We start from the raw sequence: 47,604 nt of genomic DNA, 5'->3' as shown, positions 1-47,604 counted from the left end.
TTACCATGTGTTTATCTACAAAGGAGCTTATGTCTTCTTCTTTTAGGAAGCTTACGTCGACCAGATAAGTAAATATTGGTGGAAGCGTCGGCAGCCTCAAAGGTTTTTAAGAGACGGGGCCCGCCCGCCGCCCACCACCACCCGGACGCCGGGGACGGTCAGGCTGGACTCGGCGACGTCGGTGGCCAGCACCACCCGCCGGCGCGGGCCCGGGGTCAGCGCGGCGTCCTGGTCGGCCGCGGGCAGTCGGCCGTGCAGCGGCCGGACGTCGACGTCCAGCCCGCCGAGCCGGCGCTGCACCCCGCCGATCTCGGCGGCCCCGGGCAGGAACACCAGCACGTCGTGCCCGGTCTCGGTCAGCGCCCGGCGGACGGTGTCGGCGACGGCGTCCAGCAGCCGTGGGTCGACCCGGGTGCCCAGCGGCGGCTGCACCGGCGGCCGCGGCGGGCACCACACCGTCTCGACGTCGAACAGTGCGCCGGTGGCCTCGACGACCGGTGCGTCCCCGAGCAGCGCGCTCAGCCGCTCCGCCTGCGCGGGCGCCGACATGGCCAGCAGCCGCAGCTCGGGCCGCAGCGTGGCCCGGACGTCGAGGGCGAAGGCCAGCGCCAGGTCGGTGTCGGTCTGCCGCTCGTGCACCTCGTCCAGCACCACGACGTCGACCCCCGGCAGCTCGGGGTCGGCCTGCAGCCGGCGCAGCAGCAGGCCGGTGGTGACCACCTCGACCCGGGTGGCCGCCGACCGCCGGGACTCCCCGCGGACGCTGAACCCGACCCGGTCGCCCACCCGCTCGCCGAGCAGCGACGCCATCCGGCGGGCCGCGGCGCGGGCGGCCACCCGCCGGGGCTCGGCGACCAGCACGGTGCCCTCCGCGGCGAGGGCCAGCGGGACCAGCGAGGTCTTGCCGGTGCCGGGCGGGGCGACCAGCACCGCGGTGCCGTGCGCGGCCAGGGCCGCGGTCAGCTGACCGAGGACGGCGCGCACCGGCAGGTCGGTGCCCGGGGTCCCGGGAGGTGGCAGCACGTCCCCAGTCTGTCGGGTCGCAGCCGGGCGGCCCGTGCTCAGCCGGTCCGCCAGAGCACGTCGACCACCCGGAAGACGTGGCTCCACCGGCCCGGCCGCAGCACCAGGCCGGTGACGGCCAGCGCGAGCTGGTCATCGGCGGTCAGCGGCGCCCGCAGCTCCACCAGCGGGGTGATGGTCCGGCCGGGGACGTCGCGCAGCAGCCGGTCGGCCGCGGACTCCGGCTCGCGCAGCAGCTCGGCCACGCAGGTGCCCGCCCGCAGCAGCCGGGCCCGGCGTCCCGACCGGTGCTCGAGCACGTAGGTCACCGGGCCCAGCGGGAGAAGCCCGCGGGTCCGCCGCCGGCGCGGTCCCCAGGCGCTGGTGCCGTTGGTCAGCGTGGTCTCCCGGCCGTCGGGCAGCAGCACCGGCAGCACCTGCCGGCCGCGCAGCTCGGCCTGGGTGCTGATGCCGACGACGCGCGCCCGGCACCGGCCGGTCGGGTCGAGGACGTCCACCGCGGGCGGGCCCAGCGGCGGCACCAGCCGCCAGCCGGCGAGGGCGAACGGCGCCGTCACGGGAAGCCGTTGAGCAGCTCGGCGAGGTTCCCGAGCACGCTGTCCCGGCCCGGCCGCAGCACGTGCGCGAGCAGGGCGCAGGCCAGCTCGTCGTCCGGGGTCAGCACCGTGCGCACCTCGATCGTCGGGCCGGGGACGTCGCGGCGGGCGGTGGCGATCCAGGCACCGTCGCGCAGCACCCGGGCCCGCCGACCGGTGCGGTGCTGCAGGACGTAGGCGTGCCCGGCGAGCGGCAGCAGCCCGCGGGTGCGGGCCCGGCGGCCGCCCCACCAGCGGGTGCCGTTGGTCAGCGTCGTGGCGGAGCCGTCGGGCAGCAGCACCTGCAGCACCTCCCGGCCGGCCGGGGTCGTCCGCCGCGGGCGCAGACCCACCACCCGGGCGCGCGGGCGGCCGGTGGCGTCCAGCACGTCCAGCGACGTCCGGTCCGGGCGGGGGACGACCTGCCAGCCGCGGACCAGCGGGAACGAGGTCACGGGCCGGGATCCTGCCCGGTGGCCGGGTCGTTGTCGCGCGCAACCCGGGATGCCCGGAACCGGACCAGCCGATAGACAGGCGCCATGACCGTGATCGGCTTCCACGCCTCGCACGAGCAGATCCCGCCCGCGGAGCTGCTCACCGCCGTCCAGCACGCCGAGCAGGTCGGGTTCACCGCCGCCATGTGCTCGGACCACCTCGAGCCGTGGTCGGTGCGGCAGGGCCAGTCCGGGTTCGCCTGGTCCTGGCTGGGCGCGGCGCTGGCGACGACGTCGCTGCCGTTCGGGGCGGTGAACGCCCCCGGCCAGCGCTACCACCCGGTGATCATCGCCCAGGCGGTCGCGACTCTGGCCCAGATGAACCCCGGCCGGTTCTGGGTGGCCCTGGGCTCCGGGGAGCTGATGAACGAGCACATCACCGGGCAGCAGTGGCCGCGCAAGGAGCTGCGCGACGCCCGGCTGCGGGAGTGCGTGGACGTCATCCGGGCGCTGCTGGCCGGCGAGGAGGTCACCCACGACGGCCTGGTCACCGTCGACCGGGCGCGGGTCTGGTCGCTGCCCGAGCAGCAGCCGGCGCTGGTCTGCCCGGCGGTCACCGCGGCGACCGCCCGCCGGGGCGCGGACTGGGCCGACGGACTGATCACGATCAACCAGCCGCACGACCGGCTGCGCGAGGTGCTCGGTGCCTACCGGGACGCCGGCGGGCAGGGTCCGGCCACCGTGCAGGTGCACCTGTCCTGGGCGCCGGACGAGGACGAGGCGCTGGAGATCGCCTACGACCAGTGGCGGTCCAACCTGCTGCCGCCGCCCACCTGCTGGGAGCTGGAGGGCGCGAAGAGCTTCGACCAGGTCGGCGAGCTGGTCAGCCGCGACCAGGTGAAGCAGGCGGTGCAGGTCTCGGCCGACCTGGGCGAGCACACAGCCCGGATCGCCGAGTACGCCGAGCTGGGCTTCGACCAGGTCGTGCTGCACCACGTCGGGCAGACCCAGACCGCGTTCCTGGACGCGTTCGGGGAGAAGGTGCTGCCCCAGCTCGACGTCACCCGGCCCGGGCCGGCGGTGGCCATCGACCCACCAGGCCCCGAGGGCGTGCGCCGTCCCGAGCAGGAGCCCCAGCCGGCGGTGCTCGCGTGAGGGTCAGCGACACCGCGGACCTGTGGTGGAAGAACGCCGTCCTGTACTGCCTGGACGTCGAGACCTACATGGACTGGGACGACGACGGCACCGGTGACTTCCCCGGGCTGGTGCAGCGGCTGGACCACCTGGTCGACCTGGGCGTGACCTGCCTGTGGCTGATGCCCTTCTACCCGACCGCCGAGCGGGACGACGGCTACGACATCACCGACTTCTACGGCGTCGACCCCCGGCTGGGCACGCACGGCGACGTGGTCGAGCTGATCCGCACCGCGCACGACCGCGGGCTGCGGGTGATCGTCGACCTGGTGGTCAACCACACCTCCGACCAGCACCCGTGGTTCAAGGAGTCCCGGAAGTCCACGGACAACCCGTACCGCGACTGGTACGTGTGGCGCTCGGACACCCCGCCGGACACCAGCGACCAGGTCGTGTTCCCGGACCAGGAGGACTCGATCTGGGAGCTCGACGAGAAGACCGGTGAGTACTACCTGCACCAGTTCTACAAGACCCAGCCCGACCTCAACGTCACGAACCCGCTGGTCCGCGACGAGATCGCCAAGATCGTCGGGTTCTGGACGCAGCTCGGCATCGACGGCTTCCGGATGGACGCCGTCCCGTTCCTGCTGGACACCTCGGGCAACGGGGACGGCGAGGCCGCGCGGCTGCCCGACCCGCACGGCTACCTGCGCGACATCCGGGCCTTCCTGGACCGGCGGACCAACGGCGGGATCCTGCTGGGCGAGGTCAACCTGCCCTTCGAGCAGCAGCTGGAGTTCTACGGCGGGGCCGACGGCGACGAGCTGACGATGCAGGTCGACTTCATCGGCATGCAGGCGACCTACCTGTCGCTGGCCCGCGGCGACGCCGGTCCGCTGGCCACCGCGCTGCAGGGCCGGCCGGCCACAGCCCCGGACTCGCAGTGGGCGACGTTCGTGCGCAACCACGACGAGCTGACCCTGGACAAGCTGACCGAGCCCGAGCGGCAGGAGGTCTTCGCCGCCTTCGGCCCCGAGTCGGAGATGCAGATCTACGACCGCGGCCTGATCCGCCGGCTGCCCCCGATGCTGGGCGGCGACCCGCGGCGGGTGCGGATGGTCTACAGCCTGCTGTTCTCCCTGCCCGGCACCCCGACGCTGTTCTACGGCGAGGAGATCGGGATGGGGGAGCAGCTGTCGGTGGGCAGCCGGCTCGCCGTCCGGACGCCGATGCAGTGGACGTCGGGGACCAACGGCGGCTTCTCGCGGGCGAAGGCCGCGAAGCTGCCCGGTCCGGTGGTGACCGGCGGGTATGCGCCGGAGTTCGTGAACGTGGCCGACCAGCGCAAGGACCCGGACTCCCTGCTGTCGTTCTTCCGGCTGCTCATCTCGCGGCGGAAGGAGTGCCCGGAGCTCGGGTGGGGGTCCTTCGAGGTGCTGGAGCAGCCGCACGCCGCCGTCCTGGCGCACCTGTGCTCGTGGGACGACGGCGCACTGGTCGCGCTGCACAACCTGGGCTCGGAGCCGGTGGTGGTGCCGGTGGACCTGGACGGGTGCGGGGCCGAGCACCTGCTGGCCGACCTGCTGGTCGAGGGCACCACGGCGGTGGACGCGCAGGGCCGGGCCGAGCTGGCGCTGGAGGGTTACGGGTACCGGTGGTTGCGGGTGGTGGCCCCGGGGACGCGGCGACTGCTGTGACGGGACCGCTGTGAGTCGAGATGTCGACATGTCGACCGACTCCTCGGTGCTCGCCGGGGTCGGGCCGCGGCTGCGGGCGCTGCGGCAGCGCCGGGACCTGACGCTGACGGCGCTGTCGGTGACCACCGGCATCTCGGTGAGCACGCTGTCGCGGCTGGAGTCCGGGGGTCGCAAGCCGACCCTGGAGCTGCTGCTGCCGATCGCCCGGGCGCACGGGGTGCCGCTGGACGAGCTGGTGGGGGCGCCGCCGGTGGGGGACCCGCGGGTGCGGGCGGCGCCGGTGCAGATGCACGGCATGACGATGTGGCCGCTGTCGACCCAGCCGGGCGGGCTGCAGGCCTACAAGCTGCTGATCCCGGCCGGGTCGGTGCGCGGGGAGCCGGACCAGAAGACGCACGAGGGCTACGACTGGTTGTACGTGCTGTCGGGCCGGTTGCGGCTGGTGCTGGCCGAGCACGACCTGGTGCTCGGCCGGGGGGAGGCGGCGGAGTTCGACACCCGGACGCCGCACTGGTTCGGCAGCGCCGACGACCAGCCGGTGGAGCTGCTGACGCTGTTCAGCAAGCAGGGCGAGCGGATGCACCTGCGGGCTCGCCCGAAGGGGTCCGGCTGACCGGTCCGTGGCAGGCTCGGTGGCGTGCCCGTCTCGTCGCTGGACCGCGCCAGCACCGCACTCGTCCTGGTGGACCTGCAGCGCGGGGTGGTGAGCCGGGACGTCGGGCCGCACCCGGCGGACACGGTGCTGGAGAACGCGCTGCAGCTGGCCGAGGCGTTCCGGGCGGCCGGTGCACCGGTGGTGCTGGTGCAGGTCGAGGCGCGGGACGGGGCGGCCCCGCCGACCGACGCCGACGTGCAGCGGCGCCGCAGCCGTCCGGCGCTGGGCGACGTGGTGGAGGAGCTGCGACCCCTCGGTGACGTCGTGGTCGTGAAGCACGGTTGGGACGCGTTCCACGAGACCGATCTGGACGCGCAGCTGCGGGAGCGGTCGGTGGACACCGTGGTGCTCGCCGGGCTGGCCACCAACATGGGGGTGGAGTCCACCGCGCGGTCGGCGTTCGAGCGTGGCTACGCGGTGGTCGTCGTCGAGGACGCGACCAGCAGCGTGGACGCCGTCATGCACGAGTTCGCCGTGGCCCGGGTCTTCCCGCTGATCGCGCGGGTCACCACGACCGCGGCCGCCGTCGCCGCGCTGGGCTGAGCGGTGGACGCCGGGTGGCGGTGGGACCAGGTGGCCGGCGCGGGCCGGGAGAACCTGGACCCGGTGCACGTGGCCCGGTACGACCGGATCGAGGACGCCGGGGCGGGGGCCGAGGTGCAGCTGCTGCGGCGGCACGGGCTGGGTCCGGGCTGCCGGGTGGTGGAGATCGGCACGGGGACCGGCCAGTTCGCGATCGCCGCCGCCCGGGCCGGCGCGGACGTGGTCGCGGTCGACGTCTCGCCGCCGATGCTCGCGTCGCTGCGGGAGACGCTGGCCCGCGAGGCGGTCGACGGCGTCGAGGTCGTCGAGGCCGGGTTCCTGGACTACGAGCACGCCGGGCGCCCCGCCGACGTGGTCTACACGCGCTATGCGCTGCACCACCTGCCCGACTTCTGGAAGGGCGTGGCGCTGGCGCGGATGTGCGCCCTGCTGCGCCCGGGAGGCGTGCTGCGGGTGTGGGACGTGGTCTACGGCTTCGAACCGGCCGAGGCCGAGGCGCGCCTGGAGGCGTGGTGCGCGACCGGCGGTCCGGACTCGGCGGACGCCTGGAGCCGCGCCGACTACGAGGAGCACGTGCGCGACGAGCACTCGACCTACACCTGGGTCCTCGAGGCCCTGGCCGAGCACGCCGGCCTGGTCCTGGAGGAGGCCGAGTACTCCGACGACCGCATCTTCGCCCGCTACGTCTTCCGCCGCCCCGTCCCTGTCGACCACTGACCCGTCGGTAGCGCAGAGCATCGTTGAAGTTCTCGGATCTTGGGCTTGAGGTGGGGGTCGCCTGATCCGAGGAGTTCCTGGTGGTTGTCACTACCCTTGCCCTGACCGTTGAGCTGCCTGAGCTGGGTGGTTCGTTGACCTGGTCGCAGCTGGAGGCGTGGGCGGTGGCGATGCGCGATGAGGTGCCCGCCGCCGCGGTAGCGGCGGCTGTGGAGGAGCTGCAGGACAGGCTGATCGACCGGGTGTGTGGTCCCAGATGGCTGCCGGTGTGGGACCTGCCGGCGCCGTTCGGGTGCCCGGGGTGCGGGGTGATGAGCGACTTCGCCCGCAAGGGCAAGCGCACCCGTCCGCGCCGGCTGGACACCGCCACCGGGATCGTGCGCATCCAGTTGGCCAACGTGGGGTGCCGGTCGTGCGGGCGGGTGTTCGCCCCGCTGCTGTTGTTGTTGGACCTGTCGGGCCGGCGACGCACTGATCGGTTGATGGTCGAGCTGGCCGAGTTGGCCACCCAGATGTCCTTCGCCCGCGCCGGGGCTGTGGCCGCGCAGTTCGGGGCACCCGGGACGGCCGGGCGAGCGCACTCGGCTGTGGCCGACCTGGCCCCGATGCTTGATGGGGTGGGGTGCGCAGACCTACCTGGTGCCCCCGGGCGGGCCGAGGTGGTGATCCTGGATGGCACCGGCATGCGCGCCGGTCGCCGCAGGCTGGGCGTGGACACCAACATCGCCATCGGGCTCACCGCCCGCACCGGCCCACGCCGCCGCCGCCGCGCCACGGTCAACCTGCTCGGGCTGACCCTGGGCCAGCCGTGGTCGGCCATGGCCACCCAGCTGCGTGCGGTGGACCCACCGGCGATGGTCGTCGTGGACGGGGAGCTGGCGATCACCCGACTGGCCCAGGACGTGTGGCCCGACGCCCCGATCCAGCGCTGCTGGTGGCACCTGCCCCGTGCGCTGCGCTGGGCCCTCTACGCCGACAAGGCACCGCACCCCTGGGCCAACGCCCAGCGCGCCGGACTGGTCGACCTCCTGCACCGCGTGGCCCGCGAACGACTCACCCACGCCCAGGCCTTGGACCTCTACGACGCCTTCGTCGACACCATCACCGACGCCGACCACCACGCCGCCGCACAGCTGCTCACCGGCGCCCGCGACCAGGTCTTCACCTGCCTGCGCCCCGAACTCCGACAACGACTGGCACCCCTGGGCGGACCCGAACTGGGCTCCGGAGTCATCGAGCGCGTCATGCGCGAACTCAACGCCCGCACCGACATCGGCGGCACCCGCTGGACNGGCCAGGGCGTCGATGACCTCGATCTCCTGGGCGACGTCGGCGGCGTCGGCCAGGTCGGTCCGCAGGGAGGCCAGGCCGTCGCCCTGCCCGATGGTGGTGACGTTCTGCCTGCGCTTGCGGCGCTCGGCCCGCCTTGCCGCCTCGGCCGGGTCCGCGGCGATCACCGCGCCGCCGATCCGGTCGGCCAGCGGGGTGGGGCCGATGCCTTCGGCGATCCAGCCGAGGCCTTGGGCGGCGATGGTGTCCACCAGGTCGTCGGCCAGGCCGCCGCCGGCGGACTGCTTGCGGTCCGCCAGGGCGTCCACGATCACCTGGCAACGGCGGACGTCGATCACCCCGTCCGCCGCGGCGGCCCACACCTGGGGGAGCTGCTCGACCAGGGACCGTTGCTTGGCGACCAGCGAAGAGGCGGACCCGACGCTGATGCCCAGCACCACGGCGACCTCGTCGGCGACCCAGTCATCGGGCCTCTCCGGGGCGGCGGGGTCATCGCGGCGGGCGCCGGGCAGCGGTTCCTGCGCCGGTTGCAGCTCGGCCAGGCGGGCGATCGCGGCGGCCTGCAGGGCGTGCAGCTGCGCCTGGGCGTCGGCGACGTCGCGCAGCACCGCGTGCACCCTGGCCCGGCCGGTGTCGGGGGTGACCAGCAGCTCGGACAGCCGGGTCGGTCGCAGGGTGGCACCTGCGGGCGCGAGGCCGGCGGCGACGCGGGTCGCCTGCTCGGCCTCCAGCACCGCTGCACGGGCGGCGGCGGAGGCGAAGACCTCGACCTGGGCGATGCCCACCGACAACCCCATCCGCGTCCCGACCACCTGCTGCTGCACCGCTGTCACCTCCCCTTGCCGTTCGAATATGTGTTCGAAGTCTAGCGGACCTGGCGCACGCCGACAACACGAAAGGCCTGATCAGACGCCCGTCCACAGGCAGAGTGCGAAGTGTCGGTGGCAACTGGGAACGTCACGAGGTGGTCCGTCCTCGATGGGCGAGATGTCGGGTGGGCGGCTGATCGACCCGGCCGGCGGCCGCCGCGTGGATGAGGGGCGAGGTCGTGACCGGGTCTGCGTAAGAAGAGGCCGCTGGCGAGCGTGCAGGGTCGTGACCGGGTCCGTGCGAGAAGGGGCGGCTGGCGAGCGTGCAGGGTCGTGACCGGGTCCGTGCGAGAAGGGGCGGCTGGCGAGCGGGCAGTGTCGTGACCGGGTCTGTGCCCGAAGAGGCGGCTGGCGCGCGGCCAGTGTCATGTGCGGGTCTGTGCCGCACGGGACGGCTGGCGCGCGGGCAGCGTCATGAGCGGGTGGGTGCCGGACGGGGCGGCCTCCGTGCCGGCAGGGTGATGCCCGGGTGTGTGCCGCACGCGGCGGCTGTCGGGCGAGCGGGATCGCGACCAGGTCCCCGGACTGGGTGGCCAGCGCGCGGCAGGGCCGTGACCCGGTCGGTCGGGGCTGGAGCCGGGCGGGCAGCGTGCTCCGGCTGTCCCCGAGGGGCAGCTCTGTTCACCCCACCGACCCAGCCCGCACCGAGCGGCACCTGCGGATCCGCCAGGCACCTCGGGAGATGCGGACATCCCCACGACCGGGCGCCCGCTCCACCAAATCCGCTCGTGCACCGACCGCCGCCGCGCCAGGATCGCCTCGATGACCCACCCCATGCACCCGGACCAGGTCGCCACTCCGCCGCAGCTCGTCCGCCGCCTGGTCGACGAGCAGTTCCCGCACTGGGCCGACCGACCGCTCACCCGCATCCGCCACGCCGGCACCGACCACGACGTGCACCGCCTCGGCGACGACCTCGTCGTCCGGCTGCCGGTGGTCGCCTGGGCCACCGACCAGGCCGAGCTGGAGCGGCGCTGGCTCCCGGTGCTCGCGCCGCACCTCCCGCTGGCCGTGCCCACCCACCGGGCCACCGGCCGACCGGACCACGGCTACCCGTTCACCTGGTCGGTCTGGGACTGGCTGCCCGGCAGGTCGGTCGACGGTCGGCTGGACGACGCCGCCGCCGATGCCCTCGCCGGGTTCCGGGACGCGCTGCACGCCGTCCCCACCGATGTCGCGCCGCCGCGGCGGCCGCACAGCCGGGGCGGGCCGCTGGCCGAGCTGGACGACGAGGTGCAGCCGGCGATCAGGAGGGTCGGGGACCTGGTCGACGCACCCCGCACGCTGGCGCTGTGGGCCGAGGCCGTGCAGGCGCCCCGGTGGACCGACGACGTGTGGCTGCACGGCGACCTGCTGCCCGGCAACGTCCTGGCCGACGAGGATCGCCTCTCGGCCGTCATCGACTGGGGTTGCCTGACCACCGGTGACCCCGCGGCCGACCTGGTCGCCGGCTGGCACCTGTTCGACGGACCGCAGCGGCGGCGGTTCCTCGGCGACGCCGACGACGCAGCGGCCGCCCGGGCCCGCGGGTGGGTGATCAGCCAGGCGGTCATCGCGCTGCCCTACTACCGCGACACGAACCCCGGCATCGTCGCCCAGTCGCTGCGGGCGCTGGCCGCCGTCCTCAGCTGAACGCGTCGAACCCGAGCTTGACCGCCAACCCCAGCCCGAGGACGGCGATGACCCGCCGCAACCACGTGCCGTCTACCCGACGCACCACCCGGGGACCCAGCCGCCCGCCGACGAAGAAGCCGATCGCCAACGGCACCATCGCCACCCAGTCGACGTCGGCGAAGATCGCGTACCCGAGGGCGGCGACGGCGTTGGCGACCAGCAGCAGCACGTTCTTGGCGGCGTTGCCCCGGGCCACGGTCGTGCCGGTGGTCAGCAGGAACATGGCCAGCATGAGCACCCCGGCCGCCGCCCCGAAGTAGCCGCCGTAGATGGCGATCACGTAGACACCGGCGACCAGCCCCAGGGCGTTCCGGCGACCCTCGGCGGCCAGCTCGCGCGGCGGGCGCTGCACCAGGATCGCCACCGACGCCCCGGCGATGAGGAACGGCACGATCCGCTCGAACCCGCCGGCCGGGGTGATCAGCAGCAGCACGGTCCCGGTGATGCCGCCCAGCAGCGCGGCCACCGACAGCCGGACCAGCCGGCGGCCCTGCCCGACCAGCTCCGGGCGCGAGGCGCTCACCGACCCGACGCCGTTGAACACCAGCGCGACGGTGTTGGTGACGTTCGCGGTGACCGGCGGCAGCCCGGCGGCCAGCAGGGCCGGGTAGCTGACCAGCGACGCCAGCCCGGCGATCGAGCCGGTCAGCCCACCGCCCACCCCGGCGACCAGCAGCAGCACCCAGGTCAGCACGTCCACGTGTGCCCACCCTGCCTCATCGGGTCAGCAGCACCACGATCGCCACCACGCCGACCACCACGATCAGGCTCCGCAGCAGCCAGGCCGGCAGCCGCCGTCCGTACCGCCCGCCGAGGTAGCCCCCGACCAGTGAACCGCCGGCGACCAGGCCGGCGGCGGTCCAGTCGACCCGGTCGGTGGCGACGACGACGTAGGTCGCCGCGGCCACGAAGTTCACCCCCAGGGTCAGCACGTTCTTGATCGCGTTGAGCTGCTGCAGGGAGTGGGGGAGCAGCAGCCCGAACAGCCCGATCTGCAGCACGCCCTGGCTGGCTGCGAAGTACCCGCCGTAGGTGCCGGTGACGTAGGCGAAGCCGAACAGCGCCGCCGTCCGGCCCGGCCCCACCCGCGCCGTGGGCGACCCACGGTCGCGCAGCCGCCGCGCCAGCAACGGCTGCACCGCCACCAGGACGACGGCCAGCGCGACCAGCCCGGGGACGACGGTCTCGAACGCGGCGGCCGGCAGGTGCAGCAGCAGGAACGCCCCGCTCAGCGCCCCGAGCACGGACGCCGGGAACAGCGACAGCAGCAACCGCCGCTGCCCGGCCAGCTCGCGCCGGTAGCCGATCGCCCCGGTCAGGTTGCCCGGCACCAACCCCATCGAGTTCGAGACCGTCGCGGTGACCGGCGGCAGCCCGACGGCCAGCAGCACCGGGAACGTGACCAGGGAGCCCGAGCCCACGACGGCGTTGATCGACCCCGCGGCCAGCCCGGCGAGGGCGACCGCGACCATCTCCCAGCCGCTCACGAGTCCTTGCGGCCGGCGTCCACCACCCGCAGCACCGGGGCGCCCTGCTCGTCGGAGGCCTCCAGGTCCACCTCCACGTCGATGCCCCAGTCGTGGTTGCCGGCCGGGTCGTCGATGATCTGCCGGACCGTCCACACGCCCTCGACGGAGCGGTCCACGACGAACAGCGCCGGTCCCCGCGCGTCCGCCCCGGTCTGCACCTCGGCGTGCTCGGCGAAGTAGGCCTGCACCACCTCGCCCCACCGCTCGGCGTCCCACCCGGCGGCGCCGTCCAGCTCGCCGAGGTCGTACCAGCGGCGGCGGGCCCAGAACTGCACCCGCTGCCAGACCGCGTTGCGCACCATCGCGGTGAACGCCCGCACGTTGCCGGTGAGCGGCCGCGGCCGGGCCGGGACGGCGGGCACGTCGACGGCGTCCGAGGGGTTGGTCAGCTCCTCCCACTCGTCCAGCAGCGACGAGTCCACCTGCCGCACGACCTCGCCCAGCCACTCGACGACGTCGGTGACCTCCTCGGTGCGCGCCTCGGCCGGCACCCCGGACCGCAGCGCGCGGTAGGCGTCGGTCAGGTAGCGCAGCACCGCGCCCTCCGACCGGGTCAGCCCGTAGGCGTTGACCAGCTCGCGGAAGGTGTACGCGCTCTCCCACATGTCCCGGACGACGGACTTGGGCGAGGGCTGGACGGCGGCCGCCCACGGGTTGCCCCGCACGAAGGTCTCGTGCGCGGCCTCCAGCAGCTCGGCCAGCGGCTTGGGGTAGCTGACCTCCTCGAGCAGCTCCATCCGCTCGTCGTACTCGATGCCCTCGGCCTTCATCTCGGCCACCGCCTCGCCGCGGGCCTTGTTCAGCTGCGCGCCGAGGATCTGCCGGGGGTCGTCCAGCGTGGCCTCGATGACGCTGACCACGTCCATGACGAACGTGTCGGACTCCGGGTCCAGCAGGTCGATCACGGCCAGGGCGAAGGTGGACAGCTGCTGGTTGAGCGCGAACCCGGCCGGCAGGTCACCGGTCAGCCGGTAGGTCACCCGGCCGTCCACGACCACCCGCTCGACCACCTCGGCGGCCAGCAGCGTGCGGCCGATGCCGATCGCGTCGCGGATCAGCTTCAGCTGCCGCTTGCGCGGCTCGTGGTTGTCGGTCAGCAGCTTCGCCAACGCCGCCACCGGGTCGCCCGGGCGGGCCAGCACGTTGAGCAGCATCCCGGTGGTGACCTGGAAGTGGCTGGTCAGCGGCTCGGGCTCGGCGGTCTCCAGCCGCTGGGCGGTCGCCTCGCTCCACGGCACCATGCCCTCGGGCACCTTCTTGCGCACCAGCTTGCGGCGCTTCTTCGGGTCGTCGGCGACCTTGGCGAACTGCTTGAGGTTCTCCACCTCGTGCTCGGGCGCCTGGACGACGACGTACCCCGCGGTGTCGTAGCCGGCCCGGCCCGCGCGGCCGGCGATCTGGTGGAACTCCCGCGCCGACAGCATGCGCACCCGGGTGCCGTCGTACTTCGAGAGCGCGGAGAACACCACCGTGCGGATCGGCACGTTGATGCCCACGCCCAGGGTGTCGGTGCCGCAGATGACCTTGAGCAGCCCGGCCTGGGCCAGCTGCTCGACCAGCCGGCGGTACTTGGGCAGCATCCCGGCGTGGTGCACGCCGATGCCGTGCCGCACCAGCCGCGAGAGCGTCGTCCCGAAGGCGCTGGAGAACCGGAAGCCGCCGATCAGGTCGGCGATCTTGGCCTTCTCCTCCTTGCTGCACACGTTCACGCTCATCAGCGCCTGCGCCCGCTCCAGGGCCGCGGCCTGGGTGAAGTGCACGACGTAGACCGGTGCCTGCCGGGTGTCCAGCAGCTCCTGGATCGTCTCGTGCGCGGGGGTGGTGGCGTAGGAGAAGTGCAGCGGCACCGGGCGCTCGGCGCCGGCCACCAGCGCGGTGGTCCGGCCGGTGCGCCGGCTGAGGTCCTCCCGCAGCGCGGTGGTGTCGCCGAGGGTGGCCGACATCAGCAGGAACTGGGCGTTCGGCAGCTCGAGGATCGGCACCTGCCAGGCCCAGCCGCGGTCCGGATCGCCGTAGAAGTGGAACTCGTCCATCACCACGAGCCCGATGTCGGCCTCCGGGCCCTCGCGCAGCGCGATGTTGGCCAGGATCTCCGCGGTGCAGGCGATGATCGGGGCGTCGGCGTTGACCGCGGCGTCGCCGGTGAGCATGCCGACGTTCTCCGCGCCGAAGACCCCGCACAGGGCGAAGAACTTCTCGCTGACCAGCGCCTTGATCGGCGCGGTGTAGAAGCTCACCCGGTCCTGGGCCATCGCGGCGTACTGCGCGCCGGTGGCCACCAGCGACTTGCCCGAGCCGGTCGGGGTCGCCAGCACCACGTTGGCGCCGCTGACCAGCTCGATCAGCGCCTCCTCCTGGTGCGGGTACAGCGGGGTCCCCGCAGCCTCCGCCCAGGCGGCGAACTCGGTGAACAGGGTGTCGGCGTCGGCGCCGTCGGGCGGGGAGAGGGGGGTGCGGGCGGCGGTCATCGTGCTCACCAGGGTGCCCCACGCGTGCCGGTCGCCCCTCCCGGGTACGCGGGCCACGGGTCGAGACGAGGCCGCACCAGCAGGAGACAGGAGACGCCTCGTGTCCGCACCGCGCCCCGAGCCCGACGACCAGCCCACCCAGCAGCAGACCCCACCGGGCACCCTCGGCGAGATGTCGCCGCGCCCCGACCACGGCGAGGACAGCTACCGCGGGTCCGGCCGGCTGACCGGCAAGGCCGCCGTCGTCACCGGCGGCGACAGCGGCATCGGCCGCGCCGTGGCCATCGCCTTCGCCCGGGAGGGCGCCGACGTCCTCGTCGCCTACCTGGAGGAGGACGACGACGCCCGGGACACCGCCCGCCTGGTCGAGGAGGCCGGCCGCCGCTGCGTCCTCGTGCGCGGCGACCTCGCCGACCGCGCGCACGCCAAGACCGTCGTCCCGAAGGCGATCGAGGAGTTCGGGAAGATCGACGTCCTGGTCAACAACGCCGCGTTCCAGATGACCCGGGAGTCCCTCGAGGAGACCCCCGACGAGGAGTTCGACCACACCGTGGCGCTGAACCTGGGCGCGATGTTCACCCTGTCCAAGGACGCCGTGGCGCACATGGGCCCGGGCGGGTCGATCATCAACAGCTCGTCGGTCAACTCCGACATGCCCAGCCCGACGCTGGCCGTCTACGCGATGACCAAGGCCGGCATCGCCAACTTCACCGCCAGCCTCGCCCAGCTCTACGCGGACAAGGGCATCCGGGCCAACAGCGTCGCGCCGGGCCCGGTCTGGACGCCGCTGATCCCCTCGACCATGCCCGAGGAGAAGGTGAAGTCCATCGGCCAGCAGGTGCCGCTGGGCCGCGCCGCCCAGCCCGCGGAGCTGGCGCCGGTGTACGTGCTGCTGGCCAGCGACGAGGCCAGCTACGTCTCGGGGGCCCGGGTCGCCGTGACCGGCGGCAACCCGATCCTCTGACATGGTCTTCGTCTGGGGATGGGGTGGCGGCCGGCGGCGCCGGCGGCCGGGCTGGGGTCCGGGACCCGGCTACGGCGGTGGCGGGCCCGGCTACGGCGGCTACGGACCGGGCTACGGGCCCGGGTACGGCCGGCGCCGGGGCGACGACAGTTGCCTGCGGGACCTGCTGTTCCTCAACACCGGTTGCTGCCTGGCGCAGTCGCTGGGCTGCGGCCTGGAGTCGGTGCTGCTGGCACCGCGGGCGGCCCGCGGGCTGACCGGGACGACGGCGGCGGAGCGCCTGGTGTCGGCCGTCCGGACCTACCAGCGGGAGGTGAGCGCGCACCGGCCGCCGGTCTGCCGGTTCACCCCCAGCTGCTCGGCCTACGCGGTGGAGGCGCTGGAGACGCACGGCGCCCGGACCGGCACCCGGCTGACCCTGGCCCGGTTGGTCCGCTGCCGGCCGGGAGCCGCCGGCGGCGCCGACCCGGTCCCGCCGGGGTCAGCCGTGCACGGCTGCGGCGACCTGGGCGATGTCGGCGGGCCGGACCCGGCAGCACCCGCCGACCAGGCGGGCACCGGCTGACAGCCACGCGGTGACGTCGCCGACCCCGGGCGTGCCGGTCCACGCCCGGGCGTCGGCGTCCCAGCTCTCGCCGCTGTTGGGGTAGACCACGACCGGCTTGCCGCTGGCCACCCGTGCCCAGACAACGGCCGGGACGACGGACGCCGGGTCCGTGCAGTTGACGCCCACGGCGACCACCTGGTCGATCCCGCGGACCATGCCCAGCACGTCGGACAGCGGCTCGCCGCGGCGGGTGCGGGCCACGCCGTCGGCGCCGGTGACCGAGGACAGCGAGAACCACGCGGGGACGTCGAGCGCGGTCACCTCGGCCAGCAACGCCTCGACCTCGCCGGCGCCGGGCAGCGTCTCGCAGGCCAGCACGTCGACCCCGGCCTCGGCCAGCGCGGCCAGCCGGGGCCGGTGGAACTCCCGGAGCTCCGCGGTCGACACCTCGTCCAGGTACGCGCCGGTGTACTCCGACCCGTCGGCCAGGTACGCCCCGTACGGACCGACCGACCCGGCCACCCACGAGGAGGGCGCGCCCTCCCGGGCCAGCTGCACCGACCGGCGGATCAGCCCCTCGGCGTCGGCGAACCCGGCGGCGGTGAACCCGGGCACGGTGGCCTGGTAGCTCGAGGTGGTCGCGACCTGGGCCCCGGCGGCCTCGAAGGCGGCGTGCGCGTCGCGGATCGCGCCCGGGTCGTCGCGGAGCAGCCGGGCCGACCACAGCGCGCTGGTCACGTCGTGCCCCCGGGACTCCAGCTCGGTGGACAGCCCGCCGTCCAGGACGACGGGACCGGTGGCCAGCGCAGCGGCGAGGGGGAGGGGCACGGGAGGATGGTCCCGTGCCCACCGACGACCCCGCAGGCGACCTCCCGGTCACCCCGCGGCTGGTCGTGCCCGCGGCGATGCTCGGGTGGCGGTTCAGCCGGTCCTCCGGGCCCGGCGGGCAGGGCGTGAACACCGCCGACAGCCGGGTGGAGCTGTCGGTGCGGGTGCTGGAGATCCCCGGGCTGACCGAGCACCAGCAGGCCCGGCTGGCCGACCGGCTGGGCGCGCGGCTGGTCGACGGCGTCCTGACGATCGCGGCGTCGGAGCACCGGCAGCAGCTGCGCAACCGGGAGGCCGCCCGCGCCCGGCTGGCGATGGCCGTCGGCCAGGCGCTCGCGCCGCCGGCCCCGCCCCGGCGCAAGACCAAGCCGACCCGCGGGTCCAAGGAGCGGCAGATCACCGCGGAGAAGCAGCGCGGTCAGCTCAAGAAGCAGCGCGGCACGCTGGACTGAGCGCGGTTGGGGTCGGTCGACACAAGTCGGCCCCTCCGCACCGGGCTCGCGAATCGCAGGAGGCTGAGCGCCGTTCACAGCGGTTGACCGGGCGGCGAGGAACCGCAGCCGCGCACGCGAGGTGGTGCTGGGGCAGGTGGTGCTGATGGAGCGAGCCCTGGCGGGATTGGACGAAACTGAACCGATCCGTTCGTCCACCTGGTCGGCTGCCTGAGCCTCGGCTGTGTGATGTCCTCGGAGTTGTCCGTCGAGCTCGGCGGCCACTTGTGACGAACGGGGTCAAATCGTGTCAGAGCAGTACGGGCAGCAGGGACCGCCTCAGGACGCCCGGTCCGCCAAGGCGCAGGCCAAGGCTGACAAGGCTTACCGCAAGGCGAGCCGGCCCTTCTACAAAAAGCCCATCTTCATCATCTTGGCGCTCATCGTGGTCATCGTGATCATCGTGATCGCCACGAGCGGGGGTGACGACTCGTCGTCCGACACCTCTCAGCCGGCTGGACCGAGCTTTGCCGGGCAGCAGGAGGATGACTCCTCGGCCAATGCCGGCGAGGCCATCGATCTCGAAGGGGTCTCGGTCACGTCGACCCCCTTGGTGGACGGCGAGTCGTTCGGGACCGGCGCCGTCCTGTGCACCACCGTGACCATCCAGAACGGCACCGACGACACGGTGAACTTCAACGGTGGATTCGACTGGTCCATGCAGGACCCGAACGGGGCCAGCCGAAACACGAACTTCGCCGGGACGGGCAACTTCTTGGGCGCCGGCGATCTGGTCGCCGGGGGCAACGTGACTGGTGACGTGTGCTTCGATGCGGACACGACCGTCACCGGGACCTACGTCGTGATCTACAAGCCGACGTTCTCCTTCTCGTCGGATCGCGCCGCCTGGCTCAACAACCGCTGACCCTCACAGCTGGTGCGGGGCCGTCCACAGAGGACGGCCCCGCACTAGAGACCGGTCGCCGGTTTCACGCACGTGCTCGACGGGCCACATGGAGGCCTCGTGAACTAGGCCCGGTCGGGTACGGATCGGCCATGACGGGGGCGACGTTCGCGCACGGGAGGCAGGTCCGTCCCCACCTCGTTGCCTATCCACGGTCATGGAGTGGATCCACGCCGAGGATGTGGACTTGCCTCGGTCGGCGGCGCCCTGCTCAGGCCAGCGCGGCCAGGGCGGCGTCGACGTCGTCGGCGTGCACGAAGTCCAGCGCCAGCAGCCGGTGCACCAGCACCCCGCGGCGGGTCAGCCGCAGGTCGGCCGGGCGGAGCCGCGGCTGGGCGGCACCGCCGGGCCGGGGGACGGCGACCGGCGGGTCCAGCAGGCCGGCCCGCTGCAGGTCGGTCAGGTCCTCGGCGGCGCCCCAGGCGATCCACCCCCGCGGGTCCACCGGCACCGGGGTCAGCGGCAGCGGGTGGCGCTCCCGGCGGCCGACCGCGGCCAGCAGGGCGAGCTGGCGCCAGGTCAGCGACCGGGTGAGCAGCAGCGCCCGGTCGGCCAGGGCAGCATCGACGTCGGGGGAGAAGACCACCTCGGCGAGCAGGTAGCCCAGGTTCCGCACCCGGCGCTCGTCGGCCGAGGCGCGCGCGGCCAGCAGCACGCCCTCCCCGACCTCGCGGGCGGCGACCCGGCCGCCGGCCCGCTCGGTGAAGAACCCGTCCGAGCGCACGTGCCGGTCCCGGCGGGACAGCGAGACGCCGTGCTCGACGGCGAACGCCAGCGCGGCCCCCGCCCGGGCGGCCTCGCGCCGCGGCAGGGCACCGCCGGCGAGGTCGTCGGCCAGGTCGCGCAGGCAGGCGGCGAAGCGGTCGTCGAGCTGGAGGGCCGCGTCGGCGGGGGAGTAGACGAGGACGGCGGCCGAGCCGGTCATCGACCCGGCGATCCCGAAGCCCGACTCGATCAGCGCACGGCCGGGCTCCGGTGAGGTCACGCGACGATCATCGTCGGTGGGGCCGGGGTACCGCAGGGCCACTCCCCACGTCGGGTCACACCGCCAGCCGGTAGCCGCGCTTGACCACGGTCTCCACGACCGGGGCGCCGAGCGCGGCCCGCAGCCGGGTCACCGCCATCTCGACGGCGTGCGCGTCCGAGCCGCCGGACACCGTCGCCAGCAGGTCCGGCCGGGACACCACCGCGCCCGGGCGGCGGGCCAGGGACCGCAGCACGGTCATCGGCGCCGGCGCGAGCTCGACCAGCCGGCCGTCCAGGACCACGGCGTGCCCCCGCACCTGCAGGGTGTGCCCGCCGACCACGAGGACCGGGTCCCGCTCGGGCAGTCGGGCCACCACCTCGCGGGCCAGGTCGCCCAACCGGGCCCGCTCCGGCGCGACGGTGGCGATCCCGGCGGCCTCCAGCGGACCGGCGGTGACCACCCCGACGGCGACGGCCAGCACGCCGTCGGCGAAGGCGGCCAGCACCCCGGCCAGCACGCCCTCCTGCTCGGCGACCTGCAGCATCGAGGCGGCGGCCGGGGCCGAGGTGAAGGTGACCGCGTCGACGGCGCGGGCGGCCACGGTGTGCACCAGCCGGCGCAGCGGCGCGGTGTCCTCGGGCAGCACCCAGCGGTAGACCGGCACCGGCAGCACCTCGGCGCCATCGGCGCGCAGCGCGGCCACCAGCTCCCGCAGCGGGTCCCCGTGCAGCTGGACGGCGATCCGGCGTCCGGCCAGCGGGCCCTCGGCGCCGGACAGCAGGTGCTCGAGCACCTCGTCGGAGCTCTCCGACGCCGGCGACCAGGCGTCCACCAGCCCACCGCTGCGGATCGCCCCTCGGGCCTTGGGTCCGCGGGCCAGCACCCGGGCCGACGACAGGTGCGCGACCAGGGGCAGGTCCCAGGCGTCGGCGGCCTCCAGCCACCCCCGGAAGCCGACGCCGGTGGTGGCCACGACCAGGTCCACCGGTGCCCGCAGCACCTCGGCGGTCGCCGCGCCCAGCTCGGCGTCGTCCTCCAGCGGCACCAGCCGGATCGCGGGGGCGGCCACGACCCGGGCGCCACGGCGCTCCAGCAGCGCGACCAGCTCCTCGGCGCGCCGGGCGGCGGTGACCGCGACCGTGTAGCCGGCCAGCGGCAGCAGGTCCGGTCCCGGGCTGGTCTCCGTGCTCGCGCTCACCGGGCCATCGTGTCGCGCCCGTGTTCCGCCGGTGTGTCCGGGAGCGAGGCGACGTGCTCGGCCACCGCACCGGCCGTCGTCAGCCACACGTCGTCCCGGGGCGTCGCCACGTGCGCCAGCGCGGACCGCAGCGGTCGCAGGCGGTGCGGGACGCCGACGACGTAGGGGTGCAGCGCGATGCCCATGACCAGCGGCGCGGTCCGGGCCTGCTCGCGCATCTCGTCGAAGGTGGCCACCACCATGTCGGCGAACTCTTGGCCGGAGACCTGTCGGGACACCACCGCGGGGATGTCGTTGAGCTCCTGCGGGTAGGGCACCGACAGGATCGCGCCGCCGTCCCGGGTGGCCAGCCAGGTCGGCTGGTCGTCGTGCGCCCAGTCCAGCAGGTAGGTGTAGCCGGCCTCGGCCAGCAGGTCCGGGGTCAGGTGGCTCTCGGAGATCCACGGCCCGAGCCAGCCGGCCGGCCGTCGTCCGCCCCGCTCGACCAGCACCCGAGTGGCCTCCGCGACCAGTGCCTGCTCGTCGTCCTCGGCCAGGTCGGCCTGCCGCTCGGCGTTGGTCCGGCCGTGCCCGACCAGCTCGTCGCCGCGGGCCAGGAACGCCTCGACCAGGCCGGGGCAGTCGGCGAACACCCGGCTGTTGGCGATCACCGAGGTGGGCAGGCCCAGGGCGTCGAAGGTCTCCAGCAACCGCCAGGCGCCGACCCGGTTGCCCCAGTCCCGCCAGGCGTAGTTCAGGACGTCGGGGTCCCCGCCGCCGGGTGCCAGCTGGGCGCCGCGGCCGGTCCCGAAGTCGAAGACCTCCAGGTTCAGCCCGACGTAGACCGCCAGCCGCCGGCCGTCGGGCCAGTCGTAGACGGGTCGGTCGGGGAGCGCGCGGTAGGGGTACCGGCCGTGCCGGGCGGGGGAGTCCACCCGCTCACCGTGCCCCGCTGCGGGGGCAGGGACACCAGGGGCAGGTGGGACGACGAGGTACCGGTGGTGGCCGAGGGTGCCGATGGGTGAGCTACCTCACCCCTCTGGGACCCCAGGACCGGCCATGTCGCTACCGCTCCCCCTCGCACCCTCCTGCACTCCGGCCCCGGACCTGGTCCTGGCCGCCGCGCTCCAGCTGCTCGCCGAGCGGGGGTGGCACGGGCTCGCGCTGGACCACGTGGCCGCCCGCGCCGGGCTGGCCCCGACCCGCCTGCGCGCGACCTGGCCGTCGCTGTCCGCCCTGGTCGGCGCCGCCGTGGCCACCGTGCCCGTCGTGGTGGACCGTGGGGACACCGGCTCGGCGGCCGGGGACCTCGCGCTCGCCCTCGAGCACTGGTCGCGCCCGCTGGGCCGCAGCGAGCTGGCCGTGGCCGCCGTCGCCGAGGCCGCGGGGCGCGACCCGCTGCTGCGCGCCGGGGTGGAGACCGCGGTGACCGACGCCGTCCACGAGGTCATGTGCGCGGTGGCCTCCCGCGCCCGCCGCCGGGGCGAGCCCATCGGGGCCGCCCGGCAGCAGTGGATCACCGCCGTGCTCGGCGGCGCGGTCTGGGAGCGGATCACCGGCCGCGGCCGACCCGTCCCGACCGCCCGGCGGGCCGAGCTCGTCGAGTCGATCCTGGCCTGCGCCTGACCATCGGTCAGGCGAGCGCGAACGACCCCGGCGGCGGAGGCGTCACCGGGGCGCCGTCCACCCGGACGTCGGCCCGGGCGCGGGTGTCCTCGCGGGCGAACACGACCGCCTCGGCGCGGGCCCAGTCCGGCTGGAACGCCGTCATGGCCGCCCCGCCCCGGGCCGCCCAGCGCTCCGCGCACACCTCGGGCGGCGCCTGCACCCACACCCGGAGCGAGACCACGTCGTCCACCGCCCGGGCCGCGGCACCGCAGCCCTCCACGACCAGCACGCCGGCCACCGGCACCGTCGTGGGCACCGCGAACTCCCCGGCCGCCCAGTCGTAGGCCAGGAAGCGGGCCTCGCGGCCGGCGGCGAGGGGCCCGAGCACCTGGTCGCGCAGCCGGTCGACCACGCCGTCCAGCGTCCAGCCGGCGTAGAGGTCGTCCAGGTGGACCACCGGGGCGTCGTCCAGCTCGGCGGCCAGCCGGTCGGCGAAGGTGGTCTTGCCCGACCCGGCCGGTCCGTCGACGACCACCAGCCGGGTGCCGCCGAGCCGGGCCGGGGACGCCCGCACCCGGTCGGCCAGCTCGGCGAAGCGCACGCCGGTCAGGCCGCGGTGAAGCGGGGCACCGGCCCGGCGGTGCCGACGACGGCCCCGCGCGAGGCCAGCAGCCGCAGGTGCGCGTCGGTCTCGGTGACCGCGAAGACCCGCATGCTGCGCTCGTAGGACGACCAGGGCCGCGACCAGGTCAGCTCGCCGGCCAGGTCCCACGGGGTGCTGCCCGGGTGGTCCCGGACGGCGGCCAGCAGCTCGGCGAGGCGGCCCTCGTGGTGCTCGCGCAGCGCCGCGGTGCGCGCGGCCAGCCCGGTGAACCGCCACTCGTGGGCCGGCAGCACCTCGGTGGGCTCGGGGCGCTCGCCGACGGCGGCCAGCGAGCCCAGGTAGTCGCGCAGCGGGTCGGGCACGCCGCCGGGGTTGGTCGAGATGTTGGGGCTGATCCGCGGCAGCACGTGGTCGCCGGACAGGAACACCCCGGTGCGCTCCTCGGCGAAGCACAGGTGCCCGGCGGTGTGCCCGGGGGTGTGCACCGCGCGCAGCGACCAGCCGGGGAAGTCCGCGACGTCGCCGTCGAGCAGGTCCCGGTCCGGGGTGGCCATCCGGTGGAACGCCTCCCAGCGGTCGGGGTCGCCGGTGTCGGAGACGGCGGTGTCCCGGTCGGCGCCCAGGCCGACGAGGAAGTCCACCTGGGCGGCGACGGCGGCGCCGCCGTCCCGGCCGGACATCGCCCGCACCGCGTCGCCGTCGGCCGGGTGCATGGCCACCCACGCGCCGCTGGCCTCGCGGACCCGGCCGGCCAGGCCGAGGTGGTCGAAGTGCAGGTGGGTGACCAGCACGCCGCGGACGTCGGTGATCCCCGCGCCGATCGAGGTCAGCCCGTCGGTCAGCGCGGTCCAGCCGGCCTCGTGCTCCCAGCCGCAGTCGACCAGCCCGAGGCCGCCGCCGTCGAGGGCGAAGGCGTACACCGACACGTAGCGCAGCGGGTTGTGCGGGATGGGCACCGGGACCGACCACAGCCCCGGGCGCACCTGCTCCACCGGGGGCAGCTCGCGGGCCTGCCAGGCCGCGTGCTGGGCGGCACCCGTGATCTGGCTGGCCGTGGTCTCGCTGCCCGTGGTCTCGCTGCTGGTCACCCCCGGCACTCTGCCAGTGGGACACTCGGGCGGTGACCTCGACCGCGATCACGACCGTGTCCGCCACGCCCCGCCGCCAGCGCATCATGTGCGGCCTCATGGCGGCCGTGATCTTCGGCGTGATGCTGGTCGTGTCGATCCTGCTGAAGTCCTCCACCACCGGCGTCGTGGCGTTCCGGACCTCCGACCAGCTGGCCACCAGCGGCCTGGGCCTGGCGATGGCCGCGGCCACCCTGTACCTGTCCCGGGCCCGGGTGGACGCCGACGCCGAGGGCGTGACGGTGCGCAACATCGTGGGCACCCACCGCCTGCCGTGGGCGCACGTCCGCGCCGTCCGGTTCGACCAGAACTCGCCGTGGGCCTCGCTGCTGCTGGTCGACGACGACGAGCTCTCCGTGCTGGCCGTGCAGGCCGCCGACGGCGAGCGGGCGGTGCGCGCGGTGGAGGGGATGCGCACCCTGCTGGCCGCGAGCCGTGCCGACGGGGTAGTCTGAGCGATGTCTCACCCCGCTACATGAGGCGCACCACCACCGACTGCCCCGCCCCGGGCTGTCGGACCAAGAGGAGCCCGCTCCCACCTGGCGCCGTCACAGGCACCCAGGTCACCTGAAGTGCGGGGCCGGTCCGCCGGCTCCTGGCCCTCCCCGCTCACGCGGGTCGAGGGCCCTTCTTCGGGTCGGGACGCTGACTCCTCGTCGCAGAATGCAGAGGAGAGGCCATCACCGAGCCACGCATCAACGACCGCATCCGCGTCCCCGAGGTCCGCCTCGTGGGACCCGAGGGCGAGCAGGTCGGCATCGTCTCGATCGGCGAGGCGCTGCGCCTGGCGCAGGACTCCGAGCTCGACCTGGTCGAGGTCGCTCCCATGGCGCGCCCGCCCGTCGTGAAGCTCATGGACTACGGGAAGTTCAAGTACGAGGCCGCGCAGAAGGAGCGCGAGGCCCGTCGCAACCAGACGCAGACCGTCATCAAGGAGATGCGTCTGCGGCTGAAGATCGACCCGCACGACTACGAGACCAAGAAGGGCCACGTCGTCCGCTTCCTCAAGGGCGGCGACAAGGTCAAGATCACGGTGATGTTCCGCGGTCGCGAGCAGTCCCGCCCCGAGATGGGCTACCGGCTGCTGCAGCGCCTGGCGGGCGACGTCACCGACCTCGGCATCGTGGAGTCCAACCCCAAGCAGGACGGCCGCAACATGGTCATGGTCATCGCGCCGCACCGGAACCAGGCGGCGCAGCAGGCCCAGATCGTGGAGCGGAAGAAGGCCAAGGCGGCCGAGAACGCCGGCGAGGAGTCCGCACCCGCGGTCGACGCCCCGTACGAGAAGCCGCTGGCCCCGCAGGCACCGCCCAAGCCCGCACCCCCCGGGCCTGAAGAGGCCGACCAGGCCTGAGCCGGCCCGACCCAGACCGCACGAGTGAGGACCAGGACATGCCGAAGAACAAGACCCACCAGGGCACGGCCAAGCGCATCCGCGTGACCGGCACCGGGAAGCTCGTCCGCGAGCACACGAACAACCAGCACAAGTTCGAGGTGAAGTCCTCCTCGCGCAAGCGTCGCGTGAAGGGCACCGAGGTGCTGTCCCCGGCCGACGCCCCCCGGATGAAGAAGCTGCTCGGTCTCTGACCGGCGCCCCTCTCTCCCCCTAGACAGACAGGAGCTCTCACGTGGCACGCGTGAAGCGGGCGGTCAACGCCCAGAAGAAGCGCCGGACGACCCTCGAGGCCGCCAGCGGCTACCGGGGTCAGCGGTCCCGGCTGTACCGCAAGGCCAAGGAGCAGCTGCTCCACTCGGCGACCTACGCCTACCGCGACCGCAAGGTCCGCAAGGGTGACTTCCGCAAGCTGTGGATCACCCGGATCAACGCCGCGGCGCGGCAGAACGACATGACGTACAACCGCTTCATGCAGGGCCTGAAGCTGGCCGGGATCGAGCTGGACCGCAAGGTGCTGGCCGAGCTCGCCGTCAACGAGCCCGCGGCCTTCGCCGCGCTCGTGGAGACCGCGCGCGCCGCGGTCGCCGCCGCCCCGAACCAGACCGGCGTCGCAGCCGCCTGAGGAAGGACCCCCTGCCCCCCACCACGAGCAAGCTCGCGGCGGGTCCCTGCAGGGGGCCGTTCCAGCACCTCACCACGACGCCGCCGGCGCCGGGCACCTGCCCGGTACCGGCGGCGTCGTCGTCTGCCCGTCGGAAGGAAGCCGTTGACCGAGCCGCTGACCGCGCGGAACTCCCGGGTCGCCGCCGCCCGCAAGCTCACCCGCCGGGCCGGCCGGGACGCCGCGGGCCTGTTCCTCGCCGAGGGCCGGCAGGCGGTGGTCGAGGCGCTGGAGGCCGGGGCGGCCGTCGAGGTGTTCGCCACCGTGGCCGCCGCCGCCCAGCACGAGGCGCTGCTCGCGGCCGCCGGGGTCCCCGTGCGGCTGGTCACCGTCGAGGCCGCGGCCGGGTTGAGCGAGACCGCCACCCCGCAGGGCCTGGTCGCCGTGTGCCCGCTGCGCGACGTCCCGGCGTCCTCGCTGGTGACCGCCCCGCCGCAGCTGGCGGTCGCCCTGGCCGAGCTCAACGACCCCGGCAACGCCGGCACCGTGCTGCGGACCGCCGATGCGTGCGGCGCCGGCACCGTGGTCTTCGGCGCGGGGTCGGCGGACCCGTTCCAGGGCAAGGCGGTCCGCTCCAGCGCCGGCAGCCTGTTCCACCTCGACGTCGTCCGCAGCGCCCCGCTCGTGCCGCTGGTCGCCGACGTCCGGGCCGCCGGCGTCACCGTGCTGGCCGCGGCCGGCGACGGCGAGGTCGGCCTGGACCGGGCCGGGGACGACGGCCTGCTCGCCGGTCCGGTGCTGTGGCTGTTCGGCAACGAGGCCCGCGGGCTGGACGACGAGCTGGCCGGCCTCGCCGACCACCGGGTGCGGGTGCCCATGCGCGGCCGCGCGGAGTCGCTCAACCTCGCCGTCGCCGCCGGCATCTGCCTCTACGCCACCCAGCTCGCCCAGGGCTGATCCCACGTCGACAGATGTGCAGTCGTCGATGCGAAGACCTCGCAGTTGGGGTCGGGCTTGCCCCTGGTCCGAGGAGCTGCGAGTGCTGCGCGTGCACGACCTGTCCGTCGCCCTGCCCGGACGGCGGCTGGTGGACGGCGTCGGCTCCGACCTGGCCGTCGGCGAGCGGGTCGGCGTCGTCGGCTCCTCCGGCGCCGGGAAGTCGCAGCTGGTCGCCGCCCTGCTCGGGCTCACCCCGCCCGGCCTGCGGGTCACCCGGCATCGTGCGCATCGCCGACACCGAGGTCGTCGGCGCCGGCCCCGCGACCTGGCGTCCGCTGCGCTGGGCCGCGACGTGCTCGCCCGGTTCGGCCACGGCGCGTTGGTCTCGGCCGGGCTGTCGTTCCTCGGCCTGGGCGCCGGCGCGGAGTCACCGGAGTGGGGCCGGGCGCTGGCCGAGACGACCGGCTACCTGGAGCGGGCGCCCTGGGTGGTCGCCGCCCCGGCGCTGGGCCTGGTCCTGCTCGGCGTCGTCGCCGCGCTGGCCGACCCGGCACCGGAGCGGTGACCCGGCTCAGCCGACCCGGGTCCGCAGCGCGCGGCCCAGCACGAGCACCAGGACCCCGGCCACCACCACGGTCAGCAGGCCCACCCGCAGGCCCACGCCGTCGGCGATCAGCCCGATCAGCGGCGGGGACACCAGGAAGCCGATCCGCAGCAGCAGGGTGACCACGGTCAGCCCGACCCCGGCGCCCAGCCCGGGCAGCTCGTCGGCCGCCGCGTAGACCGCCGGCACCAGGGTGGCCACGCCCAGCCCGGCCCGCGCGTACCCGACCAGCGTCGTCGGCACGGTGGGCGCGGCCAGCATCAGCGCGAACCCGGCCGCGATGACCGCGCCGCCCACCCGGGCCACCCGGCGCTGGCCGAACCGGTCGACCACCCGGTCCCCGGTCAGCCGGCCGGCGGTCATCGCCACCTGGAAGGCCACGAAGCCCAGCCCGGCGGTGACCACGGTCGCGCCCAGGTCGTCGCGCAGCCAGATCGCGCTCCACGACGCCGCGGAGTCCTCGATGAAGGCCCCCATCGCGGCGAGCACGCCCAGCACCGCCAGGGCGCCGACCGCCGCCCGCCGGTGGCTGCGGGCGCCGTCCGCCGGGGCCGGCGCCGTCGTGGCGTCGTCCTCGGGGGTGTCCCGGCCGGGCAGCATCCAGGCCCGGACGGCGAGGGCGACCACGCCGAACACCGCGGCCGTCACCCACAGGTGCACCTCCAGGGACACCCCCAGCCCGGCGACCGCCGAGCCCAGGAGCCCGCCGGCCACCGCGCCCAGGCTCCACAGCCCGTGCAGCGCGTTGAGGATCGACCGGCCGTAGCCGCGCTGGACGCGCAGGCCGTGGGCGTTCTGGGCGACGTCGACGATGGTGTCCAACGCGCCGACCAGCAGCAGCGCGCCGGCCAGCACCGCCCAGTTGGGGGCCGAGGCGGCGATGGCCACGCCCACGCCGAGCCCGGTCAGCCCGAGCGAGGCGACCGGGCCGGAGCCCAGCCGGGCGATCAGCACCGCGGCGGCCGGGCCCATGACCAGGGCCCCCAGCGGGGCGGCGGCCAGCGCGGTGCCCAGCGCCGCGTTGGACAGGCCGAGCTCGTCGCGCAGCTCGGGGAGCCGGGGCACCAGGTTGGCGTAGAAGACGGCGTTGAGCGCGAAGCAGGTGGCCACGGCGACCCGCGCGCGGCGCAGCTGCCGGGTCGGCGGGGGAGCGGTGGCGGTCACGGGGCGACCTCCAGGACGCGGGCGAGCACGGTGCGGGTCTCCTCGCGGGTGGGTGGGGAGGTGGTGAGGATGGCGTGCATGGTCAGGCCCTCCATGACGCCGTCCAGGGCGCGGGCGAGGTCGGGCTCCAGCACGCGCTGCAGGGTGTCCCGGCTGCTCTGCATCCAGGCCTCGGTGATCTCGCGCAGCGCGGGGTCGCGCATGGCGGCCAGGTAGAGCTCGTAGGCGATCGCCCACTGCCGGGACGTCGCCAGGTGACCGCCCAGCACGAAGTCCGTGGCGGCGTCCAGCATCGAGGCCCGGTCGGTGACGCCGGCGAAGTGCGCGGCGAACACCTCGGCCATGCCGTGCGCGTGCCGGGTGAAGGCCTCGCGGACCAGCCCGTCCAGACCGGTGAAGTGGTAGCTCACCGAGCCCAGCGGGACGTCGGCCGCGGTGGCGATCCGCCGCGCGGTCAGCCCGGCGAGGCCGTGCTCGGCGATCACGTCGATGGTGACGTCGACCAGCCGGTCCCGGCGGTCCGGGTCGTGCCGGCGGGCCGCCGTCGTCCGGGCAGTCGTCACGGGGTGATGTCCCGGACCACCCGGGCCGGGTTGCCGACGACCACCACCCCCGGCGGCACGTCGCGGGTGACCACCGAGCCCGCGCCGACGACGCTGTCCCGGCCGATGGTGACCCCGGGCAGCACGACGACGCCGCCGCCGAGCCAGACGTTGTCCTCCAGGGTGATCGGGGCCGACCCCTCCCAGCCCTCGCGCCGCGGGCCGGGCTCGACCGGGTGGGTGGCGGTCAGCAGCTGCACGCCCGGCCCGATCTGCACGGCGTCGCCGATGGTGATCGGGCCGACGTCCAGGGCGACCAGGCCCCAGTTCACGAAGGTGCCGGCGCCGACCGTGGTCCGGTAGCCGTAGTCGCAGTGGAAGGGCGCCCGGATGGTGCTGCCCTCGCCGAACGCCCCGAGCAGGTCGGTGAGCAGCGCCCGGCGGGCCTCGGCGTCGGCCGGGTCGAGGGCGTTGTAGCGGTGGGTGAGGGTCTGGGCGCGGAGGTTCTCCCGGCGCAGGTCGGGGTCGTCGGCGATGTAGGCGTCGCCGGCCAGCATGCGGTCGCGCATCGAGCGCTCGTCGGTCACGCCGGGACCCTAGCCCACGATGTGTACGTACGTACAGAACCTCGTCAGGCCTGGCGCTCGCGGGGTCTGCGGTTGGTCCACCGACGTCGTCGTGTGCTGGCCGCCGGCGTAGGGGGTCTCCACGACCTCGGCGGCGGGGGACGACGAGCACGCGGTCGCCAGCACGGCCACCAGCACGGTCAGGGCGGCGGCCGGCACTCCGGCGGGAGAGGTCACGCAGCGCAGTCTGACGAACACGTCGTCGGTCGTGGGGAGCAGCCTGGGAGACTCCTGAGCCGTGACACCCTCCGGCCGCTCCGACGGACGCTCCTCGCGGTGGACCGAGCACCGCCGGGTCCGCCGCGTCGAGTTCGTCACCGCCGCCGTGGAGTCGGTGCGCCGGACCGGTCCGGAGCTGGCCGTCGACGACGTGGCCCGCACCGCGGGGGTCAGCAAGACGGTGCTCTACCGGTACTTCACCGACAAGGACGAGCTGGTCGACGCCGTCCTGGAGCAGATCAGCACCGAGATCCTGCTGCCCCGCCTGCTGGGCGAGCTCGCCCTGGACCGGGCCACCGACCAGGAGCGGCTGCGCGCGGTGGTGGCCGCCTTCGTGGCGATCATCGAGGAGGAGCCGGCCCTCTACCGGTTCGCCTACGCGCAGGCCGGCCGGTCCGGCCGCGCCGACCTGGTGGCGCAGACCGAGCGCGAGGTCGCCGAGGCGCTGGCGTGGGTGATGGCCGAGCGGCTGGCGTCCCTGGGCCGCGGGCCCGAGGGCACGCACACCTGGGCCTACGGCGTGGTGGGCATGGTGCAGCTCGCCGCGCACTGGTGGTCCTCGGAGCGCAGCGTCACCTCGGCCGAGCTGGTGGACCAGCTGACCGCCCTCGCGTGGGGCGGCCTGTCGGCCCTGCTGCCCCCGGCCCCGGCCGACTGAGGGACGGCGGCTCGGGGGCGCCAGGCACAATGGCCTCCCGTGTCCGGCGCCAACGATCCATTCGACCCCAAGCAGGTCGCGGCCCTCTCCCCGGAGGCCCTCGACTCGGCGGTGCGCGAGGGCCTGGCCGCCTTCGCCGGCGCCGCCGACCTCGACCAGCTCGCCGCCGTCCGGCCCGCGCACCTGGGTGACCGGGGGCCGGTCCTGCTGGCCCGCCGCGAGCTCGGCGCGCTGCCCCCGGCCGCGCGCAAGGACGCCGGGCAGCGGGTCAACACCGCCCGCCTCGCGCTCACCGAGGCCTACGACGCGCGGCTGGCCGTGCTGTCCGCCGAGCGGGACGAGCGGGTGCTGGCCGAGGAGCGGGTCGACGTCACGCTGCCCGCCGACCGCGCGCCGGTCGGCGCCCGGCACCCGCTGACCACCATCCAGGACCGGATCGCCGACATCTTCGTCGGCATGGGCTACGAGGTCGCCGAGGGCCCGGAGCTGGAGAGCGAGTGGCTGAACTTCGACGCCCTCAACACCGGCCCCGACCACCCGGCCCGCTCCCTGGCCGACACCTTCTTCGTCGCCCCCGAGGGCTCGGGCCTGGTGCTGCGCACGCACACCTCGCCGGTGCAGGCCCGCACCATGCTCGAGCGCACCCCGCCGATCTACGTCGTCGCCCCGGGCCGGGTCTTCCGCACCGACGAGCTCGACGCCACCCACACCCCGGTCTTCCACCAGGTCGAGGGCCTGGCCATCGACCGCGGGCTGACCATGGCGCACCTGCGGGGCACGCTGGAGGCGCTGGCCAAGGCGTTGTTCGGGCCGGAGTCCGAGATCCGCTGGCGGCCGCACTTCTTCCCGTTCACCGAGCCGTCGGCGGAGTTCGACGTCTGGTTCCCCGAGCACCGCGACGGCCCGCAGTGGGTCGAGTGGGGCGGCTGCGGGATGGTCAACCCGCGGGTGCTGGTGGCCTGCGGGATCGACCCCGAGGAGTACGGCGGGTTCGCCTTCGGCATGGGCATCGAGCGGGCCCTGCAGTTCCGGCACGGGGTGTCGGACATGCACGACATCGTCGAGGGCGACGTCCGGTTCACACGAGCGTTCGGAGTCGAGCAGTGAAGGTCCCCGTCAGCTGGTTGTCCGAGCACGTCGACCTGCCCGCGGGCACCGGCGTCGCGGAGCTGGACACCGTCTTCGTGCGGCAGGGCCTCGAGGTCGAGGACGTGCTGCGCGCCCCGGCCACGACCGGCCCGCTGGTCGTCGGCCGGGTGCTGGAGATCGAGGAGCTCACCGGCTTCAAGAAGCCGATCCGCTACTGCCAGGTGGACGTCGGCAACGCGACCCCGCAGGGCATCGTCTGCGGCGCGCGCAACTTCGCCGTCGGCGACCTGGTGGTCGTGGCGCTGCCCGGGGCCGTGCTGCCCGGCGACTTCGCCATCGCCGCCCGCACCACCTACGACCACGTCTCCGACGGCATGATCTGCAGCTCCCGCGAGCTGGGCGTGGGCGAGGACCACGACGGCATCCTGGTGCTGGGCACCGACGGCATCGAGCCGGGCACCCCCGCGGCTGGCGTCGTCGGCCTGGACGACGTGGTCTTCGACCTCGAGGTCACCACCGACCGCGGCTACTGCATGGCCATCCGCGGCATCGCCCGCGAGGTGGCCGGCGCGCTCGGCGCACCCTGGCGCGACCCGGCCGCCGCCACCCCGCCGGCCTGGCCCGGCGAGCCGGCCTGGACCGTCGAGGTCGAGGACCCGCAGCGCTGCGACCGGTTCTCGATGGTCGCGGTCGAGGGCCTGGACCCGACAGCGCCCAGCCCGTGGTGGCTGCGCCGCCGGCTGTCGCGCTGCGGCATCCGCTCGATCTCGCTGGCCGTCGACGTGACCAACTACGTGATGCTCGAGCTCGGCCAGCCGATGCACGCCTTCGACCGCGACGCCCTGCGCGGACCGGTCGTCGTCCGCACCGCCCGCCCCGGCGAGCGGCTGACCACCCTGGACGGCGTCGACCGCGCGCTGGACGCCGACGACCTGCTGATCACCGACGAGTCCGGCCCGATCGGCCTGGCCGGCGTGATGGGCGGGGCCAGCACCGAGATCTCCGGCTCGACCACCGCGGTGCTGCTGGAGGCCGCGCACTGGGAGCCCTCGGGCATCGGTCGCGGGGTGCGCCGGCACAAGCTGCCCAGCGAGGCCGCCAAGCGCTTCGAGCGCGGCACCGACCCCGACGTCACCGTGGTGGCCCTGGCCCGCGCCGCCGAGCTGCTGGCCACGTACGGCGGTGCCCGCGTCGTGGGCGGGGTGGTCGACGTGGACACCCGCGGCCCCCGGCCGGAGATCGCCCTGCGTGCCGACCGGCCGCAGGCCGTGGCCGGCATCCCGATCGGTGCGGACACCGTGATCGACGCGCTGCGCATCGTGGGTTGCTCCGTCGCCCCCGAGGGCGCGGTGCTCACGGTCACCCCGCCGTCCTGGCGCCCGGACCTGACCGACCCGGCCGACCTCGTCGAGGAGGTGGTGCGCGCGGTGGGCTACGACGAGATCCCGGGTGTGCTGCCCACCGTCCCGCCCGGCCGCGGGCTCACCGCCGACCAGCGGCGGCGCCGCTCGGTGGGCCGGGCGCTGGCCGACGCCGGGTACGTCGAGGCGCCGTCCTACCCGTTCGTCGGGGCGAGCGTGCTGGCCACCCTGGGGCTGCCCGCCGAGGGCCTGCACGCGCTGCGCAACCCGCTGTCGGACGAGGAGCCGCTGCTGCGCGGCTCGCTGCTGCCCGGCCTGCTGGCCACGCTGGCCCGCAACCTGGGCCGGGGCCAGCGCGACCTGGCGGTCTTCGAGCTCGGCGCGGTCTTCCTGCCCGGGGACGGCGCAGTCGCCCCGCTGCCCTCGGTCGACCGCCGGCCGGACGGCGAGACCCTCGCCGCGCTGCTGGGCGCCGTCCCGGACCAGCCGTGGCACGTCGGCGTGGCGCTCACCGGGCTGCGCGAGCCCCGCGGGCACTGGGGCCCGGGCCGGGCCGCCGACTGGGCCGACGCCGTGCAGGCCGCCCGCACCGTGGCCGGCGCCGCCGGGGTCGAGCTGACCGTGCGGGCCGGTGACCAGCTGCCCTGGCACCCGGGCCGCTGCGCCCAGCTGCTGGTCGGCGACACCGTCGTGGGCCACGCGGGCGAGCTGCACCCGCGGGTGTGCGCCGCGCTCGAGCTGCCGCCGCGGACCTGCGTGATGGAGCTCGACCTGGCCGCGCTGCCGGCGAAGGCCGTGGCCCAGGGTCCGCACATCTCGGCGTTCCCGCCGGTGCACTCGGACCTCGCGCTGTCGGTGCCGGCGGACGTGCCGGCCGCCGACGTGGAGGCCGCCCTGCGCTCGGGCGCCGGCGAGCTGCTGGAGGACCTCCGGCTGTTCGACGTGTACACCGGCGAGCAGGCCGGCGAGGGGCAGAGGTCGCTCGCCTACGCGCTCACCTTCCGGGCGACGGACCGCACGCTGACCCGGGCGGAGGTCGGCGAGGCCGTGGACGCCGCGCTGCGGGCGGCCGGTGCCGTCGGCGCCGTGCGCCGTGGCTGAGGGGCCGCTGGCCGGGCAGGTCGCGCTGGTCACCGGCGCCTCCACCGGGATCGGGCTGGCGGTGGCCCGCGGGCTCGCCGAGCGCGGTGCCCGGGTGGCCGGGCTGGCCCGCGGCGCCGACCGGTTGGCCGAGGCGCTCGCGGGGTTCGGCGGCCTCGCGGTGCCGGCCGACGTCACCGACCTGGCCGCGGTCTGGGCCGCGGTGCAGCGGGTCACCGACGAGCTGGGGCCGGTCGACCTCCTGGTCAACAACGCCGGGCTGATCGACGCGGCCGAGGTGCCGGTGTGGGAGGCCGACCCGCAGCAGTGGTGGTCGGTGGTGGAGAGCCAGCTGCGCGGGCCGTTCCATCTGGTGCAGGCCGTCGTCCCGGCGATGGTGGCCCGGGGGTCTGGGCGGGTGGTGGACCTGGCCAGCGGCATGTCCACCCGGGCGAACCCGGACTACAGCGCCTACTCCGTCGGCAAGGCCGGCCAGCTGCGGATCACCGAGTCCCTGGCCGCGGCCGGCGTGCTGGCCTTCGACGTCGCGCCGGGCGTGGTGGATACCCCGATGACCCGCTCCATGGCCATGTGGGAGGGCTTCACCGACTGGACGCCGGCCGACGCCGTCGTCGAGCTGGTGGCCGCGATCGCCGCGGGCCGGCTGGACGCCTGGTCGGGCCGGTTCGTGCGGGCCGGCAAGGACGCCGTGGACACCCTCGCCGCGACGACGCCCACCGGCACCCAGCGCCAGGTGCGGCTCACCCCCTACGGAGCGGGCGACCCGGTCGCCTGAGGCCCGCGCTCAGCCGACGGTGCGCAGGGCTCCCGCGGCGATGTCCACGGCGACGTGGGTGTCGGCGTCCAGCTCGACCAGCTCGCCGTCCAGCTGCAGCGGCATCGGGCTGCGGATGGTCAGCTCGTGGTGCGTCTCGTGCGGCTGCGGACCCAGGCCCACGGTGGCCGAGCGCAGCGCGGTGAGCAGCACCCGCAGCTTGCTGTGGTGGGGGAGCAGCACCAGCTCGAACTCGCCGTCGTCCGGGCGCCCGTCGTCGGAGAGGGTGGCCACCTTCGCCATCCGGTCGATGTTGGCGTAGAGCAGGCTGTCCACCTCGATCCGGGAGCCGTCGGCCAGGTCGACGGGGAACGGCCGGAACCGCCGGAACCCGCGGACGACGGCGACGATCTCCCGCCAGGACCCCTTGCCGCCCTCCTCGATGTCCACCGCGACCACCGGCGTGATGCCCAGCCCGATGTAGGAGTGCGCGTACCGGACCACCGGTTCCCCGCCCGCCGGGGTCAGGGTCAGCCGCAGCAGGTCGAACCGGGCCGTCTTCCCGGTGCGCAGCGCGTGGGTGATCGCGGCGTCCAGCGGCCGACGCTTGGTGGCTCGCCGGTGGTCGTTGGCGTTGCCGGCCCCGCGCACCGCGGCCACCGCGTCGGGGTTGCCGGCGTCCATCAGGCCGTTGACGACGTCGTTGTAGCCGCCGTCCCCGCTCACCGACACCACCAGCGGCCGGCCGGCGCGGGCCGCAGCCGCGGCGAGCTCGCGGCCGTGCCCGGCCCGCTCGGTGGGGGCCATCTCCAGCGGGAGGTCGGGGTGCTGCTCGGCCAGGTCGTCGCGCAGCTCGCGGGCCAGGGTCGGGGCGTCACCCGTGCTGTGCGGGTTGAAGACGATCACGATCCGGTCGAACGCGGCCACGGGGACCCTTCCAGGCAGACGATCACGGGCGCGGGGCGTGCGCCCCGCGCCCGTGATCCTCCGGGTCAGCGGACCCCGGCGCCCGACCGGGTGCTCACGCCTCCTCGCCGATGTCCTCCAGCCACAGCGCGGGCCGCTCGGCGAGCATCTGCTGCATCAGTGCCAGGCAGTCGGCGTCGTCGAGCACGTCGACCTGCACGCCGTGCGAGCGCAGCAGCGACTCCGACACCTGGAAGCTGCGGTTCTCCCCGACGACGACCCGCGGGATCTCGTAGAGCAGCGCGGTCCCGGCGCACATCCAGCAGGGCGACAGGGTCGTGTAGAGCGTGCTGCGCCGGTAGACCGACGCCGGCAGTCGGCCGGCCCGCTCGATGCAGTCGGTCTCCCCGTGCCGGATCGCGCTGTCCATCTGCACCCGGCGGTTGCGCCCGACGGCGAGCACATCGCCGTCGACGACGAGGGCGGCGCCGATGGGCACCCCGCCCTCGGCCCACCCGGTGCGTGCCTGCTCCACCGCCAGCGCGAGGAAGCGGCGGTCGGCGTCGGGGTCCGGCGGGGTCGTGGTCACGGGTCCATCCTGGACGAGCAGGGGTGCGCCGGCCCGCACCCCTCGACTGCACGGTCATCCGGCGTAGTGCATACTCATGCATCGTGAGCGCAGAGCGGACGTGGACGGTCGGGGTCACCGGCGCCACCGGGTACGCGGGCGGTGAGGTGTGCCGGCTGCTGGCCGGGCACCCGCAGCTGCAGCTGGCCGGGGTGCACGCGGCATCGAGCGCCGGCCGACGCCTGGGGGAGTCCCAGCCCCACCTGCTGCCCTACGCCGACATGGTCGTGCAGCCCTCCGACCCGGCCGACCTCGCCGGCTACGACGTCGTCGTGCTGGCCCTGCCGCACGGTGCGTCCGGGGCCATCGCCGCCGGTCTCCCCGACGACGTGCTGGTGCTCGACTGCGGCGCGGACCACCGGCTCGCCGACCCCGCCGCCTGGCAGCGGTGGTACGGCAGCGAGCACGCCGGCACCTGGCCCTACGGCCTGCCCGAGCTGCCCGGTCAGCGGGACAAGCTGGCCGGGGCACGGCGGATCGCGGTGCCCGGTTGCTACCCGACCAGCGTCTCGCTGGCCATGGCGCCCGCCCTGGCCGCCGGGCTGGTCGAGCCCGAGGTCGTCGTGGTCGCCGCGTCGGGCACCTCGGGTGCCGGCCGGGCCGCCAAGCCCAACCTGATCGGCTCCGAGGTCATGGGCGCGGCCAGCGCCTACGGCGTCGGCGGGGTCCACCGGCACACCCCGGAGATGATCCAGAACCTGTCGGAGGTCGCCGGTACACCTGTGGGCGTGAGCTTCACCCCCACCCTGGTCCCGATGGCCCGCGGCATCCTGGCCACCTGCTCGGCCAAGGTCCGCCCCGGCGTCGACGCCGCGGCCGCCCGGGCCGCGTACGTCGAGGCCTACGCCGACGAGCCCTTCGTGCACGTGCTGCCCGAGGGCCAGTGGCCGACCACGGCCGCCGTCCTGGGGGCCAACACGGTCGCCCTGCAGGTCACCGTCGACCCCGACGCCGGCCGGCTGGTCGTCGTCGCCGCGGTCGACAACCTGACCAAGGGGACGGCGGGCGGCGCGATCCAGTGCGCCAACATCGCCCTCGGCCTGCCCGAGACCCTCGGCCTGCCCCTCGTGGGGGTCGCACCGTGAGCACCACCGCCCCGCAGGGCTTCCGGGCCGCCGGCGTCGCCGCCGGGCTGAAGTCCTCCGGCGACCCCGACGTGGCCCTCGTCGTCAACGACGGGCCCGACGACGCGGCCGCGGCCGTGTTCACGACCAACCGGTTCCCGGCCGCCCCCGTGCTGTGGTCCCGGCAGGTCCTCGCCGGCGATCGGGTCCGGGCGGTCGTGCTGAACTCCGGCGGCGCCAACGCGTGCACCGGGCCGGGCGGCTTCCAGGACACCCATGCCACCGCCGAGCACGTCGCCTCGACCCTCGGCCTGGGCGCCGGCGAGGTCGCGGTGGCCTCCACCGGGCTGATCGGCGTCCGGCTGCCGATGGACCTGCTCACCGCCGGGGTCACCGACGCGGCCGGCCGGCTGTCCGCCGAGGGCGGCCCGGACGCCGCCCGGGCGATCATGACCACCGACTCGGTGCCCAAGACGACGGTGCAGGCCGGCACCGGCTGGACGGTCGGCGGCATGGCCAAGGGCGCCGGCATGCTGGCGCCCAGCCTGGCCACGATGCTCGTCGTCCTCACCACCGACGCCGTGGTCCCCGCCGAGGTGCTCGAGCCCGCGCTGCGGCACGCCACCGCGCACTCCTTCGAGCGCGTCGACAGCGACGGCTGCCTGTCCACCAACGACACCGTGCTGGTGCTGGCCAACGGAGCCAGCGGGGTGAGCCCGACCGCCGAGGAGCTCGGCGCGGCGCTGGACGCCGCCTGCCTGGACCTGGCGATGCAGCTGCTGGCCGACGCCGAGGGCTCCACCAAGGACATCGCGATCACCGTGCGCGGCGCGGCCACCGTCGCCGACGCGCTGACCGCCGGGCGGGCCTGCGCCCGGAACAACCTGCTCAAGACCGCGCTGTTCGGCAACGACCCCAACTGGGGCCGGGTGCTCGCCGCGATCGGCACCACCGACGCGGCCTTCGAGGCCGACCGGGTCGACGTGACCATCAACGGGGTCACCGTCTGCCGTGGCGGAGCCATCGGCGACGACCGGGACGGCGTGGACCTCACCGGCCGGGCCATCGCCATCGACGTCGATCTGGCCGCCGGCCCCGAGCAGGCCACGATCTGGACCAACGACCTGTCCCTCGCCTACGTGCACGAGAACTCGGCCTACTCCACATGAGCACCCCGCCTGCAGCCCAGGACCCCAGCCCGCCCGACGTCCGGCCCGACGAGGCGCCACCCAAGCGGCGCTACGGCACCAGCCGGGTCATGCGCACCCCGGACCCGGCGGGCGACGCGGCCAAGGTCGCCGTGCTCACCGGCGCGCTGCCGTGGCTCAAGGAGTTCCACGGCAACGTCGTGGTCGTGAAGTACGGCGGGCACGCCATGGTCGACGAGGAGTGCCGGGCCGCCTTCGCCGAGGACATGGTCTTCCTGCGGACCTGCGGCATCTTGCCGGTCGTCGTGCACGGCGGCGGTCCCCAGGTCAGCGCGATGCTGTCCCGGCTGGGCGTGGAGAGCGAGTTCCGCGGCGGGCTGCGGGTCACCACCCCGGAGACCATCGGTGTCGTCCGGATGGTGCTGGTGGGCCAGGTCGGCCCCGAGGTCGTCGGGCTGATCAACTCCCACGGACCGCTGGCGGTCGGCCTGTCCGGCGAGGACGGCCGGCTGTTCACCGCCGAGCGCACCACCGCCACCGTCGGCGGCGAGCAGGTCGACGTCGGCCTGGTCGGCGATGTCGTGGCCGTGGACCCGACGCCGGTGACCGCCCTGCTGGAGACCGGGCACATCCCGGTCGTCGCCACCGTCGCCCCCGACGTCGACGGCCAGCTGCACAACGTCAACGCCGACACCGCCGCGGCCGCACTGGCCGTCGCCCTGGGTGCGGTCAAGCTCGTCGTGCTCACCGACGTCGAGGGCCTGTACTCCGACTGGCCGGACAAGTCCTCGCTGGTCGAGCAGATCGACGCCGCCGAGCTGGAGACGATCCTGCCGACGCTGGACGCCGGGATGATCCCGAAGATGGCCGCGTGCCTGCGAGCCGTGCAGGGCGGTGTGCAGCGCGCGACCGTCGTCGACGGCCGGCTGCCGCACGCCCTGCTGCTGGAGATGTTCACCACCGAGGGCACCGGCACGATGGTCGTGCCCTCACCGACCGAGGGGGAGGCAGCATGACGCACACCGAGGAGCTGGCCCGCCGCTGGTCGGCGGTGATGATGCACAACTACAAGACCCCGCCGGTCGCCCTGGCGCACGGGCGCGGGGCGTCGGTCTGGGACGTCGACGGCCGCGAGTACGTCGACCTGCTCGGTGGCATCGCCACCACGATCCTGGGCCACGCGCACCCCGCCGTCGTCGCCGCGATCACGAACCAGGCCGCGCGGCTCGGCCACGTGTCCAACCTGGCGATGCACGAGGTCGGGGTCACCCTGGCCGAGCGGCTGCTGGAGCTGGCCGGCCGGCCCGGGCGGGTGTTCTTCTGCAACTCCGGCGCCGAGGCCAACGAGGCAGCCTTCAAGATCAGCCGGCTCACCGGCCGGCCCGAGGTGGTCGCCGCGCTGGGCTCGTTCCACGGCCGGACCATGGGCTCGCTGGCGCTCACCGGGCAGCCGGCCAAGGCGCAGGCCTTCGCCCCGCTCCCCGGCGGCGTCCGGCACGTGCCCTACGGCGACCCGGATGCCCTGCAGTTCACCGACGAAACGGCCATGGTTCTGCTCGAGCCGATGCTGGGCGAGGGTGGCGTGCTGCCCGCCCCGGCCGGCTACCTGGCCGCCGCGCAGGCCCAGGCGCACGCGGTCGGCGCGCTGTTCGCCGTCGACGAGGTGCAGACCGGGATGGGCCGGACCGGGCAGTGGTTCGCCCACGCCGCCGACGGCGTCACCCCCGACGTGGTCACCATGGCCAAGTCGCTGGGCGGCGGGCTGCCGCTGGGCGCCACGCTGGCCTTCGGCGACGCCGCGGAACTGCTGGGCGCGGGGTCCCACGGCTCCACCTTCGGCGGCAACCCGATCGCCGCCGCGGCCGCGCTGGCCGTGCTGGACACCATCCGCGACGAGGGCCTGCTCGAGCGGGCCAAGGACCTCGAGCACCGGTTCACCACCGGCATCGAGGGCCTGGGCCACGCCGGGATCAGCGGGGTCCGTGGCCGGGGCGCGCTGCTGGGCGTCGTCCTCACCGCCGACGTCGCCCCCCAGGTCGAGGTGGGCCTGCGCGCGGCCGGGTACCTGACCAACGCCGTCGCCCCCGGCGTCGTCCGGCTGGCGCCGTCGCTGGTGGTCACCGACGAGCAGGTGGACCACTTCGTGGCCGCCCTGCCCCCCGTCCTCGACGCAGCACTGGAGACCGCACCGTGAGCCCCCGGCACTTCACCAAGGACGACGACCTCACCCCGGCCGAGCAGGCCGAGGTGCTGGCCCTGGCCGCGGAGCTGAAGAAGACCCGGCACACCCCGGACGCGCCGACCCCGTTGGCCGGGCCGAAGGCGGTGGCGGTGATCTTCGACAAGCCCTCCACCCGCACCCGGGTGTCCTTCTCGGTGGGGGTCGCCGAGCTCGGCGGCTACCCGCTGGTCATCGACGCCAGGTCCTCCCAGCTGGGCCGGGGCGAGCCGGTGGAGGACACCACCCGCGTGCTCGACCGGCAGGTCGAGGCGATCGTCTGGCGCACCTTCGCCCAGTCGCGGCTGGAGGCCATGGCCGCGGTCAGCCGCGTCCCGGTGGTCAACGCACTCACCGACGACTACCACCCGTGCCAGATCCTGGCCGACCTGCAGACCATCGCCGAGCGGCGGCCGACCCTGGCCGGGCTGACGCTGACCTACCTGGGCGACGGCGCCAACAACATGGCGCACTCCTACGCCCTGGGCGGCGCGACCGCGGGCATGCACGTCCGGATCGGCTCGCCCGAGGAGTACCGCCCGGACGCCGCGATCATGGCCCGGGCCGCCGAGGTCGCCGCCCGGACCGGCGGCTCGGTCACCTGGACCGCCGACCCGGCGGCGGCCGCGGACGGCGCCGACGTGCTGGCCACCGACACCTGGGTCTCCATGGGCCAGGAGGACGAGGTCGACACCCGGATCGCCCCGTTCCTGCCCTACGCCCTGGACGAGGCGGCGCTGGCCCGGGCCGCGTCGGACGCCGTGGTCCTGCACTGCCTGCCGGCCTACCGGGGCAAGGAGATCGCGGCCGAGGTGATCGACGGGCCGCAGAGCGCCGTCTGGGACGAGGCGGAGAACCGGCTGCACGCGCAGAAGGCGCTGCTCACCTGGTTGCTGGCGCAGCGGTGACCGGCGCGCTGACCCGCTCGGCCCGGCACGCCCGGATCGCCGAGCTCATCGCCGGTCAGCCGATCACCTCGCAGACCCAGCTGGCCCGGCTGCTGGGGGAGTCCGGCGTCGAGGTCACCCAGGCGACGCTGTCCCGGGACCTGGAGGAGCTGGGCGCGGTCAAGCTGCGCGGCTCCGACGGCGCACCGGCCTCCTACGTGCTGCCGCCGGAGAACGCGCCGCTGCGCCCGGCGCAGTCCGCCCCCGGGCGGCTGACCCGCATGCTCGGCGAGCTGCTGACCAGCGCCGAGGGGTCGGCCAACCTGGCCGTGCTGCGCACCCCGCCCGGCGCTGCCCAGTTCCTGGCCTCGGCCATGGACAAGACCGGTCTGCCCGACGTCCTGGGCACCATCGCCGGCGACGACACTCTCCTGGTGATCTCCCGCGACCCGCTCGGCGGCGACGCGCTGGCCCGACGCCTGCTGGCCCTCGCCGCCGGCACCCCGATCCCCGACCACGAAGGACACCCGTGAGCACCGCAGACGCCGCATCCGACACCCGGTTGTGGGGAGGCCGCTTCGGCGGCGGGCCGTCGGCCGCGATGGCCGCGCTGTCCAAGTCCACCGACGTCGACTGGCGGCTGGCCCCCTTCGACCTGGCCAGCTCGCGGGCGCACGCCCGGGTGCTGCACCGTGCCGGCCTGCTGGACGCCGACGAGCTCGAGCAGATGGTCGGTGCGCTCACCGAGCTGTCCGCCGAGGTCGCGATGGGCACCTTCACCGCCATCGAGGCCGACGAGGACGTGCACGAGGCCCTCGAGCGCGGGCTGACCGCCAAGCTCGGCACCCTGGGCGGCAAGCTGCGGGCCGGCCGGTCGCGCAACGACCAGGTCGCCACCGACCTGAAGCTGTACCTGCGGCACCACGTCCGGGCCCTCGTCGGCGACGTCGCCGACCTGGAGGAGGCCCTGGTCGGGCTGGCCGAGCGCTACCGCACCGTCGCGGCCCCCGGCATGACCCACCTGCAGCACGCGCAGCCGGTGCTGATCAGCCACCAGCTGCTGGCCCACGCGCACTCCTTCGCCCGCGACGTCGACCGCCTGCTCGACTGGGACCGCCGGACCGCGGTCAGCCCGCTGGGCGCCGGCGCGCTGGCCGGCTCCTCGCTGCGGCTGGACCCCGACGCCGTCGCCGCCGAGCTGGGCTTCGACCGGGCCGCCGACAACTCGATCGACGCGGTCAGCGACCGCGACTTCGCGGCGGAGTTCTGCTTCGCCGCGGCGCTGCTCGGCGTCCACCTGTCCCGGCTGGGGGAGGAGGTCGTGCTCTGGACGTCGACCGAGTTCGGCTGGGCCCGCCTGGACGACGCCTGGGCCACCGGGTCCTCGATCATGCCGCAGAAGAAGAACCCCGACATCGCCGAGCTGGCCCGCGGCAAGGCCGGCCGGTTCGTCGGCAACCTGACCGGGCTGCTGACCATGCTCAAGGGCCTGCCGCTGGCCTACGACCGGGACCTGCAGGAGGACAAGGAGCCGGTCTTCGACGGGGTCGAGCAGCTCGCCCTCCTGCTGCCGGCCGTCACCGGCATGGTCGCCACACTCACCCTGCGCCCGGAGGTGCTCGAGGCCGCGGCCCCGCAGGGCTTCGCGCTGGCCACCGACGTGGCCGAGTGGCTGGTGTCGGCCGGGGTGCCGTTCCGGTCCGCCCACGAGATCAGCGGCGCGATGGTCGCCCGCTGCGAGTCCCTGGGCGTCGAGCTCGACGAGCTCACCGACGACCAGCTGGCCGAGGTCTCCGAGCACCTGACCCCCGACGTCCGCACCGTGCTGTCGGTGCCCGGCGCGCTGGCCGCGCGCAAGGCCCGTGGCGGGACGGCGCCCGAGCGGGTCGCCGAGCAGCTGACCGCGCTCACCGCGCTGGTGGGGGAGCACCGGACCTGGGCCGGCGCCTCACCGGTGGCCCCCGCCCTCTGAGGCACCCCGTGACCGACGTCCAGCGGCCGGGCGAGCTCCTCACCCCCGAGGACCTGCTCGGCCCGCTGGACGTCGTCGCGCCGTCCCTGCTGGGCTGCTGGGTGGTGACCGACCGGCCCGAGGGCACGGTCGCCGTCCGGCTGACCGAGGTGGAGGCGTACTCCGGTGCCGGGGACGACCCGGCGGCGCACTCGCACCGCGGTCCGACGCCGCGGTCAGCGGTGATGTTCGGACCGCCCGGGCACCTGTACGTCTACTTCAGCTACGGCGTGCACTGGTGTGCCAACGTCGTGGTCGGTCCCGAGGGCCAGGGGTCGGCGGTGCTGCTGCGGGCCGGTGAGGTCGTGGTGGGCGAGTCGGTGGCGCGGGCCCGTCGGCCGGCCTCGGCCCGGCCGCGCGACCTGGCCCGGGGACCCGCCCGGTTGACCTCGGCCCTCGCGATCGGGCCCGACGACCGGGACCGGTACCTGCTGACGGCGTCGTCCCCGGTCCGGTTGCACCGGGGCGATGCACCCGCCGCGGTCACCGCCGGCCCCCGGGTCGGCATCACCCAGGCCGCCGACCTGCCGTGGCGGTTCACCGAGACCGGGGCGCCCACGGTGAGCCCGTTCCGCGCAGGGGTGCGGCGCCGGTCCCGGGCCGCCGGGCAGGATGGACCACCGTGACCAGTAGTGCTGACGTCGTCGACGACCTCCACCGCCGCGGGCTCATCGCCCAGAGCACCGACGAGGGCGAGCTGCGCGCGGCGCTCGCCGCCGGTCCGGTCACCTACTACTGCGGGTTCGACCCGACCGCCCGCTCGCTGCACGTCGGCCACCTGATCCAGTTCATGGTGCTGCGGGCCCTGCAGCGCGCCGGCCACCAGCCGATCGTGCTGGTCGGCGGGGCCACCGGGTTGATCGGGGACCCACGTCCCTCGGCCGAGCGGACGCTGAACTCCCCGGAGCTGGTCGCCGAGTGGGTGGAGCGGATCCGGTCGCGGGTCGCCCCGTTCCTCGACCTGCCGGCGGCCGAGCAGGGCCTGTCCGCGCCGATCTACGTCAACAACCTGGAGTGGACGGCGCCGCTGTCGGCCATCGACTTCCTGCGCGAGCTGGGCAAGAACTTCCGGGTGAACCGGATGCTGGCCAAGGAGGCGGTCTCCGCGCGGCTCAACAGCGACGCCGGGATCAGCTACACCGAGTTCAGCTACCAGATCCTGCAGGCCAACGACTTCAAGGAGCTGCACGAGCGGCACGGCTGCACGTTGCAGACCGGGGGGTCCGACCAGTGGGGGAACATCACCGCCGGCACCGACCTGGTCCGCCGCACCCACGGGGTGTCGGTGCACGCCCTCGGCACACCACTGATCACCCGAGCCGACGGCACGAAGATCGGCAAGACGGAAGGGGCGACCGTCTGGCTGGACCCCGAGCTCACCAGCCCCTACGCGTTCTTCCAGTACTGGCTGGGCATCGACGACGTCGACGCGCGGGCCTGGCTGCCGCTGTTCTCCGAGCGGCCCGCCGACGAGGTCGCCGCCCTGGTGCAGGCATCGGTCGACCGGCCCCAGGGCCGGGAGGCCCAGCGAGCCCTGGCCGAGGACCTCACCCGGTTGGTGCACGGGGAGGCGGAGCTGCACCAGGCCGAGGCCGCCGGCCGGGCCCTGTTCGGCCGGGACGACCTCACCGCCCTGGGGGAGTCGACCCTGACGGCGTCGCTCGGCGAGGCCGGTGCCGTCGAGCTGTCCGACGACGACTTGGTCGACGGGGCACTGCCCACGGTGGCCGCCCTGCTGCAGCGCACCGGGTTGGCCACGTCGCTGTCGGACGCCCGGCGGACGGTGAAGGAGGGCGGCGCCTACCTGAACAACGAGCGGGTCACCGACGCGGAGGCCGCGCCCGACCCGGCCGGCCAGCTCGCCGGCGGATGGCTCGTGCTGCGGCGCGGCAAGCGGAACATCGCCGGCGTGCGCCTACCGCGCTGACCCCTGACCTGCGCGGACGCCGTCGGTGAACGGCGTGTGACACGGGTGTGACGGGAGCGTGGCGGGCGTCACCCCAGGAGCCGTTTGACACGGGGGGCCCAGCCACGTAACTTTCTCTCTGCGCCGGGGACGACCGCGAGGCCGGGCCCGAAGCGCCGAGATGGACAATCTGCTGGGAAGCAAAGGCCGCGAGGCTGGAGTTCCTGCGCGTCCGCTCCTTGAGAACTCAACAGCGTGCCGAAAGTCAGTGCCATATGTTTGATCCCCACTCCTCTCGGGGGGTGGGTGTTGGGTTGATTGATATCGAGAGTGCCAACTCTTGGTTCTCGGCCTTGGATCGAAATTCATCTACGGAGAGTTTGATCCTGGCTCAGGACGAACGCTGGCGGCGTGCTTAACACATGCAAGTCGAACGATGAAGCCAGCTTGCTGGTGGATTAGTGGCGAACGGGTGAGTAACACGTGGGCAACCTGCCCTCAGCTCTGGGATAACTCCAAGAAATTGGTGCTAATACCGGATATTCATTCAGCCTCGCATGGGGTTGTGTGGAAAGTTTTTCGGCTGGGGATGGGCCCGCGGCCTATCAGCTTGTTGGTGGGGTGATGGCCTACCAAGGCGACGACGGGTAGCCGGCCTGAGAGGGTGACCGGCCACACTGGGACTGAGACACGGCCCAGACTCCTACGGGAGGCAGCAGTGGGGAATATTGCGCAATGGGCGGAAGCCTGACGCAGCGACGCCGCGTGAGGGATGACGGCCTTCGGGTTGTAAACCTCTTTCAGCAGGGACGAAGCGAAAGTGACGGTACCTGCAGAAGAAGCACCGGCCAACTACGTGCCAGCAGCCGCGGTAATACGTAGGGTGCAAGCGTTGTCCGGAATTATTGGGCGTAAAGAGCTCGTAGGCGGTTTGTCGCGTCGGCTGTGAAAGCCCGGAGCTCAACTCCGGGTCTGCAGTCGATACGGGCAGACTTGAGTGTTGCAGGGGAGACTGGAATTCCTGGTGTAGCGGTGAAATGCGCAGATATCAGGAGGAACACCGGTGGCGAAGGCGGGTCTCTGGGCAACAACTGACGCTGAGGAGCGAAAGCGTGGGGAGCGAACAGGATTAGATACCCTGGTAGTCCACGCCGTAAACGTTGGGCGCTAGGTGTGGGGGCCATTCCACGGTCTCCGTGCCGCAGCTAACGCATTAAGCGCCCCGCCTGGGGAGTACGGCCGCAAGGCTAAAACTCAAAGGAATTGACGGGGGCCCGCACAAGCGGCGGAGCATGTTGCTTAATTCGATGCAACGCGAAGAACCTTACCTAGGCTTGACATGTGCGGAAATCCTCCAGAGATGGTGGGTCCGTAAGGGTCGCACACAGGTGGTGCATGGTTGTCGTCAGCTCGTGTCGTGAGATGTTGGGTTAAGTCCCGCAACGAGCGCAACCCTCGTTCCATGTTGCCAGCACGTCATGGTGGGGACTCATGGGAGACTGCCGGGGTCAACTCGGAGGAAGGTGGGGATGACGTCAAATCATCATGCCCCTTATGTCTAGGGCTGCAAACATGCTACAATGGCCGGTACAAAGGGCTGCGATACCGCGAGGTGGAGCGAATCCCAAAAAGCCGGTCTCAGTTCGGATTGGGGTCTGCAACTCGACCCCATGAAGTTGGAGTCGCTAGTAATCGCAGATCAGCAACGCTGCGGTGAATACGTTCCCGGGCCTTGTACACACCGCCCGTCACGTCACGAAAGTCGGTAACGCCCGAAGCCGGTGGCCCAACCCCTTGTGGGAGGGAGCCGTCGAAGGCGGGATCGGCGATTGGGACGAAGTCGTAACAAGGTAGCCGTACCGGAAGGTGCGGCTGGATCACCTCCTTTCTAAGGAGCACTGGCCGGCGCATGTCCATGGGGTTCCTCCTGTGGGTGTCCGGTCCAGAGTCACGCCCA

General features: G+C 74.2%; 49 protein-coding genes and 1 rRNA gene. 31 read left to right on the top strand and 19 right to left on the bottom strand.

Annotation, left to right across the window (positions count from 1 at the left end):
• Positions 1-96 precede the first annotated feature (96 nt).
• Genes LFA75_RS00405 through LFA75_RS00395 form a run of 3 tightly spaced genes read right to left on the bottom strand, consistent with a single transcriptional unit; the run spans position 97 to position 2,053 of the window.
• Positions 97-1,023 (bottom strand): DEAD/DEAH box helicase, encoded by a 927-nt coding sequence (locus LFA75_RS00405; protein WP_225231806.1) that lies wholly within the window; start codon positions 1,021-1,023, stop codon positions 97-99.
• A 38-nt stretch (positions 1,024-1,061) separates the two neighbouring features.
• A complete protein-coding gene (locus tag LFA75_RS00400) occupies positions 1,062-1,580 on the bottom strand; it encodes a hypothetical protein (protein WP_225231805.1) in 519 nt (172 codons plus the stop codon).
• Positions 1,577-2,053, bottom strand: a complete 477-nt coding sequence (locus LFA75_RS00395; protein WP_225231804.1) for an NIPSNAP family protein — start codon at positions 2,051-2,053, stop codon at positions 1,577-1,579. The genes LFA75_RS00400 and LFA75_RS00395 overlap by 4 nt, the downstream gene beginning before the upstream one ends.
• 84 nt (positions 2,054-2,137) lie before the next feature.
• Here LFA75_RS00395 and LFA75_RS00390 point away from each other — a divergent pair, with 84 nt between their 5' ends.
• Genes LFA75_RS00390 through LFA75_RS00370 form a run of 5 tightly spaced genes read left to right on the top strand, consistent with a single transcriptional unit; the run spans position 2,138 to position 6,778 of the window.
• The gene (locus LFA75_RS00390; RefSeq protein ID WP_225231803.1) at positions 2,138-3,187 is read left to right on the top strand and encodes a TIGR03885 family FMN-dependent LLM class oxidoreductase; all 1,050 of its coding nucleotides are present in this window, start codon (positions 2,138-2,140) and stop codon (positions 3,185-3,187) included.
• Entirely contained in the window at positions 3,184-4,863 is a 1,680-nt protein-coding gene (locus LFA75_RS00385) for an alpha-amylase family protein (protein WP_225231802.1), read from the top strand. Before LFA75_RS00390 ends, LFA75_RS00385 begins: the two co-directional genes overlap by 4 nt.
• Positions 4,864-4,891: 28 nt before the next feature.
• The gene (locus tag LFA75_RS00380) at positions 4,892-5,476 is read left to right on the top strand and encodes a helix-turn-helix domain-containing protein (protein WP_225231801.1); all 585 of its coding nucleotides are present in this window, start codon (positions 4,892-4,894) and stop codon (positions 5,474-5,476) included.
• Between the two features lie 24 nt (positions 5,477-5,500).
• Positions 5,501-6,061, top strand: coding sequence for an isochorismatase family protein (locus LFA75_RS00375; protein WP_225231800.1), 561 nt, complete (start codon positions 5,501-5,503; stop codon positions 6,059-6,061).
• A gap of 3 nt (positions 6,062-6,064) precedes the next feature.
• The gene (locus LFA75_RS00370) at positions 6,065-6,778 is read left to right on the top strand and encodes a class I SAM-dependent methyltransferase (protein ID WP_225231799.1); all 714 of its coding nucleotides are present in this window, start codon (positions 6,065-6,067) and stop codon (positions 6,776-6,778) included.
• A gap of 632 nt (positions 6,779-7,410) precedes the next feature.
• On the opposite strand, the gene LFA75_RS24035 is transcribed toward LFA75_RS00370, so the two are convergent.
• Positions 7,411-8,865 carry a DUF222 domain-containing protein gene (locus LFA75_RS24035; protein WP_225235981.1) on the bottom strand — a complete coding sequence of 485 codons (1,455 nt, stop codon included), beginning with the start codon at positions 8,863-8,865 and terminating at the stop codon, positions 7,411-7,413.
• 834 nt (positions 8,866-9,699) lie between these two features.
• Between LFA75_RS24035 and LFA75_RS00360 the strand changes: the two genes are divergently transcribed.
• Positions 9,700-10,569 carry a phosphotransferase gene (locus LFA75_RS00360; RefSeq protein WP_225231798.1) on the top strand — a complete coding sequence of 290 codons (870 nt, stop codon included), beginning with the start codon at positions 9,700-9,702 and terminating at the stop codon, positions 10,567-10,569.
• Here the strand turns inward: LFA75_RS00360 and LFA75_RS00355 are convergent.
• The 3 genes from LFA75_RS00355 to LFA75_RS00345 are packed head-to-tail and all read right to left on the bottom strand — an operon-like array spanning position 10,562 to position 14,608.
• Positions 10,562-11,311 carry a sulfite exporter TauE/SafE family protein gene (locus tag LFA75_RS00355; protein ID WP_225231797.1) on the bottom strand — a complete coding sequence of 250 codons (750 nt, stop codon included), beginning with the start codon at positions 11,309-11,311 and terminating at the stop codon, positions 10,562-10,564. The genes LFA75_RS00360 and LFA75_RS00355 overlap by 8 nt on opposite strands.
• Before the next feature lie 16 nt (positions 11,312-11,327).
• The gene (locus LFA75_RS00350) at positions 11,328-12,098 is read right to left on the bottom strand and encodes a sulfite exporter TauE/SafE family protein (RefSeq protein ID WP_225231796.1); all 771 of its coding nucleotides are present in this window, start codon (positions 12,096-12,098) and stop codon (positions 11,328-11,330) included.
• Positions 12,095-14,608: a DEAD/DEAH box helicase gene (locus LFA75_RS00345; RefSeq protein WP_225231795.1), complete on the bottom strand. Its 2,514-nt coding sequence runs from the start codon at positions 14,606-14,608 to the stop codon at positions 12,095-12,097. Before LFA75_RS00345 ends, LFA75_RS00350 begins: the two co-directional genes overlap by 4 nt.
• Positions 14,609-14,708: 100 nt before the next feature.
• Between LFA75_RS00345 and LFA75_RS00340 the strand changes: the two genes are divergently transcribed.
• The gene (locus LFA75_RS00340; protein WP_225231794.1) at positions 14,709-15,572 is read left to right on the top strand and encodes an SDR family oxidoreductase; all 864 of its coding nucleotides are present in this window, start codon (positions 14,709-14,711) and stop codon (positions 15,570-15,572) included.
• A gap of 1 nt (position 15,573) precedes the next feature.
• Entirely contained in the window at positions 15,574-16,137 is a 564-nt protein-coding gene (yidD, locus tag LFA75_RS00335) for a membrane protein insertion efficiency factor YidD (protein WP_225231793.1), read from the top strand.
• Here yidD and mmuM read toward each other — a convergent pair.
• On the bottom strand, positions 16,054-16,947 hold the full coding sequence (mmuM, locus tag LFA75_RS00330) for a homocysteine S-methyltransferase (RefSeq protein ID WP_225231792.1): 894 nt from the start codon (positions 16,945-16,947) through the stop codon (positions 16,054-16,056). The two genes, yidD and mmuM, sit on opposite strands and share 84 nt — an antisense overlap.
• 14 nt (positions 16,948-16,961) lie before the next feature.
• Between mmuM and arfB the strand changes: the two genes are divergently transcribed.
• Positions 16,962-17,399, top strand: a complete 438-nt coding sequence (arfB, locus tag LFA75_RS00325; RefSeq protein ID WP_225231791.1) for an alternative ribosome rescue aminoacyl-tRNA hydrolase ArfB — start codon at positions 16,962-16,964, stop codon at positions 17,397-17,399.
• 286 nt (positions 17,400-17,685) lie between these two features.
• Positions 17,686-18,303: a DUF4352 domain-containing protein gene (locus tag LFA75_RS00320; protein WP_225231790.1), complete on the top strand. Its 618-nt coding sequence runs from the start codon at positions 17,686-17,688 to the stop codon at positions 18,301-18,303.
• Positions 18,304-18,553: 250 nt separating this feature from the next.
• Here the strand turns inward: LFA75_RS00320 and LFA75_RS00315 are convergent, their stop codons facing one another.
• From LFA75_RS00315 to LFA75_RS00305, 3 genes are read right to left on the bottom strand one after another with little or no spacing between them, the layout of a single operon-like run.
• Positions 18,554-19,327 (bottom strand): hypothetical protein, encoded by a 774-nt coding sequence (locus LFA75_RS00315; RefSeq protein WP_225231789.1) that lies wholly within the window; start codon positions 19,325-19,327, stop codon positions 18,554-18,556.
• 55 nt (positions 19,328-19,382) lie between these two features.
• Positions 19,383-20,507: a uroporphyrinogen-III synthase gene (locus LFA75_RS00310; RefSeq protein WP_225231788.1), complete on the bottom strand. Its 1,125-nt coding sequence runs from the start codon at positions 20,505-20,507 to the stop codon at positions 19,383-19,385.
• Positions 20,504-21,421, bottom strand: coding sequence for a polysaccharide deacetylase family protein (locus LFA75_RS00305; RefSeq protein WP_225231787.1), 918 nt, complete (start codon positions 21,419-21,421; stop codon positions 20,504-20,506). Before LFA75_RS00305 ends, LFA75_RS00310 begins: the two co-directional genes overlap by 4 nt.
• Before the next feature lie 124 nt (positions 21,422-21,545).
• On the opposite strand from LFA75_RS00305, the gene LFA75_RS00300 reads away from it, so the two are divergent.
• On the top strand, positions 21,546-22,112 hold the full coding sequence (locus LFA75_RS00300; RefSeq protein WP_225231786.1) for a TetR/AcrR family transcriptional regulator C-terminal ligand-binding domain-containing protein: 567 nt from the start codon (positions 21,546-21,548) through the stop codon (positions 22,110-22,112).
• 7 nt (positions 22,113-22,119) lie between these two features.
• Here the strand turns inward: LFA75_RS00300 and LFA75_RS00295 are convergent, their stop codons facing one another.
• Positions 22,120-22,695 carry a uridine kinase family protein gene (locus tag LFA75_RS00295; protein WP_225231785.1) on the bottom strand — a complete coding sequence of 192 codons (576 nt, stop codon included), beginning with the start codon at positions 22,693-22,695 and terminating at the stop codon, positions 22,120-22,122.
• A 5-nt stretch (positions 22,696-22,700) separates the two neighbouring features.
• Complete coding sequence (locus LFA75_RS00290) at positions 22,701-23,786, bottom strand: MBL fold metallo-hydrolase (RefSeq protein WP_225231784.1); 1,086 nt, start codon at positions 23,784-23,786, stop codon at positions 22,701-22,703.
• Positions 23,787-23,818: 32 nt separating this feature from the next.
• Here LFA75_RS00290 and LFA75_RS00285 point away from each other — a divergent pair, with 32 nt between their 5' ends.
• The 6 genes from LFA75_RS00285 to LFA75_RS00260 all read left to right on the top strand — a co-directional run bounded on the left by LFA75_RS00285 (position 23,819) and on the right by LFA75_RS00260 (position 27,326).
• Positions 23,819-24,280: a PH domain-containing protein gene (locus LFA75_RS00285; RefSeq protein ID WP_225231783.1), complete on the top strand. Its 462-nt coding sequence runs from the start codon at positions 23,819-23,821 to the stop codon at positions 24,278-24,280.
• Between the two features lie 224 nt (positions 24,281-24,504).
• Complete coding sequence (gene infC / locus LFA75_RS00280; protein ID WP_225235980.1) at positions 24,505-25,179, top strand: translation initiation factor IF-3; 675 nt, start codon at positions 24,505-24,507, stop codon at positions 25,177-25,179.
• 38 nt (positions 25,180-25,217) lie between these two features.
• Positions 25,218-25,412, top strand: a complete 195-nt coding sequence (rpmI, locus tag LFA75_RS00275) for a 50S ribosomal protein L35 (RefSeq protein ID WP_225231782.1) — start codon at positions 25,218-25,220, stop codon at positions 25,410-25,412.
• Between the two features lie 41 nt (positions 25,413-25,453).
• The gene (rplT, locus tag LFA75_RS00270) at positions 25,454-25,843 is read left to right on the top strand and encodes a 50S ribosomal protein L20 (RefSeq protein WP_055757838.1); all 390 of its coding nucleotides are present in this window, start codon (positions 25,454-25,456) and stop codon (positions 25,841-25,843) included.
• 144 nt (positions 25,844-25,987) lie between these two features.
• Positions 25,988-26,779 (top strand): TrmH family RNA methyltransferase, encoded by a 792-nt coding sequence (locus LFA75_RS00265; RefSeq protein ID WP_225231781.1) that lies wholly within the window; start codon positions 25,988-25,990, stop codon positions 26,777-26,779.
• Positions 26,780-26,861: 82 nt separating this feature from the next.
• Positions 26,862-27,326, top strand: coding sequence for an ATP-binding cassette domain-containing protein (locus LFA75_RS00260; RefSeq protein ID WP_225231780.1), 465 nt, complete (start codon positions 26,862-26,864; stop codon positions 27,324-27,326).
• Positions 27,327-27,332: 6 nt separating this feature from the next.
• On the opposite strand, the gene LFA75_RS00255 is transcribed toward LFA75_RS00260, so the two are convergent.
• From LFA75_RS00255 to LFA75_RS00240, 4 genes are read right to left on the bottom strand one after another with little or no spacing between them, the layout of a single operon-like run.
• Complete coding sequence (locus LFA75_RS00255) at positions 27,333-28,529, bottom strand: MFS transporter (RefSeq protein WP_225231779.1); 1,197 nt, start codon at positions 28,527-28,529, stop codon at positions 27,333-27,335.
• Positions 28,526-29,092: a TetR/AcrR family transcriptional regulator gene (locus tag LFA75_RS00250; RefSeq protein WP_225231778.1), complete on the bottom strand. Its 567-nt coding sequence runs from the start codon at positions 29,090-29,092 to the stop codon at positions 28,526-28,528. The genes LFA75_RS00255 and LFA75_RS00250 overlap by 4 nt, the downstream gene beginning before the upstream one ends.
• Positions 29,089-29,658 (bottom strand): sugar O-acetyltransferase, encoded by a 570-nt coding sequence (locus LFA75_RS00245; protein WP_225231777.1) that lies wholly within the window; start codon positions 29,656-29,658, stop codon positions 29,089-29,091. The genes LFA75_RS00250 and LFA75_RS00245 overlap by 4 nt, the downstream gene beginning before the upstream one ends.
• A 9-nt stretch (positions 29,659-29,667) precedes the next feature.
• Positions 29,668-29,874 (bottom strand): hypothetical protein, encoded by a 207-nt coding sequence (locus LFA75_RS00240; protein WP_225231776.1) that lies wholly within the window; start codon positions 29,872-29,874, stop codon positions 29,668-29,670.
• 61 nt (positions 29,875-29,935) lie between these two features.
• On the opposite strand from LFA75_RS00240, the gene LFA75_RS00235 reads away from it, so the two are divergent.
• From LFA75_RS00235 to LFA75_RS00220, 4 genes are read left to right on the top strand one after another with little or no spacing between them, the layout of a single operon-like run.
• Positions 29,936-30,574: a TetR family transcriptional regulator gene (locus tag LFA75_RS00235; RefSeq protein WP_225231775.1), complete on the top strand. Its 639-nt coding sequence runs from the start codon at positions 29,936-29,938 to the stop codon at positions 30,572-30,574.
• 39 nt (positions 30,575-30,613) lie between these two features.
• A complete protein-coding gene (pheS, locus tag LFA75_RS00230; RefSeq protein ID WP_225231774.1) occupies positions 30,614-31,681 on the top strand; it encodes a phenylalanine--tRNA ligase subunit alpha in 1,068 nt (355 codons plus the stop codon).
• Positions 31,678-34,125, top strand: a complete 2,448-nt coding sequence (pheT, locus tag LFA75_RS00225) for a phenylalanine--tRNA ligase subunit beta (protein WP_225231773.1) — start codon at positions 31,678-31,680, stop codon at positions 34,123-34,125. The genes pheS and pheT overlap by 4 nt, the downstream gene beginning before the upstream one ends.
• Complete coding sequence (locus LFA75_RS00220; protein ID WP_225231772.1) at positions 34,118-34,900, top strand: SDR family NAD(P)-dependent oxidoreductase; 783 nt, start codon at positions 34,118-34,120, stop codon at positions 34,898-34,900. The genes pheT and LFA75_RS00220 overlap by 8 nt, the downstream gene beginning before the upstream one ends.
• Before the next feature lie 9 nt (positions 34,901-34,909).
• Here LFA75_RS00220 and LFA75_RS00215 read toward each other — a convergent pair whose 3' ends face one another.
• Positions 34,910-35,806 (bottom strand): diacylglycerol/lipid kinase family protein, encoded by an 897-nt coding sequence (locus LFA75_RS00215; RefSeq protein ID WP_225231771.1) that lies wholly within the window; start codon positions 35,804-35,806, stop codon positions 34,910-34,912.
• Between the two features lie 94 nt (positions 35,807-35,900).
• On the bottom strand, positions 35,901-36,374 hold the full coding sequence (locus LFA75_RS00210; RefSeq protein ID WP_225231770.1) for a nucleoside deaminase: 474 nt from the start codon (positions 36,372-36,374) through the stop codon (positions 35,901-35,903).
• A gap of 83 nt (positions 36,375-36,457) precedes the next feature.
• Between LFA75_RS00210 and argC the strand changes: the two genes are divergently transcribed.
• From argC to LFA75_RS00160, 10 genes are all read left to right on the top strand, one after another.
• On the top strand, positions 36,458-37,498 hold the full coding sequence (gene argC / locus LFA75_RS00205) for an N-acetyl-gamma-glutamyl-phosphate reductase (RefSeq protein WP_225231769.1): 1,041 nt from the start codon (positions 36,458-36,460) through the stop codon (positions 37,496-37,498).
• The gene (gene argJ, locus LFA75_RS00200; RefSeq protein ID WP_225231768.1) at positions 37,495-38,646 is read left to right on the top strand and encodes a bifunctional glutamate N-acetyltransferase/amino-acid acetyltransferase ArgJ; all 1,152 of its coding nucleotides are present in this window, start codon (positions 37,495-37,497) and stop codon (positions 38,644-38,646) included. Before argC ends, argJ begins: the two co-directional genes overlap by 4 nt.
• A complete protein-coding gene (gene argB / locus LFA75_RS00195) occupies positions 38,643-39,641 on the top strand; it encodes an acetylglutamate kinase (protein WP_225231767.1) in 999 nt (332 codons plus the stop codon). The genes argJ and argB overlap by 4 nt, the downstream gene beginning before the upstream one ends.
• Positions 39,638-40,819: an acetylornithine transaminase gene (locus LFA75_RS00190; RefSeq protein ID WP_225231766.1), complete on the top strand. Its 1,182-nt coding sequence runs from the start codon at positions 39,638-39,640 to the stop codon at positions 40,817-40,819. The genes argB and LFA75_RS00190 overlap by 4 nt, the downstream gene beginning before the upstream one ends.
• Complete coding sequence (gene argF / locus LFA75_RS00185; protein WP_225231765.1) at positions 40,816-41,751, top strand: ornithine carbamoyltransferase; 936 nt, start codon at positions 40,816-40,818, stop codon at positions 41,749-41,751. Before LFA75_RS00190 ends, argF begins: the two co-directional genes overlap by 4 nt.
• Complete coding sequence (locus tag LFA75_RS00180; protein ID WP_225231764.1) at positions 41,748-42,263, top strand: arginine repressor; 516 nt, start codon at positions 41,748-41,750, stop codon at positions 42,261-42,263. Before argF ends, LFA75_RS00180 begins: the two co-directional genes overlap by 4 nt.
• A complete protein-coding gene (gene argH / locus LFA75_RS00175; protein WP_225231763.1) occupies positions 42,260-43,702 on the top strand; it encodes an argininosuccinate lyase in 1,443 nt (480 codons plus the stop codon). The genes LFA75_RS00180 and argH overlap by 4 nt, the downstream gene beginning before the upstream one ends.
• Positions 43,703-43,710: 8 nt before the next feature.
• The gene (locus tag LFA75_RS00170) at positions 43,711-44,367 is read left to right on the top strand and encodes a DNA-3-methyladenine glycosylase (RefSeq protein ID WP_225231762.1); all 657 of its coding nucleotides are present in this window, start codon (positions 43,711-43,713) and stop codon (positions 44,365-44,367) included.
• Positions 44,364-45,668 (top strand): tyrosine--tRNA ligase, encoded by a 1,305-nt coding sequence (tyrS, locus tag LFA75_RS00165; RefSeq protein ID WP_225231761.1) that lies wholly within the window; start codon positions 44,364-44,366, stop codon positions 45,666-45,668. The genes LFA75_RS00170 and tyrS overlap by 4 nt, the downstream gene beginning before the upstream one ends.
• Before the next feature lie 347 nt (positions 45,669-46,015).
• Positions 46,016-47,535: ribosomal RNA gene (locus LFA75_RS00160) — 16S ribosomal RNA — on the top strand.
• The last annotated feature ends 69 nt before the right edge of the window (positions 47,536-47,604 follow it).

It is taken from the genome of Klenkia terrae, assembly GCF_900491935.1.
GTDB classification, from domain to species: domain Bacteria; phylum Actinomycetota; class Actinomycetes; order Mycobacteriales; family Geodermatophilaceae; genus Klenkia; species Klenkia terrae.
Note: the sequence above shows the minus strand (reverse complement) of the source record. Positions and strands in the feature narration are given on the sequence as shown.

Excerpts from the sequence above, each read along its gene's own strand:
- rpmI (WP_225231782.1), top strand. The coding sequence starts at position 25,218 with ATGCCGAAGAACAAGACCCACCAGGGCACGGCCAAGCGCATCCGCGTG.
- argB (WP_225231767.1), top strand. The coding sequence starts at position 38,643 with ATGAGCACCCCGCCTGCAGCCCAGGACCCCAGCCCGCCCGACGTCCGG.
- LFA75_RS00390 (WP_225231803.1), top strand. The coding sequence starts at position 2,138 with ATGACCGTGATCGGCTTCCACGCCTCGCACGAGCAGATCCCGCCCGCG.
- LFA75_RS00380 (WP_225231801.1), top strand. The coding sequence starts at position 4,892 with ATGTCGACCGACTCCTCGGTGCTCGCCGGGGTCGGGCCGCGGCTGCGG.
- yidD (WP_225231793.1), top strand. The coding sequence starts at position 15,574 with ATGGTCTTCGTCTGGGGATGGGGTGGCGGCCGGCGGCGCCGGCGGCCG.
- LFA75_RS00300 (WP_225231786.1), top strand. The coding sequence starts at position 21,546 with ATGTCGCTACCGCTCCCCCTCGCACCCTCCTGCACTCCGGCCCCGGAC.
- LFA75_RS00190 (WP_225231766.1), top strand. The coding sequence starts at position 39,638 with ATGACGCACACCGAGGAGCTGGCCCGCCGCTGGTCGGCGGTGATGATG.
- LFA75_RS00345 (WP_225231795.1), bottom strand. The coding sequence starts at position 14,608 with ATGACCGCCGCCCGCACCCCCCTCTCCCCGCCCGACGGCGCCGACGCC.
- LFA75_RS00360 (WP_225231798.1), top strand. The coding sequence starts at position 9,700 with ATGACCCACCCCATGCACCCGGACCAGGTCGCCACTCCGCCGCAGCTC.